The organism is Parabacteroides caeci (genome assembly GCF_023656795.1).
GTDB lineage: Bacteria > Bacteroidota > Bacteroidia > Bacteroidales > Tannerellaceae > Parabacteroides > Parabacteroides segnis.
On sequence record NZ_JAMOKT010000051.1, the window covers coordinates 1 to 56,132 of the forward strand.

At 41.4% G+C, this 56,132-nt stretch carries 36 protein-coding genes and 1 pseudogene; 11 read left to right on the forward strand and 26 right to left on the reverse strand.

The genetic code is table 11. The features are described 5' to 3' along the window. Positions 1-105 precede the first annotated feature (105 nt). The 6 genes from NBH15_RS21325 to NBH15_RS21350 form a co-directional block, all read right to left on the reverse strand. Entirely contained in the window at positions 106-1,299 is a 1,194-nt protein-coding gene (locus NBH15_RS21325; protein WP_250823488.1) for a glycosyltransferase WbsX family protein, read from the reverse strand. Between the two features lie 19 nt (positions 1,300-1,318). Then, the gene (locus NBH15_RS21330; protein WP_250823489.1) at positions 1,319-4,378 is read right to left on the reverse strand and encodes a glycosyl hydrolase; all 3,060 of its coding nucleotides are present in this window, start codon (positions 4,376-4,378) and stop codon (positions 1,319-1,321) included. A 10-nt stretch (positions 4,379-4,388) separates the two neighbouring features. After that, a complete protein-coding gene (locus NBH15_RS21335) occupies positions 4,389-5,603 on the reverse strand; it encodes a glycosyltransferase WbsX family protein (RefSeq protein WP_250823490.1) in 1,215 nt (404 codons plus the stop codon). Between the two features lie 74 nt (positions 5,604-5,677). Next, a complete protein-coding gene (locus NBH15_RS21340) occupies positions 5,678-7,468 on the reverse strand; it encodes a RagB/SusD family nutrient uptake outer membrane protein (protein ID WP_250823491.1) in 1,791 nt (596 codons plus the stop codon). A gap of 37 nt (positions 7,469-7,505) precedes the next feature. Next, positions 7,506-10,898, reverse strand: a complete 3,393-nt coding sequence (locus NBH15_RS21345) for a TonB-dependent receptor (RefSeq protein WP_250823492.1) — start codon at positions 10,896-10,898, stop codon at positions 7,506-7,508. 153 nt (positions 10,899-11,051) lie between these two features. Next, positions 11,052-12,053, reverse strand: a complete 1,002-nt coding sequence (locus tag NBH15_RS21350) for a FecR family protein (RefSeq protein ID WP_250823493.1) — start codon at positions 12,051-12,053, stop codon at positions 11,052-11,054. Positions 12,054-12,161: 108 nt separating this feature from the next. On the opposite strand from NBH15_RS21350, the gene NBH15_RS21355 reads away from it, so the two are divergent. The 4 genes from NBH15_RS21355 to NBH15_RS21370 all read left to right on the forward strand — a co-directional run bounded on the left by NBH15_RS21355 (position 12,162) and on the right by NBH15_RS21370 (position 17,746). Further along, entirely contained in the window at positions 12,162-12,749 is a 588-nt protein-coding gene (locus tag NBH15_RS21355) for an RNA polymerase sigma-70 factor (RefSeq protein ID WP_129698704.1), read from the forward strand. A 58-nt stretch (positions 12,750-12,807) separates the two neighbouring features. Further along, positions 12,808-15,486, forward strand: a complete 2,679-nt coding sequence (locus NBH15_RS21360; protein WP_250823494.1) for a TonB-dependent receptor domain-containing protein — start codon at positions 12,808-12,810, stop codon at positions 15,484-15,486. Positions 15,487-15,491: 5 nt separating this feature from the next. Next, entirely contained in the window at positions 15,492-16,532 is a 1,041-nt protein-coding gene (locus NBH15_RS21365; RefSeq protein ID WP_250823495.1) for a DUF4249 domain-containing protein, read from the forward strand. A gap of 89 nt (positions 16,533-16,621) precedes the next feature. After that, the gene (locus NBH15_RS21370) at positions 16,622-17,746 is read left to right on the forward strand and encodes a DNA polymerase III subunit (protein WP_250823496.1); all 1,125 of its coding nucleotides are present in this window, start codon (positions 16,622-16,624) and stop codon (positions 17,744-17,746) included. 84 nt (positions 17,747-17,830) lie between these two features. Here NBH15_RS21370 and NBH15_RS21375 read toward each other — a convergent pair whose 3' ends face one another. From NBH15_RS21375 to NBH15_RS21395, 5 genes are all read right to left on the reverse strand, one after another. Continuing rightward, positions 17,831-18,991 carry a DUF4998 domain-containing protein gene (locus tag NBH15_RS21375; protein WP_250823497.1) on the reverse strand — a complete coding sequence of 387 codons (1,161 nt, stop codon included), beginning with the start codon at positions 18,989-18,991 and terminating at the stop codon, positions 17,831-17,833. Positions 18,992-19,009: 18 nt separating this feature from the next. Further along, complete coding sequence (locus NBH15_RS21380) at positions 19,010-20,200, reverse strand: DUF5000 domain-containing lipoprotein (protein ID WP_186959157.1); 1,191 nt, start codon at positions 20,198-20,200, stop codon at positions 19,010-19,012. A gap of 37 nt (positions 20,201-20,237) precedes the next feature. Continuing rightward, a complete protein-coding gene (locus tag NBH15_RS21385) occupies positions 20,238-22,175 on the reverse strand; it encodes a RagB/SusD family nutrient uptake outer membrane protein (protein ID WP_250823498.1) in 1,938 nt (645 codons plus the stop codon). Positions 22,176-22,233: 58 nt separating this feature from the next. Further along, entirely contained in the window at positions 22,234-25,434 is a 3,201-nt protein-coding gene (locus NBH15_RS21390) for a SusC/RagA family TonB-linked outer membrane protein (RefSeq protein WP_250823499.1), read from the reverse strand. Positions 25,435-26,049: 615 nt separating this feature from the next. Then, positions 26,050-27,372 carry an MATE family efflux transporter gene (locus NBH15_RS21395; protein WP_250823500.1) on the reverse strand — a complete coding sequence of 441 codons (1,323 nt, stop codon included), beginning with the start codon at positions 27,370-27,372 and terminating at the stop codon, positions 26,050-26,052. A gap of 209 nt (positions 27,373-27,581) precedes the next feature. Here NBH15_RS21395 and gldB point away from each other — a divergent pair, with 209 nt between their 5' ends. Continuing rightward, entirely contained in the window at positions 27,582-28,577 is a 996-nt protein-coding gene (gene gldB, locus NBH15_RS21400) for a gliding motility lipoprotein GldB (RefSeq protein ID WP_250823501.1), read from the forward strand. A gap of 77 nt (positions 28,578-28,654) precedes the next feature. Here the strand turns inward: gldB and NBH15_RS21405 are convergent, their stop codons facing one another. Both NBH15_RS21405 and NBH15_RS21410 read right to left on the reverse strand, forming a co-directional pair. Then, positions 28,655-30,271, reverse strand: a complete 1,617-nt coding sequence (locus NBH15_RS21405) for an ABC-F family ATP-binding cassette domain-containing protein (RefSeq protein ID WP_250823502.1) — start codon at positions 30,269-30,271, stop codon at positions 28,655-28,657. Between the two features lie 312 nt (positions 30,272-30,583). Beyond that, on the reverse strand, positions 30,584-31,474 hold the full coding sequence (locus NBH15_RS21410) for an aldo/keto reductase (protein ID WP_350472288.1): 891 nt from the start codon (positions 31,472-31,474) through the stop codon (positions 30,584-30,586). Between the two features lie 262 nt (positions 31,475-31,736). On the opposite strand from NBH15_RS21410, the gene tpx reads away from it, so the two are divergent. After that, on the forward strand, positions 31,737-32,315 hold the full coding sequence (gene tpx / locus NBH15_RS21415) for a thiol peroxidase (RefSeq protein WP_250823504.1): 579 nt from the start codon (positions 31,737-31,739) through the stop codon (positions 32,313-32,315). 87 nt (positions 32,316-32,402) lie between these two features. Here tpx and NBH15_RS21420 read toward each other — a convergent pair whose 3' ends face one another. From NBH15_RS21420 to NBH15_RS21465, 10 genes are all read right to left on the reverse strand, one after another. Further along, positions 32,403-32,981, reverse strand: coding sequence for a LutC/YkgG family protein (locus NBH15_RS21420; protein WP_250823505.1), 579 nt, complete (start codon positions 32,979-32,981; stop codon positions 32,403-32,405). Position 32,982: 1 nt separating this feature from the next. Beyond that, entirely contained in the window at positions 32,983-34,350 is a 1,368-nt protein-coding gene (locus tag NBH15_RS21425; protein WP_250823506.1) for a lactate utilization protein B, read from the reverse strand. Further along, on the reverse strand, positions 34,347-35,087 hold the full coding sequence (locus NBH15_RS21430; protein WP_250823507.1) for a (Fe-S)-binding protein: 741 nt from the start codon (positions 35,085-35,087) through the stop codon (positions 34,347-34,349). The genes NBH15_RS21425 and NBH15_RS21430 overlap by 4 nt, the downstream gene beginning before the upstream one ends. A 183-nt stretch (positions 35,088-35,270) precedes the next feature. Further along, positions 35,271-35,603, reverse strand: a complete 333-nt coding sequence (locus tag NBH15_RS21435) for a hypothetical protein (RefSeq protein WP_186959140.1) — start codon at positions 35,601-35,603, stop codon at positions 35,271-35,273. A 128-nt stretch (positions 35,604-35,731) separates the two neighbouring features. Continuing rightward, positions 35,732-38,956: a carbamoyl-phosphate synthase (glutamine-hydrolyzing) large subunit gene (carB, locus tag NBH15_RS21440; RefSeq protein WP_250823508.1), complete on the reverse strand. Its 3,225-nt coding sequence runs from the start codon at positions 38,954-38,956 to the stop codon at positions 35,732-35,734. A 184-nt stretch (positions 38,957-39,140) separates the two neighbouring features. Beyond that, positions 39,141-40,247 (reverse strand): glutamine-hydrolyzing carbamoyl-phosphate synthase small subunit, encoded by a 1,107-nt coding sequence (carA, locus tag NBH15_RS21445; RefSeq protein ID WP_250823509.1) that lies wholly within the window; start codon positions 40,245-40,247, stop codon positions 39,141-39,143. Next, a complete protein-coding gene (locus tag NBH15_RS21450) occupies positions 40,244-42,130 on the reverse strand; it encodes an amidophosphoribosyltransferase (protein ID WP_250823510.1) in 1,887 nt (628 codons plus the stop codon). Before NBH15_RS21450 ends, carA begins: the two co-directional genes overlap by 4 nt. Positions 42,131-42,360: 230 nt before the next feature. Next, complete coding sequence (locus tag NBH15_RS21455) at positions 42,361-43,917, reverse strand: PD-(D/E)XK nuclease domain-containing ATP-binding protein (protein ID WP_250823511.1); 1,557 nt, start codon at positions 43,915-43,917, stop codon at positions 42,361-42,363. Between the two features lie 76 nt (positions 43,918-43,993). Beyond that, positions 43,994-46,930 (reverse strand): DEAD/DEAH box helicase, encoded by a 2,937-nt coding sequence (locus NBH15_RS21460; protein ID WP_250823512.1) that lies wholly within the window; start codon positions 46,928-46,930, stop codon positions 43,994-43,996. Positions 46,931-46,963: 33 nt separating this feature from the next. After that, complete coding sequence (locus NBH15_RS21465) at positions 46,964-48,097, reverse strand: PDDEXK nuclease domain-containing protein (RefSeq protein WP_250823513.1); 1,134 nt, start codon at positions 48,095-48,097, stop codon at positions 46,964-46,966. 158 nt (positions 48,098-48,255) lie between these two features. On the opposite strand from NBH15_RS21465, the gene NBH15_RS21470 reads away from it, so the two are divergent. From NBH15_RS21470 to NBH15_RS21485, 4 genes and pseudogenes are all read left to right on the forward strand, one after another. Beyond that, on the forward strand, positions 48,256-48,816 hold the full coding sequence (locus tag NBH15_RS21470; protein WP_250823514.1) for a DNA-3-methyladenine glycosylase I: 561 nt from the start codon (positions 48,256-48,258) through the stop codon (positions 48,814-48,816). 270 nt (positions 48,817-49,086) lie between these two features. Continuing rightward, positions 49,087-49,254 carry a hypothetical protein gene (locus NBH15_RS21475; RefSeq protein WP_244050940.1) on the forward strand — a complete coding sequence of 56 codons (168 nt, stop codon included), beginning with the start codon at positions 49,087-49,089 and terminating at the stop codon, positions 49,252-49,254. A gap of 381 nt (positions 49,255-49,635) precedes the next feature. Beyond that, a complete protein-coding gene (locus NBH15_RS21480; RefSeq protein WP_128133039.1) occupies positions 49,636-50,628 on the forward strand; it encodes a type II toxin-antitoxin system antitoxin SocA domain-containing protein in 993 nt (330 codons plus the stop codon). Positions 50,629-50,646: 18 nt separating this feature from the next. Next, positions 50,647-51,579: pseudogene (locus NBH15_RS21485) on the forward strand (5'-nucleotidase). Between the two features lie 255 nt (positions 51,580-51,834). Here NBH15_RS21485 and NBH15_RS21490 read toward each other — a convergent pair. From NBH15_RS21490 to NBH15_RS21500, 3 genes are read right to left on the reverse strand one after another with little or no spacing between them, the layout of a single operon-like run. Beyond that, a complete protein-coding gene (locus NBH15_RS21490) occupies positions 51,835-54,903 on the reverse strand; it encodes a DEAD/DEAH box helicase (RefSeq protein ID WP_128133038.1) in 3,069 nt (1,022 codons plus the stop codon). A gap of 4 nt (positions 54,904-54,907) precedes the next feature. Continuing rightward, positions 54,908-55,117, reverse strand: coding sequence for a 4-oxalocrotonate tautomerase DmpI (dmpI, locus tag NBH15_RS21495; protein ID WP_128133037.1), 210 nt, complete (start codon positions 55,115-55,117; stop codon positions 54,908-54,910). Between the two features lie 20 nt (positions 55,118-55,137). Next, positions 55,138-55,851: a DUF169 domain-containing protein gene (locus NBH15_RS21500; protein ID WP_128133036.1), complete on the reverse strand. Its 714-nt coding sequence runs from the start codon at positions 55,849-55,851 to the stop codon at positions 55,138-55,140. A gap of 53 nt (positions 55,852-55,904) precedes the next feature. Between NBH15_RS21500 and NBH15_RS21505 the strand changes: the two genes are divergently transcribed. Further along, positions 55,905-56,057 (forward strand): hypothetical protein, encoded by a 153-nt coding sequence (locus tag NBH15_RS21505; RefSeq protein WP_250823515.1) that lies wholly within the window; start codon positions 55,905-55,907, stop codon positions 56,055-56,057. Positions 56,058-56,132: the final 75 nt, after the last annotated feature.

Consider the following 56,132-nt stretch of genomic DNA (forward strand, 5'->3'; position numbering starts at 1 on the left):
CGCATTTACAAGAGCTGTTTAATAAGACTAATTTCAATGATGTCAAAGAACAATTTAATCCCCTTATTCCGGGATTATTTGATTAATTAATAACTCGTCCCGATTTTAACGGGACACTAGTGAATTAGAATCAACAAATACATTTTTAACTGCCTCTAAATAACCATAGCCAAATACATTACAAGGCATCAGATAACTAGTCTCCGTCCATTCATTCCAACTATTTATGGTTATCAGCGGTTTCTGCTTCGGATGCCGGTCGGCAAAAGCTTTAGCACGACGAAGTGCTTTTTCAAAATTTTCGGGTGTATTATTCTTCACAACTGCACTTACACCCGTACGGGGACTATTATCCCATCCCACACTTATATGAGGATAGTAAGCAAAGTCGTAAGAAGAATCAATGCGTTCCCATTCTTTTTCAACAGCGTCCATAATTACATTATAATCTTCATTTACATTCGTAAAATGGGCAAACTGATAATGAGTTCCGCTAGTAAATCCTAATTTCTTCACAAACGAATTCTCGGGATTCGTTGTTTTCCCGGCATCGAACCCACTATAGTTCATATTAATGGACCACATCGTTATCTGCAACTCAAGTCCTGGGAATCCGGCCTTCTTCGTTTCCTTCTTGAACCATTCCAAAGCATCTGCTGTTTCTTCGATTCCTCCCAAACCTGCTATCAGCTGTGGTATATCGTAAATCATAAAAACAGGTTTTCCATCTATCTTATAATATTGAGGATGTTTGAAATATTTCTCAATATTACGTTTGCAGATCTTTTCAAACTCCTGACGATCCACCTTGCCGGTCCAGATTACATTATCTTCTTTGACTCTGGCCAAACGGGTATCCCAGACATTCACCACATCATGGTTTGCCCACATCAGATAGAACTGCATTTTATCCACATTATCAGCTTTCAGGAAACCATTATCCAATGTTGTCTCCATAAACGGACGACCATCATACCAATACCAGTCAAAAATAAAAACATTCACACCATGCTTTGTTGCCTGTTCTATTTCCATTGACATAACCGAAGGATCTGCTTCATTAATATACCCCCACAGAGGTTTACGGTCCCAATAATGTCCGGGATTTCTCTTTTGCATCGTCATAACAGTTTCCCACTCACCTATCCCCATTGGCCAAAACGGACGCAAACGCGGATCATCGGAAGCATACGCTGGATAGAGGAATGCTGCTATATCATACTTCTGCTTCTTTCCTTGTCCAAACAAAAGGATAGAGCAACACAAAAACACAAATAATAAACACAATCGATTTTTCATATTTTCATTCTTTTAGTATCTACTTAGAAATAAAAACCAATTTTACCGGTCCAAACAGTCCTGCATCGTATTGGTTCAGATCAGGTATCCCTCTCCATCCCCAGGTGCGGAGTTTACCCATATCCTCTTTCATCCACATTTTATTGGCTATCAGGTTTCCTATTTTTATCCTGATTTTATTCTCTCCCTGTTTTAATGTGTTGGAAATATCAAATTTGAAAGGAGGCCATAAACGAGCTCCTACAGATTGGTCATTAACAAAAACCTCAGCCATGTATTTTACTTCACCTAAATCGAGGAAGACTGATGAAGATACATCGTCTATCGTGATGGAAGTTTCATATTCTAAAAATCCAGTGTATTGTTGAAGCCCGTAGGTGTACCAGGAAGCTAGTTTTTTGTTCTCTTCCGTACCAACTGTAAATTTGAAAGGAGCAACAGCGATCTTTTCTTCTTTCCGGTTTACTACAAACGATAGCAATTTCGATTCCGAAGCCAGATTCATTAAAGTATCTGTTACCTTTATCTTTTCGTCATTCAGCCAAACCTCTTTTCCTAACATATAGGATGGAACTATAACCGATTTTGCTCCTACAGGAATATTCATTCTCCAATAGCCATAGATGCTTTTAATATTATTTTCATCTTGGCGGGAATAATATTTCCAGTTGGAGTCGTCATATCCTAATCGTAAAAACTCATTTTCTTTCAACCGGCTATCTGAATATAATACTTTTGCCGTTGTTTTATAAACAGTATTTTCATTCGGATAACTTATTCTCCATGTGGTATCGACCAGTTTCTCTTTGGTGGTGATATCCGGCTTCACTTCTGTTGAATTTGTTTTATCCGGATCAAAAGCCAGCCAATAAGCTTCAAACGGATTCAATGTCAGGGATACTTTCTGATATCCGTTCTCTGTTGACGATGGAATATTCTTTTTCTGACCTGTCTCACAATCCCATATTTCAGCAACTCCTTTTCCATCTCTGAGCCATGCGGTGAAATGTTTTAATGTATCGGTATTGTTTGCAAACCAGTATAAGTTGGTATTACCGACCTTTCTTTGAGCTGTATATAATCTACCGGAATTTTCAAGACGTATCTGAGGAGCCATCTTTTCATTCAAAACTGTGATCATAGCTTCCATTTTGTCTTTATCGGATGCTAAATTAATAACGTTCGGAAGTTGTTTTAATTCTTTAGCCTGGGTCATAATTGTTTTATCGTTCAGTCCTTTTTCAGGAGAACCCTGAGGTAATTCACCCAATAAAACGACTAACCCTCCCTGTTTGGCAAATTCAACGATTTTTTTGAATGATGACTGAGGAATAATATAAGTCACCGGAAGTACGATTGCCTTAAAATCATGATTATTGATCGTTATTGTTGTACTTTTACCGGATTTTTGTATTGTACCTTTCGATAAATAATATTTGTCGGCTATCAAGAAGTCAATATTTTCCTGATTCATCTTTCTCATGGCATCCGAATAGACCTGATCCGTTTCAACTACCCGAGGGTCCCACGGTGCATTCTGTACACCTTTTTCTTCCGAAAAATAGTTTTCTGAAAAAGACCAGGCGGTTTCAATCGGATGGACAAGCAAAACGTCTGCCACCAGACTGCTTTGCCAGGTAATGAAGGCGGCACGTCTGGCAAAATCAGTCCATTGGGATAAATAGTTCCAATAGGGATTTCCTGTAAACCAGTCACTGGGAAAAGGGATTGTCTCCAATTTCCTGTTCATATAAATACCATGAGGAACAACATGACTAACACCAAATGAAGTGACTGAGTTTATGGTCATTTTCATCATTTCTGGAGATTGTATCCATCCGGCTACTCCCATGATCTCGCTCATAAAAGGACGGCCTTCAAATTCTGCAACAGATTGTACTTCTTTAAAATCATGTACATCCTGAGATTTCATTTCCAGACAGTCGTTACCGGGCATTGTTACACAGCGTGTCGTTTTCATCAAATCACCGACAGCGATTGTCTGAAGCTGTAACGATTCTTCCCACAAATTGGAAATATAATACATATTACGTTCTTTCAGCCATTTAACCAATGGTTCGAAATAACACTCATTATATACATCCGAAACCACATCGAACCAGTCACATCGGGCCACAACAAACAAACCGTCTTTGTCTTTTTCAGTTAATAAGGGCAACCATGTTCTTATATCACGTTTCTTTTTCTTCTGATACTGGATTGCCAAATGTTCGGACCAGGCCATCTTCCATCCGTAATCGCCTTCATTATCGACAAATACTCCCGGTATACTACGGCCCATATCTTTTTTGAAATGTTTGTCGTATTGTTCATGGACCATTGGTATGAATACTTCCATTAATTTAGGGTCCAGATAATTTACTTTACCGCCATCAACACCTGGATGTTTCTTTATTGTATATGTATAAATAATCCAATCACCGGAAGGAGTGATCCATTTGATATTATTCCCTTCACCTATAACACGTAATGATGAGGCATCGAGCTGGTTGTTAACCACTTTTCCGGCAACAGCAAAGTCAACCGAGTCGTACTTTACCTCTGTTTTCCCCTCTACATAATAACGCTTTGGAGAAAGATAGGTCGCTTCCAGTTCCGGATGCTTTTGCAGAATCTTACCTGCTGCTTGCCCGCTTGGCCAGTTATAATCATCACAATATCCGAGTGTTAATCCGTTATCCTTTGCTTTTTGTAGTGCATTACTAAAGCTGTTGAACCAGGGTTCAGCAAGGTATTGTTCAACTGGAAGCGCTGTTACCGTATTATCAAATCCGGAACGGGGATGTACATATCCGGGATTCAATTTTTGTTTGGTCATCTCTTCAGCCATTGAGGCTGCCATATGTTCGTCTCTGATCACATCGTCCCAAAACCAAAAGGTGTGAGGTGCATAAAACATAGGAGGATTATCAAACATGTCATAAATTTCCTTATCACTGTATTTTTTCAACCATTCAGGATGAATATCTTTTTCGGAGATATTTTGAGCGACAACTATTGAGGAAACCAGTGAACTACATGTTACAATCAGAAATGTGTTTTTCTTTGATATATTCATTGTTATATCTCTATTTAAAAACCTTTTTAACCGCTTCCAGATAGGACATTCCATTTTTCATATCAGGCTCCAGATAGCTACCTTCCGTCCATTCATTCCAACAATTAATATTTAAAATACGAGGGCCATCAGGATCTGCCAATAATCTATCCCGAGTCATTTCTAATGCTTTTTTGAAATTTTCCGGAGTATTATTCGACATAGTGTTCGTATAGGGATAACCATACTTGCTACCACTCCATTCCTTTTCCTGATTTGTTCTCGGACTCGGATCCCATCCCATAGTCACATTCGGATAATAAGGGACTCCATACTCTTTTTTAGCATTATCCCAATGTTCCATGTATTTATCCCTGACATAATTAAAATCAGTTTCAAGCTCTGGCAACCCGGCATGATGAATCCAAACATAAGATGTCGCAGAATCAAACTTAAGTTTTTCTAATAATTCTTTATTATTAAGTGGTGCCTCCTGACCGGGTAAAATAGCCGTCCCCCAAGCGACCAGATTCCAGTGTATCCCCTTCAATCCGGCATCAACAGCCTTCTGGTCCAATTTTTTCATTTCCTTTATTGTAGCCTCTAAAGACCCGAAACTATTGATAAAATTTTGAATATCATAGATAGAAAAATAAGCTTTTCCATCTATCAACCAATAATTTGGCTTGGTAAAATATTGCTCAACCAAATTATCACCAATACGATCGAACATTTCAGAAGTAACTTTTCCATCGTATAAATAATCATGTTTATTACCACCTGTATAAGGATATAGTTCCATCCAGTCATGATTCGCCCACATGAGTGCAAATTTAATGGCATCTGTATTCGATGCATGCAGAAAACCTTCATCCAGACAACGGTTTAAAAAAGGTTTCCCTTCATAAGTATACCAATCGAAAATAAACACATCGATACCATGTGTCGATGCAGCCTGTATTTTTTGCTCCATCACTTTAGGATCTTTCTCATCGGTATACCCCCACATCGGTACTTTAGGCTGATAATGTCCTTCAAAGCGAGGTTTGGCATTCTTTACCAACTCCCATTCCGACCAATTTTCAAAATGCTGACGGCTAATACGCAAATCAGTTGTATCACGTGTATGATAATTAGGGAAATAATAACACGCTACTGTAATTTCATCATCCACATCTTTCGCCTGGCTCATGCACGAAACAGTAAAAACCAGCACTATCAAACAAATAACTACTTTCAGATTCATTTTTTATATTTTTTACTTTCATAAAAACGATCAGTTCAGATTCATTACCTGAAACTGACCGTCTTTACTAACATTTACTCATATCCAGGATTCTCAACCATATTAGGATTACTAGAAGTTCTACTCAAAGTTATAGGCAAATAATAATTTTCCTCTTTAAATAATGGCGTAGAAACACTTCCATCTATATTATCCAAAATTTCCAATTTATACTTTTTCTCTCCATTCATATAGCTGGAATAATCCAAGATATACCGAAGACCAGAAAAACTTCTCGATAATTCTGTCGTTGCTGTTCTCCAACGTCTAACATCCCAATAGCGATGTCCTTCAAATGCTAATTCCACTTTTCTTTCATGACGTATCTTATCCTGGCTAATGTCTTTCAACGAAGCAATTCCTGCGCGTTCTCGTATTTGATTAATAGCATCCAATGCTTCGCCTTTTTTACCTAATTCATAAGCCGCCTCAGCTAAATTCAATAAAGTTTCTGCATACCGGAATATTAAGAAATCTTGTGAAGAAGTTGCCCATGCAGCATTAGTTCCTCCCATATTATCATGAGATTCATCCAGATATTTCATTACACCAAAACAAGTTCCTTCCAGATCCTGATCACCAGTGCACAATACCCCGTTATAAGAATCCTTTGTCATGATTGTACCATCCGGTAAAAGTAAACCGTTATGATAGTCCACAAAGCTACCCTTCCAAGGTGTTTCCTGTGTATATATTGTTGCGAAGAAACGAGGATCCTTTCTCCCCCACAACTCATCCATAGTCCACAGACCATTCTCCACTTCTGCACGATTTAGTTTTCCGGAAGTACCATCCATATATTCAAATTCTTCCACCAACTCCAGATAAGGAGCATCCAAGTTACCTCTGTTCCAACCTTGAGGACGAGGGCATTGGAAGAAATCAACAGCCCATCCATTTCCACCTGTGATCAAACCGTTGGAACTATCATGTCTTTTAGCAAAGATAACCTCACTATTATTCTCAACTAAAAATATATTTTTAAAGTTTGTTACTTTATCGGCATCCTGATTATATAAAGCAAATTTCCCACTATTTATAATCTCTTTGGAGGCATCATAAGATATCTGATAATAATTTTTAGCTTTTTCTGAAGGAATTCCCACTACTCCATCCAATTGTACCTTTCCGTACTGTGCGATACTAGCAGCATATAAAGCAACCCGTGACTTTAATGCCAAAGCTGCATATTTTGTTGCACGCCCCAGGTTTGTACTCGCTATCTCTTCTGGTAAGTCATTTACAATTTCATCAATTTCTGATATTACAAAACTATAAACAGCTTCTTCTGTATCTCGTTTAGGAAATAACTCTTCCTCTGGATCTGTCAACTGTTGTGCTTTCAGGATCAAAGGAACACCGCCATAACGTTTTACCATGGCAAAATAAGAAAAGGCTCTCAAAAAACGAGCTTCTGCCACTCGGGTATCTTTAAGTTCTTGACTTAATGGTGAGTCTGGTACTTTCTCGATAAATTCATTGATCTTACGAATAGGATCATATCCCCACCATTCCAACAAACCGCCTCCTATCTTCAATCCGCCGAATTTATAATTATATCCAGCCATAGCTTCTCCCCAATCTCTCCATAAAGATAAACATTCATCAGAAACATGATTTACTACAAATGCAGGAAAATAAGCATCTCCTTGCCATCCAGTACCAACACTTTCATTACCAAAATAAGACATATGATAGTAACATTGAACCAGATAAGCTTCTATCAAAGCTTCATCATTCCATACAGCTTCATCAGAAATAATATCCAAAGGAGTCTTATCCAATACATCAGAACAAGAAACAAAGGATGAAGCAATAATTAACATCGATAAAAATATTTTTTCATTTGATTAGCATTTAAAATTAGAACGACAAATTAATTCCAACAGAAAGTGTTTTTTGCTGAGGATAATAAAAACCTCCCTGTCCGGAAGGAGCTTCCGGGTCAATATGATATTTACTCAATTTGTCAAATGTAAACAAATTGGTCCCAGCAAAATAAACTCGACACTGCTGTATTAATAACTTTGTACAAAGCTCTTTAGACAAATTATATCCAAGGGCAAATGACTTCAAACGCAAATAACCTGCTTTTTTATAAAAATAATCAGACATATGACCGTTTGTTGCCGCTCCCCCCAAACGTGGATAAAGAGCATCAGCCACATTGTTATTTTCACTCCAACGAAGATCGAACAGTTCTTGAGGATATGTCAATGTATTATGCCATAAAGAGATATAGCTACTATATCCAAAAGCTCCCTGGAAAAGAGCTGCTAAATCAAAATCTTTATATTTAAGATTTACATTTAAACCATACATCCAATGAGGCATCGTTCCTTTTCCTATTTCAACCTGATCTTTCCAATCCAATACTCTATCTCCGTTTACATCTACGTACCGAATATCACCAGGACGTAAAGATGTATTCTGCTTATTATCTTGATCAAAATCCAAATTGTCGATCTCTTCCTGAGAAGTAAATAATCCATCAGATATATAACCAAATTGCCTGTCTACCCATTGTCCAGATTTCTGATTAATTCTTTTCTGATCCGGATCTGTATAAATTTGTTCTTCATAATGATCCCATTTGGCTCTTGACCAAGAAATATTACCACTGATATCATAGCTGAAATTCTTAAAACTTTTAGAACTACCAACCATAAATTCAAACCCTCTATCATTTAGACTATTAATATTCTCTTGAGGGAAAGTTGCTCCAAATGTAGGAGACATACTCATTGTTCTTGTTGCCGGAATCCCCGATCTTTTCCTGTAAAAAACATCACCTTCTCCGTAAATAAGTCGACTCAAGAAAGAATAATTCAAACCGACATTCCATATTTCAAACTTTTCCCATGTTAAATTGGGATTAGCCAACCCTGTTGTAGCAATTCCCAACATGCTTTTATCTCCCAACAAATAATAACCGTTCAACTTATAACCTGATAAATATTGGAAATTACCTACTGCATCATTTCCGGAACGTCCATAACTTGCCCTGATTTTTAAATCATCTACAATAGATTTTGTATTCGACATAAAAGATTCTTCTGATATTCTCCAGCCCACAGAAGCACTTGGAAAAATACCCCATCTATGTCCTGGCGCAAACTTAGCTGAAGCATCGGCTCTCAAAGTCGTTTCCAATAAATATTTATTTTTATATGAATAATTAAATCGGCCTACAAAACTTTTACGTCCCATTTCAGAAGAAGCTCCATCATTTTTCATTGTTTCCGTATTACCCACAAACAATTCTTCAATAGAAGGAGTTAACAAATCTTCTCTACTTGCAGACATCCAATTACCCGAATAATCAATGGCTTCATACAAAGCTAAAACAGATAGTGAATGATCTTCGGCAAATGTATTATCATAATTAACCGAAAATTGACGAGTTAACATTTTACTACGATCATCCCGTTGTGTCAATTGAGCTGAATTTCCAAAACCTCCAGCGTTTATATATGTATCACTAGCCACATCATATCTATAAAAAGTTGAAGGTCTATTAAATAGTTTTACATAACTAATTTGATCATAATAATTTAATAAAAATTTAGCAGAAAGTCCTTTTATATGTTTGAATGCATATTTTAAAGCAATTGTTCCATTCAAATTAAGTTTCTCTTCATTTTGATATCCTGACAACTCTGTGTTGGAAGTAACGTGAGCTCCTCCTGTACCTTTCCCGTCCGCATAAGAGATCTTCGTTGGATCAGGTAAATGAGCTGGATAAACAGGCAACGTATTCCAAAGATCCTGCCATACTCCAGCATTATTCTGTGGTCTTATCGTCGTCATATTATCTGACTTAATAAATGACAAATCCAATTGCATGGATAATTGGCTAGTGATACTAGCATCAATATTTGATTGCAAATTATAACGTTTATAATTTCCACCATTATGTTTCCAAATAGATTCCTGACCTAAATAACCTAAAAAGCCATAATATTTAATCTTCTCACTACCTCCACGCACCGATATATTATGTTGGTTCAACGGAGACCAATTTCTAATCAACTCATTATACCAATCAGTATTTACATATTGTGGATCTGTTCCATCATAAAATTTCTGTATCTGTTCTTCCGTATAGGGAGCTGTTGATTCCGGTTTACCAGACTGGAGCCATTCCTCCCGTCTCAAAGTTGCATAATCACCAGAAGAAACCGGTTTAGGCATAGTTGTTATACCCTGAAATGTTATAGAAGAATTTACAGAAATTGTTGGTTTTTGCTGTACCCCTCTCTTTGTGGTTACCAAAATAACACCATTTCCGGCACGAGCTCCATAAATTGAAGCTGAACCATCTTTCAATATACTAATAGACTCGATCTGGTTCGGATCAATCCGATTAAAATCCATTTCTATTCCATCTACAATCCAAATAGCACAATCAAATCCACGCACACTAATTGTTGCCTGGTCCGCCCCTGGTTGTCCGCTTGTCTGCTGAGATACCAACCCAGGCAATCTACCACCTAAACTATTTATAGTACTGGAAACCGGAGCCACTGTCATTTCTTTACTTTTAACCGTAGCAATAGAACCAGTCAGGTTCCCTCTTTTCTGGGTACCATATCCGACAACGACTACTTCATCCAATGTTTTAGTATCTTCCTTTAATGTAACAGCCAATGACTGTTCATTACCAATCTTTATTTCAGATGAAAGATAACCGATGTAAGACACTTCCAACAGATCGCCTTTTTCTACATTCAATGAAAATTTTCCGTTTATATCTGTAACAGCTCCATTTGTCGTTCCTTTTACCATTACATTGGCTCCAATAATAGGTATACCGGCTGCATCGACAACTGTCCCTGTAATTTTATTCCCTTTTTGGGAAATAACAGGATTTGATGATTTTACAGATAATACAATACGGTTCTCTACTACTGAATAACCAACATTGGTCCCGGAAAAAACGGCATCCAGTATTTTAAATATATCAGCATCGTCGACAGATACCGATACTTTACGATTCAAATCGACATGACGATTGTTATAAAAAAAAGAAAAATTACTCTTCGCTTCTATCTGTTCCAACACTTCCTGCACTGTTTGATTTTTCGTTTCCAAACTTATCCGGGCAGTTTGTGCATAGCTACCAGAGGCATGTAATAAGCTAATTGAACTTAGCATAAAGACAAAAAACAGTTTCATAACCAATGGAATCTTTTTTAAGGTTAACCCAAGTGACATTGTCACCCACCGAAATTGGGTAATAGATAATTTTTGCATAACTTTGTATACTTTTTTAAGGAAAAAATGATTTGATACGAACCTGTCGCCAAACAGGTTTCTTTCAGTTAACTCATTTCATTCGGATAAATACGCCAATATTTATCCGAATGTTTTTGTTTCAGGAGGTCCGTTTGCCATACGCTTTCATTTTTAATAGATTTCTACTTTACTTTTTCTATCCAATTTGTTTTCCGACGGAATATAACGCCACTTAATTCCGGAAGAAGCATTGAATATGTCTAATATCTGTTCCAATCGATGATTGGTAAATGATCCGGTAAAAAAATCTTTTACATATTTATTATTTGACACTACAAAATCCACATTAAACCTCTTTGTCAACATACGCAATGCTTCTTCAAAAGGAGTCTTCTTGAAAATAATCATTCCATCCTTCCAGGATATCTCAGCTTCTCCGCTTGTCTGATATATATCCGACCGATTCGTCTGGATATTATAAATCAATTTTTCACCTGGTTTCATATTCACCTGTCCGGAGTTGGAAATAAAAGCGACTTTTCCACTGATCAATGTGGTTGAGACAATAGAATCCCATTTAAAAGCTTCCATATTAAAAGAAGTTCCCAACACTTCCACGCTGGCATTGTGAGGAGTGGTTACAACAAACCGCTTTTCCGGATTCTTTACGACCTCAAAGAAAGCCTCACCTTCCAAGCGGACCGAACGGAATTCCCCTTCGAAACTCTCCGGATATACCAGTGAAGACTCGGAATTCAAATTAACCTTTGTACCATCCGGTAATGTCAGGCTGGTCGTCATACCCGGATTTGTCCGGACTTCCAACATACGGATATCCTGTTTTTCAGGAATAAGTACTTGCAACAGATAAGCAACCAGCAACGGGATGAATAATATGGCAGCCACCCGCTGCCCCCATATAAACAACGCCTTTAGTTGGCTTCTGAAAATACGATTGTCTACTTTGGATAAAGCATTGTCCGTATTTACCCGATCCATGACAGAGATAGTATCCGATGCCAAATAGATCAGTTGTATCTGCCGGGCTATTTTATAATGCTCTTCGGATTGACGGATCCATTTTTCAACTTTCTCCCTTTCCTCCGCAGACACATTGCCTTCACAATAACGGGGAAGAAGTTCCTCTACAATATCTATATTCTTCTCGCTCATTAAAATCACCTTTTATTATTATGACAGGTGGGATCGGGTGAGTTCCTAAACAGAAATCGACTTTTTTCAAAAAAAATTATGATATTTGCTCTTAGATAAGAAAAACATATGAAAGGGAGTATACATAACGAACAATACCAGAATGAGAATTTTCTTTTGTCAGCATTACGTCAGTCAGACAGGGAAGCATATACTTTCTTGTTTCGGAAATATTACCCGATGTTGTGCGCATATTGCCATAAATTTATTTCATTAGAAGATTCTGAGGAGATTGTCCAGGATGTTCTGTTCTGGTTATGGGAATCCCGCAAAGAGCTGGTTATCGAAAAATCACTCAGCCAATATCTGTTTAAAATAATATATAATAGAGCAATTAACAAAATAGCCAGTCTACAAGCAAAAAGTAAAGCCGACACCGTCTTCTTCGAGCAGATGCAGGAAATGTTACAGGAGACCGATTATTACCAGATTACAGAACTAAGGGAATTGCTCAAAAAAGCTATAAATAAATTACCGGACAGCTACCGCCAGGCATTTGTCATGCACAGGTTCCAGCACATGAGTTACAAGGATATAGCTGAACAGGCAGGAGTCTCGAGCAAAACCATAGATTATCGGATACAGCAGGCTTTAAAGATTTTACGCAAAGAATTAAAGGATTATCTGCCCCTCCTGTATTTTATTCATCTGGTTTAACAGAAAAAATATATATTATTCTTTATCCTGGCACATTAATCATTTATGATGAAATAGAATGAAATTATTTATCCAATCGTTTATCTTGCTGTTGTCACTAGGTATACTGTATCCGGCAAATGCTGCCGAGGCCGACAAAGTACCTACTATCACATTGAATATCAACAATCTCCCTCTACCAGAAGCACTTGCGATAATCGAAAAACAATCAGAGATGTCCTTTTCTTACGAATCTTCGGTTATCAAAGATATTCCGAAAGTAACATTGCAGGTAAATCAGGTTCCGTTGCGTACCTGTCTTGATATGCTTTTCAGGGATCTCTCCGTCACCTATACTATAAAAGGAAAATTTATTATCTTACGAAGAAAAAGCAAGTTCGTTACGATCAGCGGCTTTATCCGCGACCAATATACAACCGAATACCTTATCGGTGCTTCCGTCTACAATCCCAAAACCCAGGAAGGAACAGCAACCAATAACCATGGTTTTTTCAGTCTGACCGTACAACAAGGTGATATCCAACTGGAAACTTCTTATATTGGCTACCAGCGTTTCGCATATCATTTTAATGATCTGAAAAAAGACACGGTCATGGAAATACTGCTCAAAAGCGGTAAAGAACTTCAGGAAATAGTCGTTACCGGAACAAATGCTTCACAAAATCCGGTATATACTCCCCAGATGGGGACATTGAAGATTTCACAGAAAACAGTAAAATCAATTCCTACCCTTCTCGGAGAATCGGACGTGATCAAGACTTTGCAGACACAGCCGGGCGTTTCGGCAGGAACGGAAGGTTTGGCAGGTATGTACGTCCGGGGTGGCAATGGCGATGAGAACCTCTATATGATAGACGGCATTCCCCTTTACCAAGTAAACCACCTGGGAGGACTCTTTTCCGCTTTTAATGCCGAGGCTCTGAAAGATGTCGATTTTTACAAATCAGCTTTTCCCGCCCGTTACGGAGGAAGACTTTCAAGCGTAGTCGACGTACATACCAAAGATGGGAATATGAAAGAATATCATGGCAGTGCTATGCTGGGCCTCACTTCCGGAAACATCAATTTTGAAGGTCCGCTCGTCAAAGATAAAACATCATTCAATGCATCCCTGCGCCGCTCCTGGTTCGATGTGCTGACAGCCCCGGCACTTGCCATCTGGAACAGGATAGAGAAAAAGGATGGAAAAAAACGAACGGGAAGATATGCGTTCACCGACTTCAACATGAAGGTAAACCATCACTTCAATGACCATAGCCAAGGATATGTCAACCTTTATTTCGGACAAGATTTTCTAAAAGGAGGAAGTACCGATTATAAAACGAGTGATGACAATCTCTACTACGAATCGAAAGATATCGGGAAATTACGCTGGGGAAATACCGTTGCCTCCGCCGGATGGTCTTATGTGATGAATCATAAAATGTTCAGTAATATTTCGGCTTATTACACACGTTATAATTCCTCCATAAGAAGAATAGAGGAAAACCAAACAGGTAAAAAAGACGATGAGGAATATAAGAAAAGTAAAAGAAATACATCGATTGAAAATGGTATCAACGACCTGGGTTTCCGGATGAATTTCGACTATTTGCCCGCTCCCGCCCATCATGTCCGTTTCGGTAGCAATTACATCTATCATCATTTCCGTCCGGAATATACCCAAAATGAAGTGACCGGCGATTATGAGAAACTGGAAGTCAAAGATGTGAAAGAGACCTTATCGGCAAATGAACTGGCTGTTTATGCAGAAGATGACTGGACAGTCAATCATTTTATCCGCCTGAATGCCGGGATACGTTTCAGTCTTTACAATGTCCGTCAAAAAACTTATACTTCGCTGGAACCCCGCATATCTTCCCGCTTCCTGGTTAACCCCCATCTAAGCCTGAAAGCATCCTATGCCCGGATGAGCCAGTACATTCACCAGATAAACGAAAGTTATATGAGTCTGCCGACAGATACCTGGATGCCGGTTAGTAAAAAACTCCGCCCACTGGTCAGCGACCAGGTATCGACCGGCGCCTATTACAATCTGCACAACGACTATTCTTTCTCAGTAGAAGGTTATTATAAATGGATGAATCATATTCTCGACTATAAAGACGGCTATAATTTCCTCCCGTCATTCATCGGTTGGGAAGATAAACTGGCCCAGGGCAAAGGATGGTCGTACGGGGTAGAGCTGATTGCCCGGAAAGAAACCGGACGTGTCACAGGATGGTTGGGATACGGACTGATGTGGGCAGACCGCCAGTTTGCTGAAATAAATGAGGGTAAACGTTTCCCTGCCAAATTTGACAACCGTCACAAACTGAATGTCGTAGCAAACTGGAAACTAAGCGACAAAATAGAATTAACCGGCAGCTGGACATTTATGACAGGAAACCGCCTTACCGCTTCTTTCGAAAATTACGAAGACCTCGGACAGGCACATTTTCCTTCCGACGTAGCTCCCATTCCTCCGTTTATGGATACACCGGGAGGACTTGAATATTTCACCGAACGCAATAATTTCCGCCTGCCGGCTTATCATCGGCTTGATCTGGGTATCAATATTTATCGTCCTAAAAAGAATGGACGCATGGGAATCTGGAATTTCAGTATATATAATGTATATTGCCATATGAATGCGATTACCTTAAAAAAGCGTTTTTGGTATAATTATGATTGTTATTTCGAAACGATGAGTATTCTGCCTATCATACCATCGGTTTCATACACCTATAAATTCTGAATAAGATGAAAACAAAAATACTTCTGTTATCTGTCCTGTCAGGCTTCATATCTATCCTGACTTCCTGTTACCGCGAAATTGACGTGGAGAAATATCGTACTACCCCTAAAATCGTCATTAACTGCCCTATATCCCCCGATACCGTTATCCGGGCGAGCATTACCCGCACCTATTTTTTCTCAGATCTGGACAATCTCAAACCTGAATACAATGGCTGGAACGGGCAAACAGAAATTTCAAGTATAAAATTAAGAAATGCAAAGGTTGAACTTTATATAAACGGGACTTACAAAGAAGACATGAGATGGCAGGCTTTGGATAGTGTCGACGAATATCACACACCAGATACCTTTTTCGTATCGACGATTATTCCGCAAGCTGGCGATAAAGTCAAAATTGTAGCAACCACCCCCGAATATGGATCTGTATGGGCAGAAGACGTCGTTCCTCAACGGGTTCCGATCGAAAAGATAGAGGTCAGTTGCCGGAAAGAAACCGGAGATCCTTACAGCATACAAAATAATACCCCTGGCAATATAACTTATAATAATGAGTATTATGCCTTTCAGTATTACATAACCTTCAGGGACACACCGGGTAAAGCGAATTACTATCAGTTATGGGTGAAAGGAGACATTCAATATATCGACCCCATATTCAACAGTGTAAATTCCACTATCGACGGGACGTTAGGCTATGACGGCGTAGACGGACGGGGCGGTCGTGTATTTACCGACGAACTTATTGATGGAAAAGAATATACCATCCAGGTAAAAGAACTGATACAGGCACATTATAGTGTTCAGGATTTGAAAGAAAGAAGTATTAACTTGTATTCTCTCTCCGAATCTTATTATCAATATTTGTTATCATTGGAAAAAATCAGTGCCAGCACTCTATCCGGCAGCTTATCTAACATAGGATTGGCCGAACCGCTTCGTGTTTATACCAATGTAAATAACGGCACCGGCATATTAGGAGCCTGCCAGCGTACTAACATAAAGATCAACCTGGGAGATTATATTCCAAAGAAAGAAGATAAATAAAAGCCTTCTCCGGATATATACAGAAGCCAGTATTTCTTATTTCTTCCGATTATTTGTACCTTTGTTCTGATAATACAAAAGGAACATTCATGTACTTCAAAGATATAATCGGTCAGGAAGAGATAAAAAAACAGCTTATCCATTCAGCACAAACAGGTGTTGTGCCTCATGCCCAGCTATTCACGGAACAGGGAGGTGCGGGAGCATTTCCTCTGGCACTGGCTTATGGCCGTTATCTGAACTGTACGCACCGGACCGAGACTGATGCCTGCGGGACATGTCCGTCCTGCCTGAAATTTAACGAACTGGCGCACCCTGACCTGCATTTTGTATTCCCTATCGTTGCCAAGAAGGAAAAGAAAAAAGAAGTATGCGACGATTATTTGACCGAATGGCGTGGTTTCCTGAAAGAACGTCCTTATTTCAATATCGACGGATGGCTGGATTACATCGATGCCGGCAATTCGCAGGCCATCATCTATTCGAAGGAAAGTGACGAAATCATCCGTAAACTGAATCTGAAAATATACGAGGCGTCTTATCGCATCCTGTTGGTCTGGTTACCCGAAAAGCTCCATCCGACCTGTGCGAATAAACTTCTGAAAGTAATAGAAGAACCTCCTTTGAATACTGTCATCCTGATGGTATCGGAAATACCGGACCAGATCTTAGGAACGATCCTGTCACGTGCACAGCGAATCAATGTCCGTTCCATCCACCCGGAGGCTATAACAGCTGCTATGATAACACGATTCGGACTGGCTCCGGACGATGCAAAACATGTGGCCCACTTGGCAAACGGGAGTTATCTGAAAGCCGTAGAAGCGATCAGCTTGAGTGAAGAGAACAGTTTCTATCTGGAGCAGTTCAAGGCGATGATGCGTAACTCCTGGGCACGTAACGTCAAAGGGATGAAAGCGATGGCCGATGTTCTTGCCGGCATCGGACGCGAACGCCAAAAGAACTTCCTGCAATACTGCCAGCATCTGATCCGTGAAAACTTTATGTACCGTTTCCAGTCACCGGATCTGAATTATATGAATATGGACGAATCCGGTTTTGCCGTAAAATTCGCCCCTTTTGTTAATGAACGGAATGTATTCGATATCATGGAAGAGCTGGCAAAAGCCGAACGGCATATTACCCAGAATGTAAATGCCAAAATGGTCTTTTTCGATTTGTCGCTGCGACTGACAGTTCTAATAAAGCGGTAAGCAAAAAATTATTCTAAAAAATCCAGCGTCAACAGTAACTAACCATAAATCAGTTACTGTTGACTGCCGAATAATAAATAAAGCCTAATGAATCAAGCCATCATCTGCCGGAGAATAAGCTCCGATCTCACCGATATAAGCATATGATGAGCGAGAGTTTGATCCTACATAATACATGAAATAGCGTGCTTTAACAACATTGCCACCCCTTGAAAACTGAGGGATATCGACTACATTATCAAATGAATAAACGCCATAATCCTTCCATCCCGGATCCTTACTGTCTGCCGGATCGTTCAATGATTCAGCATAAAAAATCTGATGCGTCGGCTGGGCACCCGCTGAGTCGTCCATACGACGATAGACTTCAAAACTTGATATATTCACCGTTTCTCCCATATCTACTATAAAATAATGAGGAAAGCCAGAGTATGGATTATGCGAAGTGTGCCATGGAGTATTGATATCGCCATCGATGGTATTCGATGCCCCCCATCCATTTGTTGCAGCAGCATCGGAACTATAACCAACAATCTTCCAACCGGATTTGTCTATCGGACGTTCATAATAAACCGGTATGTTTCTAGATGTAGAAATAAATGTATCTATGGCACTCCCTTCTGGTATGAAACGTGAGCTGTAACTTATATTTCCCTTCAAATCATACAGGGTAGTTGTAGTAGCATCAGCCGGCAATTCCATACGAACCGTTTCATTGGAAGTATCGGTATATTGCAAATCCATACCAATAGCCCCTCTAGCTACTCCTCCCCAATAAATCACCATCGAATCACCTTCCATATCATAACGGGTAAACTCGGTAATGTAACTTCGGTTAGAAAGACTATTCTTATAGTTCTCTCCATAAGAAGATCCGGTAGCTTCAAACTCTAACGAACGATTACCGAATTTATCAAAACTGACTAATTGGAACAGATATCCGCTTTCCGGCATATCATCGAGTATAACAGGAAAAACACCAGTCTTTCCACCGATCTCGACATCGACAGAGTCTTCATAATTATTCCAATAAACGCGTAAATTTTCTACACGTTGAGCTTTTACATAAATGTCTAATTGAATCCGGTTCTCGCCTGCCCGAACACCTACACTATCCACTTTTGCAGCATAAACGATCTCTCCTTCGTCAAGATACTTGTCAGTAAGATCATTCATATCCGTACATGATTGGCTGGCAATTGCCAATAGCATCAGTAATACAAAATATACTTTATTGAATTTCATAAACTGTTCTTTTTATAATTATTGATATAATTCGGATCTGTTGTCTCCAAACACAAACAGCTCTCCAATCTGGAAATTATCGCCGCCTGCCCAAGTCCTGGTAACTTTTATACGAATCCATCGAACAGGTGGAACATCCAAGGGCATAATAAAATTCTCGCCGGATACAAGAGCTACATCATCATCTTCCGAAGAATGCTGACCTAAAGGAAGCCCCGAAGGCTTTACTGATTCGAAAGTACCCAACAATGTCCAACTATCCCAATTACCTGTAGGATCTAAATCCGTAGCACCATAAACTTCAAACTGTTTTAGGTTTCCTTCAGAAAAAATATAGGCATCTCCACGTTGATAGAGCAATAAACGACTGATCTTACCTACCGCACCTAAATCAATAGTAATCGATTGAGGCCAAATCCCTGTTCCACCCGGCGAACTAAATCCATTATCACCCGGACCATAAATACCATCCCATATACGAGACATCCCCCAACCTACACCTTCACCAATATCGTTCGGTAATTTAGCATCGGACCATTTAGTCTTATCGAATGAAGTTTCGAACATAGGTGTCAACTCTTTATAAAGCGTCGGACTGACATTTCCCCAGCGATCCTTCACGTAGATTCCAAAATCCATTGGAATAGTATCCAACCCACGAGCAGCTCCACTACCCTCTATAACAGTCGTATAGAACGTTTCCAAAGGTTGATAATCTCCATATTCATCTTTACGTACAATATGGACTGTCACCTCATCCCGGTTTGTATTAGTCCATTGTCCTTGTACACCACCAAAGTCCTGTACTAAATCAAGTGTTTTACCGATCGTCAGTACAGGAGGTTCTTCAGGATTCACCGTTACTTTCACAGGGGCAGATTCATTACGACTCCGATCCACTGCAATAAGCGAAACCTCACGCGGTTCCATATCGCCAAAACCTACTACCTTAATTGTATCTGTATAAAGGGAACTTTTGGCCTCAGCCATCCCATCCTTCAGGTTATAAACCGCTTTAACATAAAGTAAATCTTCATCATCCGGTAAAGTATAACTAAGAATAGCCCCTCCGGGAATATTTTTTACATTCACATTCGAGACAGCCCCCGGAGCAATAGAATCTATAGGTTGCTGCCCTATTGGAGATTCACTGCATGACCAAGTAATCAAACCTAGTGTCATGGCAGATAGTATAATCTTATTTTTCATATTCATCATTATTATAATGTATTAGATATTGAATTTATTACCAACCGTAATTTTGTACAAGATTTTTATTAGTAATAATATTCGTCTCCCGAATAGGCATAAAATAATCTTTCACTGTTACTTTTACAGGAACTTCAGCAACATTCTGCAATTTATAAAAGTCTTCAGGTGTCTCACCTAAGATATTCCACCCCTGAGGCTGTATATTATAAGTATCGATCTGTTTCCAACGACGAATATCCCAATAACGTTTGGATTCAAAAGCAAACTCAACCGTTCTTTCATCATGGATAATATTGCGCAAACCTTCTTTTGTCGTCGGTTTAGATGGGTCGGTAGAATATTTACTCCATGAATCTATTACCCCCTCCAATCCGGCACGTTCACGGATTCGGTCTATGTATTCATATACTTCCGCCGAAGGACCCGAATATTCATTCAATGCTTCCGCATAAAGCAAATAGAGATCAGCCAAACGAATAACAGGAAAAGGATAATACTCCGGTTCTGCAATAGTACTGTTAGTAACACCGTTTTTATAACTAGCCATTTTCTTAGGAGCATAACCGGTTATAGAATAGGAACTACCCCCTTGATAACCGGACCACCCCAAATTTAAAAAGTTAGTATAGTTACATGACTCAAAGTCATTTTTCCCATTTCCGTAGTAAATTCCCTGATCAAAACCTATGCTGGCATAAAAACGAGGTTCACGGTTGTAATGCATATAACAAGTACGTTGTCCTTCTTTTACAAAATATTTCTCATCTCCGGAAGATGGTTCCGAACGTAATTCATGGCGTTTGTCATACCATCCCTCTTTGTTCCATTGTTTATCTTCATTCATAGGTACACCATTGGATGTATAAAAACTTTCCACTGTTTTAATTGTCGGAGCCCATTGAGCACTAATCGTATTGATTATTCCAGCATCAATACGTACAACACGAGGAGTCGAATGATAGGAACGATCCCTGCATTGACTGTTTGTACCTCCCCATATCAACTCACAGTTCCAACGTTCGCAAACGACCTGACGCAACATGGTCTGTAATTGGAGCACAGGATGCTGAGTCACTGTGATCGGCTCAATTTCCGTATACAGTTTCTTTCCGGCGCCATGACAAGCTTCTATCGCTTCTTTACAAGCATCTGCAGCAATTTTCCATTTTTCAGGATCATACGTTTGATTAAACAAGACTGTCCCGCGATTATCTATCAGTCCTGCCATTTCTGTATTACCATTGAACAAAGGACTGGCAGCCATTACCAACATCTCTGCACGAACAGCCAAAGCTATCTGTCTATCAACGCGACCGCCTTCAATACTCATAACCATGTCTTTATAATCCGGCAGATCAGGCAAAGCTTCCAAAATCAGATCATTTACATAAGTCACCACATCATCCACTTTATCACGATAAACCGCAACCTGTTCTGGTGAAGCAGAAACTGGTAAGTTTTCGTCTATAATAGGTACAGGACCATAACATTTCAACAAATAATAATGATAATATGCCTTTAGAAATTTCACTTCAGCAACCCAACGAATACGTTCTGATTCTTCCAGATCAACCGTATTAGCAATATTCTCCAGAAAAATATTACAATCACGGATACCAACGAATAAGCCTTTACCACCTTGCAGACCATCCCAAAAATTCAAGTAAGGATCATCCAATTTTTGAAATCCGCGTTGTAAATAAGAAGATGTAAACGTTGGAAATACATGTGATGCTATCGGATAGAACTGCCATGTCTCGTCACCACCGTTAATCGCCGGGTCATTAAATAAATCACCCCACTGCGGGCGATAGCTATAACAAGTATATAAAAACTTTTCGGCAGCAGCTCGATTCGTAAAAGCCGACTCAACCGTTGCAACATTATCCGGCACTAAATCCAGATAACCGTCACACGAAGTAAATCCCTGTAATAATGCTGCAAACATTAATATTTTATAGAATGTTTTCATGTAAACTAATTTATTGATAAATAAAATCCACTAAGATAAAATTTCGTTACCTCTCTCATTAGAAAGAGATCTGAGCTCCCAAATTGAATACACGCTGAACCGGATATCCTAAACCATTTCCACCCATTTCAGGATCCCACAATTTGAAAGGACTAAATGTAAGCAGGTTCGTACCGCTGAAATAGATACGAAAGTTCTTTACAAAGACTTTTTTTAGTACATTGGTCGGAACTGTATATCCGAACTCCAATGATTTCAAACGCAAGAATGAACCATTACGCATAAACCAGGTAGACGGTTTCTGATTATTCTCTACAGCTTCATAAGATAAACGTGGCCACAAAGCATACAGGTTACGATTATCTTCAGACCAGTGATCATCTGCATATGCTTTTAACAAAGCATTCTGTCCGTTGAGGAAAGGTAGAGTTCCGTTATCCGTTGATGTGTCGATCCAAAATGATTCACGAGCCAAGCCCTGGAAGAAGAAAGACAAATCCCATTGTTTGTATCCTCCGGACAGACCGAAACCATAAACAATTTCCGGACTAGTCGGATAACCCATCGGTACCATATCCAATTCGGTAATCTTACCATCGTTATTGATATCTTTATATTTGATATCACCAGCCATATAATTACCAAACTGAGTCGGTGAATTACGGATATCTTCTTCATCTGCAAATAAACGTTCAGCCACATAACCGAAATTCTGATTCAGGGAAGTCCCCAGTTTCGACTTCCAGGGGGTACTACTGTAGTCAGGTTCTTCGTAGGCAGTAAACTCACTGGTTGCATAAGTGAAATTAGCCATCCCCGTCAACCAGGCATCATTATTAATCATATGGTTATAGTTCAACGACAGATCGATACCACTACTTTTAGCTTTCCCCACATTAGCCATTACATCAGCCTGAAGCCCCATAGTTGTAGGAATAGAAGCACGTGACATTAAAATATTCCAACGGGATTCCATAAAATAATCCGCCTGCAATTCCAATTTGTCAAACAGACCTAACTCTACACCCAGGTTTGTTTTCCGGGCAGTCTCCCAGGTTATATCCTCGTTCGGGTAACGAGAGATCGAAACACCATTCAACGTACGTCCTCCAAAATTTCCATAAGTACCGAACGACGATTGCTTACCATCGCTATTCATATTTACTTCCGAAATATAGAAAAAACGATCTTCAGGTCTACCAATCGCATCGTTACCGGATAACCCGTGAGTAACTTTCAGTTTCAATTTATTAATCGTTTTCTTCAAATCATCATTCCAGAACGCTTCACTAGAAACAAGCCAACCAAGTCCCATTGAAGGAAAGAAACCAAAACGTTCCTTTTTTGCAAAACGTTCGGAACCATTATAACCGAAGTTTGCTTCAAGGAAGTAACGCGAATCATAAGCATAAGTAGCACGACCGGCAAAATTCACATTGCGTGAAGGCAATGAAAGTTGTAATGTATTGGCGTCGGAAGTTAGGGATTGACGAAGTGTGAAAACCAACATAGCACCAACAGCATGCTTTTCATTATAAGTTTGACTCCAATTAGTAGCCGTTTCAAAATAAGTTGTAGAACTAACTACTTTATTACCGGGAACAAAGTCTAATGTTTCACGTCCATCCTGTTCGTTAAGGGGGGCCAAAATATAGGTATCCTCCAACTTATTATAGGAACCTATTCTATAGAAGAACGGTACATATTGACGAGATACATCAAAATAACCATATCGATTTGTATTAAACATAGCACGAAGAGACAATCCTTCTGTGATAAAATCCAAATTCTGCTTCAATTCAAACTGAGCCGCCATCTGTGAGGTTTGCGTATCCTTATATCCTTTCAACATATCGGCATACGGGTTATTATACTGTCCCTTGTCTGCATTACCGAATAATATATGTTTGGTATACTGATTTGCTTCATCAGCCGGATAAGAAGGGGCGAACAAAACAGGGTTAGTTCGCATTACTTTTGCGAACAACTGATCACCACCATCTATCGGTCCGGTATAATCATCAAATGCACCACTCAAGCGAACGATAGCTTCTGTTGTTTTAGTAACATTGATATTTACATTGGCACGAAGCATATATCGTTTCAGGTTGATATTATTATTGAAACTACTCTTTTTATCGACATTCAATACACCCTTATCCGAAATATAACTACCGGCAATATAATAACGAGCAACTTTACCACCACCACTTACGTTAAAGTTGGCACGGTAGTTGAATGTATTTTTCTTGAATAGTTCATTATACCAGTCCGTAGCCGGATAAACGTACGGATTCACACCGGCAATCGTATTATCTATCTTCTGCTGCGAATAAGGTAGTGCTCCCATCGGATTACGTGTCAATACGGCTTCATTATGAAGGCGCATATAAGTGATCGGATCGGCCAGTTCCACCATTTTTGTCGGTTGCGACATGGAACCTTCCAACCGGATACTTACCTGGGCGGCCCCTTCCGCTCCTTCTTTCGTCGTTACCAAGATAACACCGTTAGCACCACGAGAACCGTAAAGAGCTGTTGCTGTGGCATCCTTCATAATAGAAAAAGAAGCGATATCATCCGGTTGAATACGGGATAATTCTGTGGTAGTAACCTCATTGTTATCAATAAGAATGAGAGGATCTTTTTTATAACCGAAAGTTGTCACACCACGAACAAAAAATTCAGCATTATCTTTTCCCGGTTCGCCACTTCGTTGATAGGCTATCACTCCGGACAGACGTCCGGCCATTGCCGTAGTCAGGTTACTGGAAGGAACTTTCAATTCCGATGGATTCAAGGTTGTAATGGATCCGATAACGCTTTCCTTCTTTTGTTTAGCAAAAGCAACGACGGTCACTTCCTCCAGTTCATCCGTTTTGGGTTTCATCGTAATTACAAGATCCTTCTTATCCTTGACCGTTATAATCTGATCTTCCATACCCAGATAAGAAACAGTTAGTTTCTCACCGACCGAAACACTGATCACAAATGATCCGTCGATATCTGTGGCCACACCTCTCGTACCACCTACAAGAACTGTATTTGCACCGGGAAGAGGCTCTCCCATATCATCAATTACTTTTCCTTTTAAATTGAAGGTTACCTGACTCTGATTTGGAATAATCCCACTTGAAGCCGATTTGTCCCTATCTACTCCTACATTAACCGACGCAAAAGATATTGTATAACTAAAAACACATAGAATAGTTAGGGATACAGCTTTTCCTTTTATATTACTGCATATAGATTTATTCATTATATTGATATTAAGTTTAACAATTAAATATGTTAATTACTGATACTATTGAATAGGTTCATTTTATGTCTTCATAAGCTATTTTATTTATGTTACTGACTCTTAGTCCTTGTGGAACTATGTTAATATCAGAAACACAAGGCAGAAGACATGCATTGTATATCAACGCATTAACAATTTAACACACAGTTAACACAAAAAGATTCCGTGGATTACATATCTGTTTTCAAGATGACTTTTGAAACTTAATTAGGGATAGTGCCAGTTTTATTATATTAAATATCATTTTTGTAACTTGTAATTTTTATTTAATACGGATATTTGTAACAATTAACAATCCGGATTAAATTAACATAGTTCCACAAGAACTGAGGACACCTTTAAATAACAAATATGAAATTGTGAAAAAATATGGCAAAAGAGAAACCTGCCATATCTGTAAAGAGATTGCATTGTAAAGAGATGAACCTTTCTTTTATAATGAGAGAGTAACTTTTCCCCTCTCGAGAGGGGGAAGGGGGTGTGTTAAAGCAAGTTACAAACTATCGGCAGACTTTCCAAAAAAGTACCTATCTTTTAAAATGTAAAAACATATATATTTTTACAGAGGATAAACTATAGCTTCTTACTCCTCCAATTTCCTTTCCACAAATAAAAGAATGCAATAAACAGCATCCCATTATAAACATATTCCGTTGTCCAGCAAACAGCCACATCGGCATGCAACCAGACACCGACCAGGAATGTATAAGATACATATACAAAAATACTTGCCATATCGATCCATAATGCAACCTGTGTGTTCCCTGTTCCCGAAACGCTGAAGAAATAAATAAAAGCAGGAACCGCCAATATATAGGAAGAAAGCATGACCCAAAGGGACGGAACAGAACTTTGTATCAAGTCCGGATTATCCGTATAAATACGCAGTACCAAATCCGGAAATAAAGCGATCAATATCCCTAACGGCAACACAAAAAAGTAACAAAGCCTTATCATCCGCCCGCACAATCCCATCACCTGGTCTGACTTGCCGGAACCGATCAGGTTACTCACCAGTGAACTCGATGTGGAAGCAAACGCATTGACAAACATAAACAGGAAAGACGAGATACTCCGTACTACATTCGTTATAGCCAGCGGACGTTCCCCCTGATGCTCCATCACTACAAAAAAGATAAACCAACCGACAAACGCGATACCATGTTGCACCATTATCCAGATCGATACATTCAATATTTGTTTCAACATCCGGAAATCAATTCCGGTAAAGCTGAACATTCCATACTTCTTATAATCGATCTTCTTCCAAGTATAAATGATAAAGAACAACACCGACACCGCCTCAGAAATAGAAGAGGCGATCGCCGCTCCGGCAATCCCCAAAGCAGGGAAACCGAACTTACCGAATATCAGGATATAATTCAGCACCACATTCGTTAGCACCATCACGACAGAGTTGGCCGTCAGTATCTTAGTCTTGGTGATACCGACATAAAACGCCCTGAACATCACCGCTATGAACGAGAAGAAGAACCCATAAACACGCCAGTCGATATAACTCATGGTCGCCTGGTAAACCTCATCCGAGCCGATCAGCTTCCGGAGAATCACCGGTGAATAGAAATGGGAAACCGTAAATAAGGTGGCAGCAAGCAATAACAGGAAAAGTGCTCCCTGCATGAAAACCGGTCCGATCCGGGTATAATCCTGTGCTCCGTTGCGCCGGGCAATCAGAACCTGTGCTCCGACGCTAAAACCGAATCCCAGCATATAAATAACCAGATAATAAACTCCCGCCAGTGCCGAAGCTCCCAGCTCAACCTCTCCTACCCGGCCAAGATAAGCCGTATCGGTCAACCCGATCATATGCTCCATCAGCAAACTGATGAGTACAGGATAGGTAATCTGCCAAATTTGTTTATTCGTAAATTGCATAATGGATATTCAAAAAGGGATGCAAAGGTAGTAATAAGAAGTTTCCCATACAATATAACCGTTAATTATCCGTTTATCATTTTGTCACTACTATACCATCTAATTCGGATTACTATACGGGATATTTGAAAATAGTATACCGGGTAATATTTTTTAACGTATTAAAAAGACAGAGAAATCAATTAATACATAACATAAAGATAAAAACAATGAACTTCAAAATACTTCTGACATTCCTTATGACTATCAGCTTTTGCAGCTGTAACGGACAAAATACAAATGCAAACAATATCACGACAGCCACTCCGATGCCGATCAACCGGTTCGACAAAGCATTGTTCCAGCTAATAAACTCCGACGATACGACGCTCAACCAACAGCTATTGAATCAATATCCGCTGATGACAGAGATTCTGGGTAAAGGTATCCTGAATATGCAATCGCCGGAGATGCCCGGCTTTTTCAATAAACTGGAAAACTTTTACTCCGAACCGACCCTGAAAAATCTTTATGCGGATGCAATCAAAAAATATGATTCGGTCACAGAGACAGAGCAATCGATCGGCAACGCATTCGCCTGGATACATGAAAAATTCCCGGCCATGCAAATTCCGGCTTTGTACATGCACGTTTCCGGATTCAACCAGAACGTATTGGTCGGCGACAGTCTGTTATCACTCTCCATCGACAAATATATGGGAGAAGATTATCCGTTGTATCAGGACTTTTTCTATGACTATCAACGCCGTAAGATGCAACCCTCACATGTGGTTCCCGATTACATCGCCGGCTGGCTGATGTCCGAATACCCATTTAACGGCAATGAAAATGTATTGCTCGACCGGATGATCTATGAAGGCAAAATAAAATACCTGGTTTTATCAGCATTACCGGAGATGACTCCGGCCGCTTTGTTCGGTTATACAGACGAAGCCTGGGAATGGTGCAAAAATAATGAAGCCAATATATGGAAAGCCATTGTCGAACGGAAACATTTATATACACCGGACCAGATGAACACCATGAAATATTTCGAAGACATGCCTGCCCAATTCCTGGCAAGCGATGCTCCCGGAAATATCGGAAGCTGGGTCGGACTGCAAATCATCGAACAGTATATAAAAGAAACAAATACAACTCCCGAAGCATTGATGAAAAACGATAATGCACAGGAAATACTGGCTGCATCGAAATACAAACCATAGGGCATAAAAAAACCGCCCTATCCTCGCGGACAAGACGGATAACCTAATCTAACTTAATTCTAATACCATGAAAAACACTATATCTTAATAACAGGAGTTGATGAAAAAAGTTCAACGGACCTGTTTATTTTAATTTCTTTCACAAAATAAAGATCGTGCGAGACCAACAGCACGGTACCTTTATAGTCCTTGATTGCTGTTGTTATTATATTAACACTCTGAATATCCAAATTGTTCGTCGGTTCATCCAAAACAAAGATATCCGGCGTACTATTACTGACCATCAGACAGCAGATAGCCAACCGCATTTTCTCTCCACCGCTTAATTTTGAACAACTTTTATCCCAGGTCCCGACCGGAAAAAGAAAACGGCTCAAAATCATTTTTAACTCATGTTCAGGTTTGGCAAACAGATTATACTTCTCTAATTGCTCAAACACAGTCAGCTCAGGTAACACAATCGAATATTCCTGATCGATATAAACATATTTGAAATCGGCACGATCGACAGAACCTTCTGTAGGTTGCAGTTCTCCCAGGATCAGCTTCAATAAGGTTGTTTTTCCCGAACCATTATTACCGCCGAACCGGATACGGTCGCCACTTCTGATCTGCAAGTTCAGTGGTTCGGACCATAAACGGTTCACGCCATAGCCGAAGTTCAGTTCCTTAACAGTCACCAATATTTTACCGGTATGAAGATTCGGTGAATTAAAATCCGTTTTCATCTGCCGCATATCCGGCAAAGCGGTCTGGATATCCGTAATGGAGGAACTGAGCGAACTCATTTTCTCATCATGCACATCCTTCAACTTAACCGTACTCTGTTCTGCGTGCTGTTTCATAGCCCCCATCATTATACGGGGAATACCTTTCTTCATGGCTGCTTTCTCTCCTCTTACACTCGATTTATTTTTTCTTTCAAGCGCTTCCCTGGCTATTTTCTTTGCCTGGCGCAACTCTTTTTCTTTTTCACTCAACTGATTCTGCAAGGCTGCCAATGCGATCTCTTTCTGCTCCTTATAAAAGTCGTAATTGCCACCATACAATGTGATCTTACTTCTGTCGAGTTCACAAGTGTAAGGCAACAAATTAAGCAATGTCCTGTCATGGCTCACAATAAGGATAGTGGCACGGCTCGACCTGATAAAGTCATACAGTTTGTCCCTGCTTCCGGTATCCAGATGATTGGTCGGTTCGTCCATCAGGATAATTTCGGGGGAATGTATCTGTATGCCCGACAAATATACTTTTGTCTTTTCGCCACCACTCAGCGTATTCATCGTCTGGTCCAGCCGGATGTGCTCCAATCCCCAAAAAGAAAGAGCGGCCAGGCTTCGTTCTTCGATATTCCAGTCATCATCCAGAATCGTAAAGTTCTCTACCGAGACTTCTCCAGCTATGATAGCATGCAATGCCTTGATTTTAGCCTCTACCTGCAAGGCCTGCACTACGGTTAATTCATCGTATTGCCCGAAATGCTGGGGCACATAATAGGGTTTGGACGAACAAACGACTTCACCTGAAGAGGGCTTCAAGCTACCCTCCATAATCCGCAATAAGGTGGATTTGCCGGACCCGTTATTTCCGACCAATGAAACTTGTTCTCCTTTATTTACCGTCAAACTGATATCTCTGAATAGTGGTTCTTTATCCACATGGATATAGCAAAGCTGTTGTACTGATATGCACATAGTCTATCTGCTTTAAAAATGTTAGAAACTAAAATTTGGAAATAAAAAAAGCGCCAGGAATAAGCGCATGAAATAGCCGGGATGGTTATGCAGAAATCGGCTCAACAGAGATTGAACCTTTTAAATTATATGTTCTGAAACCGGCTTACTTAGATATTTTCATCGGAGGTATTTATAATGTGATGGGGCAAAGATAGGTATTTCCCGGAATAAACACACAAATATTTGACTAAAAAATGAACAGGCATCGGCTAAGCAATGGATAACTACCCATCCGGTCACGGGTAGTTATCCGGCGGGAAAGAATAATTATCAGCTGTTTTTTACATTTCTCATCACCCTTTCGATTGCATCGTCCATTTGGGCGATTGATTCCAGACCGAGTGTCATACAATGCAGATTGCTTTCTGTGACGGCAAAATGTATCGAACGTTCGCGTTCTTCATCAGTAACGTGTTTTCCTTCACCGAAAATCTTCATACCCATAATACCTTTCCCGTTTTCCCGGGCTTTGCCCAGGAGGGCGTTTACATCTTCCGGAGTACCGTCCATATGACTTTGGAATGGGTTCAGGCGGGCCAGGATAATGTCGCACCACGGATTTTGAGCGGCTTCAGCCATTGCATCCCAGTTATGACAAGAAATACCGACGGCTTTTATGATGCCTTCTTCCTTTGCTTTGGCAAGCCCTTCCATATAAAATTTACGCGTTTCCGGCCAATTGCCGTCAGTCATACAATGCATCAGCAGGATATCGAAATACTCGGTACCGGCCTCCTGCCGGAAGCGGTCGAGTGTTTTCCGAACCGGTTCCCTTTTCTCCGAACCCTCGTCATACGTCCACATCTTTGTCATCAGGGTAACCTTTTCACGGGGTAACTCCTTCAAGGCTTTACCGACAAAAGGTTGTGAGCCGTACATATCGGCCATATCGAAAAAGCGGAGTCCGCGTTCATAGCCATGATGAGCCAGTTTCACAAAATTATCCAATCCGATACGGGTTTGGTTGGATTCATAGTTCCAGCCTTTCGTCCCGGTCCCCAAAGCGATCCGTGAGACTTCCAGTCCGGTATTTCCCAGCTTTACTTTATCGACTGACATATCTGAAGGAAGTACCCGCTGTATATCAGCCCATCCCACCTGCGCCAGAGACAATCCGGCTACTCCGGCAACACCTGTCCGGATAAATTTTCTTCTGTTCATCATTTCTACGTTGCTCATGGTAAAAGAATATTGAGTATTATGTTCGTGAATACGAATTAAGTCTTCCACAAAAATAATACTATTCACTTAAAAGCCAAGCTTTTCTATCCTTTTATCCGGCAGTATCCATTAAATATATATCCGATCATCTATATCTATCAGCCGATAGATAAAATGAATAAGAAAATATCATCCCATCCCCTCTGATTTCTTTATATTTGCTTAAATAGATTCTCTATAAAAACATAACAAAAAGAAGATTATGAACAGATTATTTTACATGATATTGTGTATATTGATTTCCACCGGTATGGCAACAGCTCAATCATTCGAAGATAATCAAGGGATTACAATGAAGGGAAAGCCAGTCACCTTGCTGGGTACAAAAGCCTATATCGGAGAGATGGCTCCTGATTTTACCGGTATAGACAGCAATATGAAAGAAATGAAATTGTCCGATTTCAAAGGGAAAGTCGTTGTTCTATCCGTTTTTCCTTCCGTCGACACCAAAGTCTGTGCCGCCCAGACAAGAAGATTTAATGAAGAGGCATCCGGTTTAGGGAAAGATGTGGTTGTCCTGACACTATCCAAAGACCTTCCTTTTGCATTGGAACGTTTTTGTGCGACAGAAGGGATCGACCGGATTTATACCTTGTCGGATTACAGGGAAAGCGAGTTTGGAATGAATTATGGCTTCCTGATAAAAGAAAATAAGTTGCTTGCCCGCGGTGTAGTAGTAATTGGCAAAGATGGTAAAATAACGTATGTACAGTATGTGAAAGATATCAGCCAGGAACCGGATTACAAAGCTACAATTGCAGCGGTAAAGAAAGCGAAGTAAAGAATGTATAGAAAGATTGGGCTATCCCGTTCCCGTGCTTGACACGGGGACAAGATAGTTCACATTTGATAAATAACGAACTTACCCCTATTTCAAAACCACCAGTACCTTCATCGGTCCATGAGCTCCGAGCACCAGGGCCTGTTCAATGTCGGCTGTTTTGGACGGGCCGGAGACAAAGAAGCCGTATTTATAATCGGTACATTCCAGCTGCCGGTAGGCTTCATGCATGTTATTGACTAAAGCATCTTTATTGATAATGATTACCAGGGCTGTCGGAATAAAGTAGAGTGCTTTGAACTTCACTTGCTGCGTAATCCAGACAGCACCGTTCTCCGCCACCCCGAAACAGCCTTCCACAATGGCCAGGTCGGTATCGTTCAATTCCCTGGGATCGGAAAGAGAATCCGGATTGAAGGTGGCAACGGTTATTCCGGGCAGATTCGAACCGATACGTTTTGCCTCCGGGAAATGCCGGCTGATCAATTCATTGATGTCGTCATCCGGCTGCCATACGGCAACCTGACCGCCGGCTGCTTCCAGCGAGTCGGAGAATTGTTTGAGTTTGTCTGCATAAGTGATTGCATCCAACGTTATTTCCGGTTTCTCGTAACGCGTCCCGGTATGGCTGCGGATACGGGATAATATATCATCTTTTGTACTCATCTTATTTTACTTTATTTTTCTTCCACATATCATTGAACGACTCTTTGGCAAATGCCGGCATTTCACGTCCTTTCCCCCAGGCATTCAAACCATTGTATATCATAAAACGAGGCATTTTATTCACCAACGGAGCAAATTTCAGCGCCGTATTAAATAAACCCGGCCGTTCCATCAGGAACTTCATGCCACCCGACATTATTTTCTTTTCCGAACTGGCCTTACCGATCTTATCCAGATCCTGACGCCAGCGATAAATCTGTTCACCCAGGTCGATCTTCACCGGACAGACATTCGAACAGGACAGGCATAAAGAACAGGCAGACACATTATCGGAGTACTCTTCCGGATTCTTCAACATACCCAGGTTGATACCGATCGGACCGGGTATAAAATAGGTATAAGAATACCCGCCACTCCGCCGATATACCGGACAGGTATTCATACATTCCCCGCAACGGATACAATTTAATGTACGGATATGGTCGGGCTTTGCCAGGATATCACTGCGTCCGTTATCTACAATAATAAGGTGGAACTCACCGCCATCCTGCGGTTTACGGTAATGGGAAGTATAAGAAGTAATCGGTTGCCCTGTACCGGAACGGGCCAGCAGACGGGTAAAGACACCCAGCGCCTCCTGGTCGGGAACGATCTTCTCCATTCCGAACGTGGCAATATGGACTTTAGGGAACGAAGTCCCCATATCCGCATTTCCTTCATTGGTACAAACCACAATCTCACCGGTCGAAGCAACAGCAAAATTAGCTCCCGTCATGGCTACATCAGCCGTCAGAAACTTTTCGCGCATATTTTTACGGACTGCATGCGTCAGATAGGTAGGATCGAAATTTCCCTTTTCAGTACCCAGCACGCGCTCCATCATCTCGCCCACTTCCTCACGTTTGATATGGATGGCAGGCAGCACGATATGGCTTGGAAGAAGATGCATCCATTGAAGAATACGTTCACCAAGATCACTCTCGATGATATCATACCCTTTCCCGAACAGGTAATTATTCATATCGCATTCTTCCGTCAACATGGATTTGCTCTTGATCAATGTATGGGCATTATGCTGCTGAAGAATCTTTTCGACGATCTCATTATGCTCCGCCGCATCTTTCGCCCAATGGACAATTGCCCCATTGGCTATGGCATTCTTTTCAAACTCTTCCAGCAGTGTATCCAAATGGCTGTTGGAGTAGAGTTTTATATCGCAGGCCAATTCGCGTAAACGTTCCCATTCGGGAAGCGAATGACTCATTTTGTCTCTTTTGGCACGGACCATCCAAAGGGTTTCGTCGTGCCAGGCTTCCTGTTTCCTGTTAGCTATGAAACGGGCAGCTGCTATAGAATGTTTCGTGCTCATAATCCTGCGGCTAATATTTGAGTAATATGAATCGTTTGGATCGGCAGATGTTCCCGTTCGATCACACCTTGCATGTGCATCAGACAGGAACTGTCGGCTCCGGTGATAAACTCGGCTCCGGTACTCATATGATCCTTTACTTTATCGTATCCCATGCAAACCGATACTTCCGGTTCTTCGACAGCGAACATGCCACCGAAACCGCAGCATTCGTCGATGCGCTTCGGCTCCAACACCTCAATGCCTTCCACCAGCTTCAACAGGTCACGCAGCTTGGAGAAATAAGGAATATTCATTTCGCTCGGAGAAGACAAATGCAGTTCGCGCACGCCGTGGCAACTGTTATGGATACTCACCTTGTGGGGGAAAACGGCCGGCAGCTTTTCCGGCTTCACTATATCGTGGAGGAACTCGCAGATATCGTATATCTTTCCGCTGTTCAGGCAGGCATGCCCTCCGGACTTCAGTATGCCCGGATGGTTTTCTTTCACGAAAGCTACGCAACTGGCCGAGGGACCGACCACATAATCGTATTGCTGGAACAGTTCTTCCATACGCAGGGCCAGTTTCAACGATTCGTTTTCGAAACCCGCATTCGCCATCGGCTGGCCGCAGCAGGTCTGGTCTAAAGGATAGTCGACATCCAGTCCCAAATGCTTTAAGAGTTTGTAAGAGGCTACGCCAACCTCGGGATACACCGCGTTGATATAACACGGGATAAATAGTCCTATCTTCATATTGGTTGAATTATTACATGAGTATAACTATTCCAATTTAGAATATGTTTCACAACTGTGTACAAAAGTAAAATTTACTTTTTAACTTCTCCGCTCTGATTGTGTAACTTTATTTAATGAAAACAAAAATACCCCTCAGCCATTACAACTAAGGGGTATTTAGGTTTTAGACAACAACCGGATCTACTTCCAGAAATAAATGGAATATGTCATATAACTTTGTTCACAAGCAACAAAATCTTTCAGATCAAGTTGGTAATCTCCAAAATAAACGACATGCTTTTCTATCCGGACGGAAGTAGTTGCAGTCAACAGTTTATCGTTCAGATACATTCCGAAATTAGCATTCGGATTTTCACTCTTGCTTTTCGTGATAAACTGTTCAATAGTAGCCTGCTTCTTTGCCAGTGTATCCTGATAATCTTTGTAATCCTTATCAAATTCAGAATCACCGCATGCACTCGCCATCAACAGGAACATCAGGAATGATAATAGTAAACACACATTTCTTTTCATGATCTATTCATTTTTAGTTTTTACTGATAAGACAACAAATCTAATAAAAACCCCTATTCCACCAAACAAAAAAGCGTGCCCGGACTGAATTAGCCGGGCACACTTTACATCGGTAAAATCTATGTTCTTTACTTATATTCCTGCCAGCTCTTGATCTCTATATCGTCTATCGACAAGGTACAGAATGCTTCGATAAAGGCACTTGCCAGGCGGGCATTTGTGATCAGAGGAACATTCAGGTCGGTTGCGGCACGGCGGATCTTATAGCCGTTGTCCAACTCTCCGGCGGAAAGGTCGCGCGGGATATTGACCACCATGTCGATCTTCTTTTCGTGGAGCATGGTGAGTGCCTGCGGCTGTTTGCCTTCTTCACTCGGCCAATAGACCAAAGTGCTCGGGATTTTGTTTTCTTCCAGGAAGCGGTGTGTTCCGCCGGTAGCGAACAGGCTGTATCCTTTGCGGGCAAGCATCTTTGCTGCATCCAACATGGCCACTTTCTGTTTCGGTGTTCCGGTCGAGAGCAGGATATTCTTTGCCGGGATACGCTGTCCGACCGACAACATACTGGTCAGCACTGCTTCCGAAAGATCATCGCCAAGACAACCTACTTCACCGGTCGATGCCATATCCACACCCAGCACCGGGTCGGCTTTCTGCAAGCGGTTGAAGGAGAACTGCGAAGCTTTGATACCTACATAATCGAGGTCGAACGCATTCTTATGCGGCTTTTCGACAGGCAAGCCCAGCATGATACGGGTAGCCAGTTCGATGAAGTTTATCTTCAAGACCTTGCTCACGAAGGGGAAACTACGTGAAGCACGAAGGTTACATTCGATAACCTTGATCTCGTTGCCCTTCGCCAGATATTGGATATTGAACGGGCCGGAGATATTCAGCTCCTTCGCGATCTGCTTGCTGATGCGTTTGATGCGGCGTACCGTTTCCACATACAGTTTCTGTGCCGGGAACTGGATTGTCGCATCACCGGAGTGTACGCCGGCAAACTCGATATGTTCGCTGATGGCATACATCACAATCTCGCCATGATCGGCCACCGCATCCATTTCCACCTCTTTGGCATGTTCAATGAACTGGCTCACTACGACCGGATGCTTCTTGCTGACATTGGCCGCCAATTGAAGGAAACGTTCCAGCTCTTCCTGGTTGGAGCAGACATTCATCGCCGCACCACTCAGCACGTAACTCGGACGAACCAGTACCGGGAAACCTACCTCCTCCACGAATGTATTGATATCATCCATAGAAGAAAGCTCTTTCCAACGCGGTTGGTCTACTCCGATACGGTCAAGCATAGCGGAGAACTTCTCGCGGTCTTCGGCATTGTCGATACTCTTCGCAGATGTTCCGAGGATATTTACGAGTTGTTCATCCAGGCGCATGGCGAGGTTATTCGGTATCTGTCCTCCGGTAGAGACGATCACGCCGTGCGGATTTTCGAGTTCGAGGATGTCCATCACGCGTTCGAAGGTCAGTTCGTCGAAGTAGAGACGGTCGCACATATCGTAGTCGGTCGAAACCGTTTCAGGGTTATAGTTGATCATCACTGAGCGCCACCCCTCCTTGCGGATCGTGTTCAGTGCCTGCACACCACACCAGTCGAACTCTACCGAGCTACCGATACGGTAAGCACCCGAACCGAGTACCACAATCGAACGTTTATCGCCCAGATATTGCACATCGTTTTCCGTTCCGCTATAGGTCAGATACAAGTAATTGGTTTGTGCCGGATATTCGGCGGCGAGGGTATCGATCTGTTTCACAACCGGAAGGATGCCACGATATTTACGATCCTGGCGCACCTGCAGGATGGCTCTTTCACCGTCTTCCATTTTATCTTTGAAGATAGCGCGGGCAATCTGGAAGTCAGAGAAACCCTGCACTTTGGCCAGACGGAACAAGTCGTCGGGTATATCGGTTATCTTGCTGAAGTTTTCCAGGGCCCCGGCAGTCTGGATGATATTATATAGTTTTTGAAGGAACCATTTGTCGATCTTTGTCAGGTCGTGGATCTGGTCGATCGTGTAACCGGCACGGAAGGCCTTGCTGATGACGAAGATACGGCGGTCGGTCGGCTCGTTCAACGCCTTGTCGATATCGGGAATGACCAGTTCTTTGTTTTCTACAAAACCGTGCATACCCTGGCCGATCATGCGGAGACCTTTCTGGATCGCCTCTTCGAAAGTACGTCCGATCGCCATCACCTCTCCTACCGACTTCATGCTTGAACCCAGTTCGCGGGCTACACCGTGGAACTTACCCAAGTCCCAACGCGGTATCTTACAGACCACATAGTCGAGTGCCGGTTCAAAGAAGGCGCTGGTCGTTTTCGTTACCGAGTTCTTCAGGTCGAACAGGCCGTAACCCAGACCTAATTTGGCTGCCACGAAAGCCAACGGATAACCGGTTGCTTTCGACGCCAGAGCAGATGAACGGCTCAGACGGGCATTGACCTCGATCACCCGATAGTCTTCCGATTCGGGGTCGTAGGCGTACTGCACGTTACATTCTCCCACGATTCCGATATGGCGGATGATGCGGATCGCCAGTTCGCGCAGTTTATGATAGTCCGTGTTACTCAGTGTCTGTGACGGGGCGATCACGATAGACTCGCCGGTATGGATGCCCAGCGGGTCGAAGTTTTCCATGTTACATACCGTGATACAGTTGTCGAAGCGGTCGCGAACTACTTCGTATTCCACTTCCTTCCAGCCTTTCAGGCTCTTCTCCACCAATACCTGGGGAGAGAAAGAGAAGGCTTTTTCGACCAGCACGTCCAGTTCTTCTTCATTGTCGCAGAAGCCTGAACCCAGGCCACCCAACGCATAAGCGGCACGCACGATCACCGGATAACCCAGCTCGGCAGCGGCACGGCGGGCAGCGGCAGCGTTCTCCACCGCTTCACTTTTGATCGTCTTTACATCGATCTCGTCCAGTTTGCGGACGAACAGTTCGCGGTCTTCCGTATCCATGATGGCCTGTACCGGAGTACCCAGCACACGGACATTATATTTTTCCAGCACGCCGCTCTGATAAAGCGCCACACCGCAGTTGAGCGCCGTCTGTCCGCCAAATGCCAGCAGGATACCTTCGGGGCGTTCCTTTTCGATCACCTTTTCCACAAAGAAAGGAGTGACGGGCAGGAAATAAACCGTGTCCGCAACCCCTTCCGAAGTCTGTACCGTTGCAATGTTCGGGTTGATAAGCACCGTCTGGATGCCCTCTTCCTTGATGGCTTTCAATGCCTGACTGCCTGAATAGTCGAACTCGCCCGCCTCACCGATCTTGAGGGCGCCGCTTCCTAGTATCAGGACTTTCTTTATATCTTCTTTCATATCTACCTTATTTTTCTTGTTAACATATTTTAGGCGCACCGACTCGCCAACGTTGGCGAGCTTGCCTCGCTGCCTCCGGAGAGGGATTGTCAGTGCCTCCACCTAGAAGGTGTCGCTGCCGTTGGCAAAGATGCTTTGCCTGCTCACGCAAAGGGTCTTTACCTTACCGTGCAAAGGTATGTTGCTACAGCAACTCAACGAATTTATCGAACATAAACTCCGTATCCGTCGGACCGCTACAAGCCTCCGGGTGGAACTGTGAGGAGAAGAAAGGTTTCGTTTTATGCCGGATACCTTCGTTCGTGCCATCATTCATATTGATAAAGAGCGGTTCCCAGTCTGCGCCCAATGTATCGTTATCCACCGCATACCCATGGTTCTGTGAGGTGATGAAGCATTTCTCCGTTCCTACCATGCGGACCGGCTGGTTATGGCTACGGTGTCCGTATTTCAGTTTGTAGATGGAGGCGCCTCCGGCTTTTGCCAGCAATTGGTTACCCATGCAGATACCGCAGATCGGTTTGTCTCCGGAGAGTGCTTTGCGGATATTCTGAACGGCCGCATCGCAGGTATCCGGGTCGCCGGGACCGTTGCTGATGAACAGGCCGTCGTATTCCAGCGTATTGAAATCGTAATCCCAAGGTATGCGGATAACCGTTACATTGCGTTTCAGCAGGCAGCGGATGATGTTATGTTTCACCCCGCAATCTACCAGGACAACGCGTTTCTTTCCTTCGCCTTCCCCATAAATGATGACTTCTTTACAAGACACTTTGTCAACATAATTCACATTTCCGTATTGTCCGAAATTCGTAAGGTCGGTCTTTGCATCACCGATCACGATCTTTCCCATCATGACACCATGCTCACGCAGTTTCTTGGTCAGCGCACGTGTATCGATCCCGTAAATTCCGGGAATACCTTCTTCTTTCAACCAGCTTCCCAAACTCCCGACAGCATTCCAATGACTATACTCATGACTGTAATCGCTTACGATAATGGCATCCGCATGAATCTTTTCGCTCTCCATAAACGTTGCAATCCCATCCGCATCGAATGTACGGGGAGGTACGCCGTAATTACCTACCAACGGATAAGTTAACACCATCAACTGGCCGGCATAGGAAGGGTCGGTCAAACTTTCAGGATAACCTGTCATGGCAGTGTTGAACACTACTTCGCCGGTTACCTCTTTTTCGCAGCCAAAAGAAAAGCCGCGAAAAACAGTCCCGTCGTCTAAGATCAAAGTTGCTGTTTTCTCTGTTTGCATATAATCTATATCTTGTGTCATTTGACTAAATATTCTTCTTCCATATAATGTATGAAGGCATTGTTCACCATACGTGCACCGCCCTGAGTCGGATAATCGCCCGAGAAGTACCAGTCTCCCGGATGGTTCGGACAAGAAGCGTGCAGACCTTCCAGCGTCTGATAAACGATCTCCACTTTGGCGCGTGTACCGGCCGGTGTAAGCAGGTCGACCATCTTGGCGGATATTTCCTCGTCGGTGAACGGCTCATAAATCTCCTTCACATAGTTGACGATCGGACCTTCCTCTTTCGCCTGTTGCTTCTTGGCTTTCCAGTACGCCTCGGTGATAACGGATTCCATGCCCCGTTCCTTCAACAAAGCGACTGCGGCCTTGAAAGCGATAAACTCGTTCATCCGCGACATGTCGATACCGTAATAATCCGGATAACGTACCTGCGGAGAGGAAGACACAATCACGATCTTTCGCGGATGCAGGCGGTCCAGGATACCGATAATACTTTGTTTCAGGGTTGTCCCGCGAACAATGCTATCATCTATTACAACCAGATTATCAACGAATGGTTCGATACTTCCGTAAGTTATATCGTACACATGGGCGGCCAGGTCGTTACGGCTGTTGCCTTCGGCGATAAAGGTACGCAATTTTATGTCTTTAATCGCTACTTTTTCGGCACGGACGCGCATGGAAAGTATCTGGTCGAGTTCTTCTTCCTGAAGTAGGTGGCTGCGATCGGCAATCCACTCTTTCTTCAGCTTGTTCAGGTAGTTGTTCAACCCCTCCTGCATTCCGAAATAAGCGACCTCCGCCGTATTGGGGATGAAGGAGAAGACTGTATGTTTGATGTCATAATCGACAGCTTTCAATATCGGGTGCACCAGATTCTCCCCCAGCTTCTTCCGTTCGCGGTAAATATCCACATCGCTGCCCCGGGAGAAGTAAATACGTTCGAACGAACAGGCTTTATTCTCTTCCGACTCCACGATCTGCGAAGTACGGAAACGGCCGTCTTTGCTGATAAACATCGCTTCGCCGCGCTGCAACTCCTTTATATCCCCGGCTCGCACGTTCATTGCCGTCTGGATCACCGGACGTTCGGAGGCCAGCACCACGATCTCGTCGTCGGCATAATAGAAAGCCGGACGGATGCCCCAGGGATCACGCACGCTGAACGACTCGCCGCTACCGGTCAGGCCACAGATCACAAACCCGCCGTCCCAGGTCGGTACGCAACGTTTCAACACATTCGACAGGTCCATATGTCCCTCGATCGCATGTGTAATATCCATGCCCCGCAATCCTTCTTCTTCATATTTCCGGTACAAACGCTCCACTTCCCTGTCTAGACGGTGTCCCATCTGTTCAAGCATGATATAGGTATCGGCATATTTGCGCGGATGCTGTCCGATAGCTGTAATTTCTTTGAAAATGTCGTTTACGTTTGTGAGATTGAAGTTTCCGCAAAGAGCAAGGTTCTTGGCTCTCCAGTTGTTGCGGCGCAAAAAAGGATGGACGTAGGAAATACCGGACTTACCGGTCGTGCTGTAACGGAGGTGACCCATATAAAGCTCTCCGGCGAAAGGGAGGTTTGCTTTGGCAAAAAGCGGATCGTTTAATTTACCGGGTGGCAAATCTTTGTAATGATCGTGAACGGCGGCGAATATCTCGGTTATAGCTCCTGTTCCCAACGCTCTTTCCCGAAACATATATTCTTCACCGGGGCTTGCTTCTAACTTCACGCAGGCTAAACCGGCTCCTTCCTGTCCGCGGTTATGCTGCTTTTCCATCAGTAAGTAGAGTTTATTCAGGCCGTACATCCAGGTACCATACTTTTGATGATAATACTCTAAAGGCTTTAGTAACCGGACCATGGCGACTCCACACTCATGTTTAAGTTGTTCCATCTGGTTATATCTTGTTTATTTCACCTGCAAAGATACGCACTTTATCAAACACAATGTTCATATTAACGCAAAATAATTGACATATTAATAGAAATAATCACTTTATCCAACATTTAGTTAAAATATTATATATTTCGGTATTGTTTCGACAATATTACAAATGTAAAGCCAAATAAAGAGGTAGAACTATAATATGTAAGAAAAAAAGGCATTAGGCTGAAACATTTACATTACTCCGATTCTTCCACCACCCACCGCTCGATATTCCGCATCTCATTGCTAAAGTTAACCCCAATCTTAAACAGCTTGCGCGGGTCCGCAGCAAAAGGCAATGCATACTTCTTCCCGTCAATCTGCCGGAGCGCTTCTTCGGCAGTACCGTCGAGTTTGAACTCCATGATATAGATAAACTGATCCGTTTGCAACACCAGATCGACCCGTCTCTGCGATGTATGGTATTCAGCCTTCACATAGAAGCCGATCAGTTTGAAGACGATGAAAAGCACATTCTGGTAATGAAGTTCCAGGTCACGCACCAATTCGTAAGGCGTGTCGGCAAAGAAACTTTGCAGGCGACGGAAAAAAGAATCGTAATCGCCACTACGCACTTCACGAACAAACTTAATGATTTGAAAAGGTGCCTCCACCTTGTTCGTATCGGCATAGAAAGGCAACAGGAACTTCATAAAACCCTCTTCCACCTCGCGGTTGGGAAAACCGAGACGGTAGATGCCAAATTCACGGTCATATCCTTTTATCGTCAGATAGCCGCTCTGGTAAATGACAGGTATCGGGTCGGTCGACGATGAGTCGATGCTATTCAAGGTATCCGCATCGGTTTCCACCTGCGCCATATAGTGAAGGTCATAATGATGCATTTTCAGCAACTCCACCAGATAGGTTGGCGTTCCGGTCTCAAACCAGTAGTTGCCGAATTTCAGTTGGTCGAAGGTATTAAGCAGGCTGAACGGGTTATAAATACCATCGGAGTCTTCAACGAAATGATAGCCGTCATAGCATACTTTCAGTTCGTTGCATACTTCTTCGTAAGTCATTTTCTGTTTACCCGCCAATTCGTGTAATTCTTCTTCCAGGTAATGATGTATCTCTCTTTCGCTTATACCGCATATTTCAACATAGCGTTCGTCCATCGACAAATCTTTCAGATTATTCAAAGCGCTGAACACACTCACTTTGCCAAATTTGGTAACTCCCGTCAGCAACGCGAACTTTATGCAGCCGTCCATACTTTTCAGCGCACCGTAAAAGGCCTGCAACGTGTCGCGAAACGACTTCTGCAATTCCTCGTTGCCAATAGCCTGCAACATAGGCTTGTCGTATTCATCGACCAGTATCACCACACGGTGGCCCGTCTTTTCATAAGCCCGGCGGATGATGCCTTGGAAGCGCAGTGACAATCCTATTTCGGATGCTTGAGCACCATAAATCTTTTCCCATTCCGATAATGTTGCATGGAGAATATGCTTCAGGCTTTCCGGCGTATCGTATTTCTGTGCATTGAGGTCGATGTGCAGCACAGGACGTTTCACCCAGTCCTTTTCCAGCTTGTCCATAGCCAGTCCTTCAAAAAGTTCACGCTTCCCTTCGAAGTAAGCCTCAAGCGTCGATACCAGCAGACTCTTCCCAAAACGGCGCGGGCGGCTGAGAAAATAATACCGTCCACTGTTTACTAACTGGTAAACCAACGATGTTTTATCGACATAAAAGTATCCGTCATTACGGAGACTTTCAAAGTTCTGTATTCCGATAGGATATTTCTTTCTCATGATCTGACGGCTTTTTGAAATTTCATGTCTACAAATATACCGTTTTCCATTCAATTACGTGCGAAAAAGCGGAAAGTTACAGCAATTCTTCCCACTCTTTATCCGTCAGTGACTTTAGCGGATCGTTTTCCGAGATGAATGTTTCAGCCAGTTCGCTCTTGGATTCCTGGAGGTTGCGTATCTTCTCCTCGATCGTGTCGGCAGTAATAAAGCGGTAGACAAAGACCTGCTTTTCCTGTCCGATACGATGGGCACGGCTTTCCGCCTGCAACTCGGCTGCCGGATTCCACCAGGGATCGAGGATGAAAACATAATCGGCATCCGTCAGGTTCAATCCTACCCCACCGGCTTTCAGGGAAATGAAAAAGGCGGAAACATCGCTGCGGGTGGAAAAACGGGTAATTTCGCTTTCCCGGTCGAGGGTACTTCCCGTTAACATCGCATACAGCCATTCACGCTCGGTGAAGGCATCCGCCAACAGTTTCAGATGTGTAACGAAAGACGAGAATATCAGCACCTTATGCCCTTCACTGACCAGCGTTTCAAAAGCATCCAACACCTGCTCCATCTTCCCCGAGCCGCCTTCATAGTCCGCTAAAACCATGTGAGGATGATTCGCCAACTGGCGCAAACGGGTTATACCGTTCAATGCGACAAATGAGTTCTTATGGCGCTCCTGCAAAATCGTATTCCGCAGCGCATTCTTCTCTTTCTGGTAAACCTCCCGTTGTTCCGGTGTCATTTCGCAATAGACCACCTCTTCCGTCAACGGGGGAAGTTCGGGAGCCACCTGTTGCTTGGTACGCCTCAGAAAGAACGGACGGATAATCTGCTGCAAGCGTTTGCGGGCATTCTCGTTTCCTTCCTTTGTTATCGGATGGATAAAATGTTTCCGGAATCCGTCCGCAGAACCCAGCAGACCGGAATTAATAAAGTTGAATTGCGCCCACAGATCTTTCAGCGAATTTTCGATCGGTGTCCCGGTCAGCACCAGGCGATGTTCACATTGCAGACGGACAACCGAATGGTATGTCATGGAAGCCGGGTTCTTTATATTCTGGCTTTCATCCAGTATCACATACGTAAAACGATACTTCTCCAACAGTTCGATATCCCTCCGAAGAAGCCCGTAAGTAACCAATACAATATTATATCGGTCGAAACTCTTCCACGGTTCTTTCCTCTTTTGATCTCCCATATAAGTATAAACACTCAATGTGCTGAACTTCCGGATCTCCCGTTTCCAGTTCGGCAACAAAGAGGTCGGCACAACGACTAATGAAGCGGGAGCCGTCGTTTCCTCCTTCTCCTTTTTCACCTCTTCATACGGTATCTCACCGGGCATATCCATTCCGAAAAAGGAGAACTGCCCGCTGCTATCAACCGTTATATTTTGCGGAGCGGGAGAAGATAACACAACCGCTTTCGGTTCTTCCGGATCATAGATATGTTGCAACAGCGTAATCGTCTGCAACGTTTTTCCCAACCCCATATCATCCGCCAGGCAGCCGCCAAAGCCGTTGGCAGCCAGATGGACCAGCCAGGAAAAACCGTCCTGCTGATACGGACGCAAAACAGTCTTTATCTTCGGAGGAACAACAACCGATTCTTTCTGTACATACACCTTCGAAACAGTATCCTCCTGTTCCAACGCGGAAACAACTCCCAGATGCATTTTACGAACCCTGATCTCTTCCGGCCTGTCATCACCGAAAGTAAACAGATCGCTATATTTCTCGAACCAGTCTTCAGGAAGTAAGGCGACCTGTCCGTCTGGCAGCACAAACTCCCTTTTCCCTTCCAGAATATGCTTCCTGAAACGGATAAAAGGGAACAGAAAATCCTCCATACGCACTGTAATACGGATATCGAACCAGTCAGGAGAAGGAGAAATCTCCTGTGCCAGCGAAATTTCTCCCAGATAATACCGGAGAGACGTGTCCGTCTTCACAAAAGAAAAGCAAGACTCCAACTCTGCCTTATGTTGTTGCAGCCAGTCGATAAACGTATAACCGCCTGTTTCGACAACCCTGACAAACTGAACATCCGTTATCTGTTTGAAGCCCCATTTCTCCAGTAAGTTGATATAGATTTGTTCCAACTGCAAATCACGTGTATAATAATAGATGGCTGGTTTTCCGTCGACCTTTTCCAACCGGGGATAAGTCAGCTGGCTTTTCTTTCCCGGCGAGAAATAACGGTCTCCATACCGGAAACGCAACTGAAGTGCCGGCTCGTCATTAATCGACCGTTCCACAGACAATTCAGGGATACAGGTTCTCATTTCGTGAATAAGATCGAAGCCGGAAGAGGTGGCAGGATAATCGCAAATCAGAGGAAGTGCGACCATCTCCAGGTACTTTTCAGCATCGGCCAGCGGCACTTCCACATATTTCCGGGTCAGAAACGGGGTGACTTTCGAAGCCTCAATCCGCTTGAAAACTAAGAGCCGATCATCCAACAAGAGGATAGCCGGTTTTGAAGACAAAACCATAAACTTTCTCTTTTTCTGTAAAGGAATCTCTTCTCCATCCATACGACAGACGGCTGAATAACGGAAAAAATGATCTGTTATCTCGAAGCGGAAAGAGATCTCCGCAATATTCCCTGAAAAACGCATCCGGTCATGCTCATAAAGCAGTTTCACACCGGGTTCTTTCATATATACCGGCAAATGATTCGCCTGCATCAACCGAACCATCTCCCTTATTTTCTTATCAATGAAAGGACGGAGTTGCTTCTTCAACATCTCCGCTGTCACCGAACTCAAAAAGCCGGCCACTGTCTGTTGCCTGGAATATACCTGCATCAGGTTCTTTTCGGAATAACTTTGCGCAATAGCAATTACCTGCTTCTCCATCTCAGACAACTCCGTATCGTTTCCCGCATGGGTAGCCTGTTCCTCCACACTGATAACATCCTGAGACACAGTTTTAGCAAAATAAGGAATAAGTAAAGGTCCCAAAATAGGATGGTTACTTAATGCAATGATTAATATATGGTTCGTGGACATTTAGCGTATTATTTTAAGAAAAAAACAATTGGGTTATTTACAGATTAATGTCTTCAATATTAAATCTTTCAACTGCTGCTCCGTTGGAAGTTGTAATTTGTATTTAGAAACAAAAATCTGTTCATCTAAGCCAGTTGTAGCATATTGAACTAAAGCATCATTCTTATCTGTCACCAGCAAAATGCCGATAGGTGGATTATCTCCGGATTCCATTATTTCTGCCCGATAATAATTCAAATACGAATATAACTGCGACACATGCGAATGACTAAACGCAGAGACTTTCAGTTCGCAAAGAACATGGCATTTTAATATTCTATGGTAAAATACCATATCAATAAAATAAAATTCATCACCAATCAGAATACGTTTTTGTCTTGCTTCAAAGCAAAACCCATTACCCAATTCTATAATAAAATCACGCAAGTGGTCGAGTAAAAGAGTTTCAAGTTCATCTTCTTTGACAAAGGATAAACGTTGTGGTGGAATATTCAAGAACTCAAAGAAATAATCATCTTTGACGGCATCGGTAATGGTTTGCGGATGGATTTTTTGCCGAATGGTAGCAAGAGCATTTTCCATATTGCCGGACAATCCGACACGTTCATAACTCAATGCACCTATCTGACGTCTAAGTTCACGAACAGAAAGCCCGGTCTGAATAGTGAGCATCTCATAATACATTCGTTTAATAGGATCATCGATCTTTAGTAGTTCTATAAAATGAGAGAAAGATATTGAAGAAAATATTTTATCAGCAGGCATTCCACCCCTATCACATTCTCCATCAATCATTTGCAATTTATGCGACAGTGTCGCACAAATCTGGTCTTTATCCTCTTCCAACGATTTATGTGACGCTGTCGCATAAATTAATCGAAATGAGCCGTCAATAAGTCTGGCAAATGCAGGATAAGTAAGATAAAACTTCCTCGACCATTGAAATAGAGTCACATTTAATCCTTTCTGATTCACTTTTTGTTCCAGTTTTTTCAATAACTGTTCGCCATATTCTGCCCGGTCTTCGCCACTCTGTTCAAACTCAACAAGATAAAAACCCACTAGCCAATTACGGATAGTCTGGAATTGGTTGACTGCCTTTACTGCATTTTGCTGTAATTGCAAATGAGTATTCTCTATGATAGTTGCTAACTGCTCAAAATTCATTACTACTATAACTTTTCATATTGCATCCAAATGTACTGAAAATTACACAACCACATGTATAAAAGAACTACTATCTTCAGTTATACTCCCATATATAGGTTCTTCTGAAATAAATAATTACTTTTGTCTATTCATAAAATTCTAAATAATACCGAATTATGTCATACTGCGAATACATAAAGACTACTACTGGTTGGGCTATTGATCTTAACAAGACATATCACGATGAAAAATATGGTTTCCCTATCGAAGATGATAATGAATTATTCGGCAGGCTCCTTCTGGAAATCAATCAGGCAGGTTTAAGCTGGTCGACCATACTCAAAAAAGAAACCGCTTTCCGCACAGCCTATGATAATTTCAATATCGAAACCATCTCAAACTATACGGAAACAGACGAAGCCAGGCTTTTAGCCGATTCCGGTATCATTCGGAACAGACTAAAAGTAAAAGCCGCCATCCACAATGCACAGGCCATTATGGAACTGAAAAGTGAATATGGTTCATTTAAAAACTGGCTAGATCACCATCACCCTAAAACCAAGGATGAATGGACTAAACTATTCAAGAAAACATTCAAATTTACTGGTGGGGAGATCGTCAATGAATTTCTGTTAAGCACAGGCTATCTCGAAGGGGCGCATACTCCCGATTGCCCCATCTATCAGAAGATATTGGAAAAAGATCCGGCATGGAGAAAACAGGCCGGAAATCAATAAGTATGTAAATAGCACACGGATGACGCAGATTGAGCAGATTAGCGTCATCCGCGTACCATCCACATACTTTTTTAGACCTTTCATTTATATAGTATTTTCAAAAACAAACAAATATGTAAAAAGTCCCCTTCCAGGCTTTTCCACCATATTTATCCACACCTTTTAGCGAAGATTTCAATAAACCATAGATGATTGGAGCAAGTTATGCAGATGAATTGGGGAAATCATTTAGATGATTTTGGAAAGTGGCTGACACAAAGGTCGAAATTGATGAAAAAAAAATTAGAAAGAAGCAGTCCCCAAGGGTGTATCTCATTCCAGACGGATGAAAAATTTGACTCAAATGCGACTGTCATTTTGATTAAGAATGAGAGTATTTTTGTACATGACCAAAATAATGATTTAGATCATTACAGAGATAAGAGATTAAATGATTGAAAATTGAAGAGATATGTAGAAATATGGTATATGGGAAATACTGGAGAATGAGATATAAGTATTTATCAGACAGTCTGTATCTATATAAAATCTGTATAATGAGGTTCCAATAACAAAATGATTTTGTCACTTTAGCATTCCAGGCATTCCCGAGACACGAGCAATCAAATTATGCACTAATGTTAATTTATTCATTTTTTCAACTTTATAGTTGGTTTTCTTGTTTATTTTGAAAAGTATATCGATCTTTGCCAATCATAAAGTTAATCGATATGACAACTGAAGATGAGGTCAAGCTATTTTTAAGCCAATTTAAAATCAAACTAACTATATTTCATATAGTTTTTATTGATCGTGAGAAAAACCAAAACGTAATTGATCATGAAAAAGGTTATTGAAAGTCCGTTTGCTGATGGTAACGCAACTTTAGTATATGAAACGAAAGAAGTTGAGTTCAGAGGTTCAAAATATACTGTAACATCTTGTTATTACAAATGTGATATTACTGGCGAAGAATTCACCACAACTGAACAAGATGAATTATGGATAACTCAAATACATAATCAATATAGAGAAAAATATGGTATTCCTTATCCTGATGAAATCTTGAGTATGAGAGAAAAGTATGGTCTATCTTGCGCCAAGATGTCCAAAATACTAGGTTTTGGAGAGAATCAGTATAATTTATATGAAAAGGGATTACTTCCTAATGAAAGTAATGGTAAGACATTATTCAGTATACAAGATCCTAAAGTTTTTAGAGCTTTGGTTGAGAATTCTATACATCAATTCACAGAAAAAGAATACAAAAATATAATCTGCAAATTGGATAGAATGCCACAAACAGGCTGCGACAGATTCGAAAAACGATTAATATTCAACAAGATACAAAGATCCATCAAAAATGGGTATGTAAAACAAGATATAGTTAAACTAAAAAATATAATTACTTTTTTTCTGAATAAAAGTGGTTCTCTTTGTCCTACCAAACTTAATAAATTATTGTTTTATACTGATTTTTATCATTATAAAGAATATGCAATAGGGTTGAGCGGCTTGGAATATGTTGCATATCCTTATGGATGTGTACCCAATAAATATCAAACTATTTATGATAATATCGGAGGAATAGAAAGAGAGGCTGTCGAATTTGCTAACGGAAATATCGGAGAACTATTAACAACAAAAGAATTTGTTGATAAAAATATATTTTCTGAAAGTGAATTAAATACCTTGAATTACGTATATGAAAAATATAAAAACTATACTCCTAAAATGATCTCAGATGAAAACCACAAGACGAAGGCTTGGATCGAGAATGTTAGGAATCAATCTATAATAAAATATGACTATTCTTTTGAAATAGAAAAATAAGATAAATAAGAAAGAAAAATGGCATACCCTATAGAAAAAAAACTTGTAATCGCAGTTGCATCAAGTGCCCTTTTTGATTTAACTGAATCTGATAGCATCTTCAAAGCCCAAGGTGTACAACCATATAAAGAATATCAGAAAAAATATATAGACAAACCTTTTGAAAAAGGAGTTGCATTTCCATTTATAAGTCGTTTACTTCGATTAAATGAATCATTTCCAGATGAGCAACCTATAGAAGTCATTCTCATGTCCCGCAATAGTCCTGAAACAGGGATGAGAGCATTTAACTCTATAAAACATTATCAGTTAAATATAACAAGAGCTGGATTTTCTTCAGGTTCATCCCATTTCCAATATCTTCCAGCATTCAATGCTTCACTTTTTCTTTCAGCCAATGAAGCTGATGTCAAAAAAGCATTGGATAGTGGAACTGCCGCAGGAAGAGTGCTAAACAAAACCGCAGTTATGGATGATGAAGAAGATAAAGAATTAAGACTTGCCTTTGACTTTGATGGAGTTTTAGCCGATGACGAAGCTGAAAAAGTGTACAAGACAACAAATAACCTTCAAACCTACCATAAATATGAAGTTGACCACGCTACTGAACCTCTAAAAAATGGTCCCGTTATAGAGTTATTAAAAAAAATCTCTTTTTATCAGAAATTAGAACAGAGAAAGGCTAGTCAAAATCCAAAATATCAACGAATTTTGAAAACAGCTATCGTGACCGCTAGAAATGCTCCTGCACATGAGAGAATGATCAATACTCTTAATTATTAGAAAGTAGACGTTGACGAAGCCTTTTTTCTAGGAGGAATAGACAAAGCCAGAATTTTGAATATCATGAAACCTCATATATTCTTTGATGATCAGATGGTTCATCTTGACCATATAGATGAAATTCCGGCTGTTCACATTCCTTTTGGTGTTGCAAATAAAGAATTATAAAAATTCTCAACCTTACCGATGTTACAATATCATTACTTTTTCAGACTTGTTGAACAATAAATATTTCCTTTTAAAGATGCTTGGGAAATAGCATATTCCAATAAATCATTAAAAGTGTAAATGTCTGAAATTACATTAGCAAAATGTACACCATCTAAAAACAACATCTTTATATCCTTACCTTTTGGTAGAGATTCTATTTCTTCTGTAAAAACATACAATATATTATTGTATTTATTCCATTAAATATTTTGATTATAATCCCTTCAATTTACAAAAATAAGGCTGCCTCAACCAAATCTTCCCATCCCCCACAGCAACAAACCTAAATTTAGCACGTGTCAAAGCCACATTCAACAAATTCGGTTTGGATGAAGCCCAGGTTGCAGCACCTTTTGTCTTTTCATCAAGTCCCAGACAGAAAATTACACCGGCGGCCTGTTTCCCCTGGAAAGTATGCACTGTTCCGATATGGCTATCCAACCATTTTTTAGGGGTGTCATCATCTATCTGCTTAAACGGGGCAAGGGCTTTCCTTATCGGTTGACGTAATTCTTTTTTCAGGATAGACGGAATCTCTGAAAAAGGCGAAATAACAAACAAATCCGGTAAATCCTGTAATTGACGGATTTCTTCCATTATCATTAGCTTGATTGCCATACCTTGTTCCGGAACATAATGGCGGCCACTGACATTCCCTTCTACCTGTACAAATCCATTCTGCATAATCAGGTTTGAGGTACTGCCAAAAGTCGAATTATACATCATATTATTATATGCAATCTCATTTGCGATAGAAAACATCGGATCGATACAACGGCGGTGAACCCGTAAAGGCGAACCGGTCCAGGTATCATTGGTAACCCAGCCATACGGATTTGCCCGGTCGGCCATAGACTGAACAGAGAGCGAAGTATGTATCTGTGTCTTGTCCAGACCAAAATAACGACTAAAATTATTGATGATCTGTTCCGGTATCGTTACGACAGGCTCTATCTGGAAAGGGTCGCCCACAATAACAGCCCGCTTTGAACGCCAGATCGCTCCGGCTGCGGCCTGTGGAACAGCCTGTCCGGCCTCATCAACAAATAACCACGGAATAGAACCGGTACCCAATGAACTAAACATACGCTGAATAGAAGCAAAAGTGGAAGAGACTACAGGAACGACCAGCCAAAATGTATTCCACATTGCCTGTATTTCTTTTTCGGTAAGGTTCCCTCCTGTTTTCAGGAAATTGAAGAAACCATCCAGTGTCGTTTTTATACGGCTTGAAGTAGCATTTGCCCGCAAGAGAAACAACTCGTTCACTTTCATGGCTTCGACAAACAATTCCGATTGTAATCTTTTCAACGTTTCTGAATACCAGGGAGTGGTCTCCTGTACTTCTTTCGACTCAATTCGTTGCCAGAAAGAAGCATCAGCATATGCCCCTTTTAACTCTTCACGAGCTTTTTCAACAGAGTTCAACAACAGTTTATATTGTTCATCTATTTCGTCATGCTCTCTTTTACTTTTTTCCCATTTGCTTTTCAGCGTCTCAATTTCAGTACAAAGTTTTTGTAATTCTGCATTCTGCCGGGCTAATCTTTCACCTGATATATTGTATTCTGATAAAACAGAAGCAACCGCCTTTTTATATTGTGTCCGAACATCTTTACTGAACCAATAAGTAAAAAAACTGGGACGAGTTGATTGTAACAACTGCATTTCAGTTTTAACCTCTTCCCTTCTTCGTCTACTTTCATCTATTTCAGCAGACAACAAATTTGAGGCTTCTATCCGGGTATCCAATTCCTTTTCATCAACAGTCAAACGGTAGGCTATGTCCTCCAGTTTGAGGCGGATCTTCTCTATGTTTTCTGCATTTTGCATAAAACCGGTCAGACGGGATTTCTCTGCCTTCACTTCACTGAGTTTTCTTTCAAAAGAAGAAACGACACCGAGCCATTCCTCTTCCGTCGGCTTATAATCGGCTAAATGCTGCTTTAATGTATAGGTCTCTTTCTCCGAATTGCCATTCCAAATACAACCGATCAGTTTTCGCTGGTTCTCCTTATTACCTAAAACGGCGGCAATTATCCCCCAATATTTTTCATCCAGACATTCTTCACTCACTTGCCGAAAATACCCAACCAGATCAGAATAACCTTTCACTTCACTTTTCAAGGGCAACTCTTTCGAAATATTCTCTACCGCTCCATTATTTGATGAAGTGACAACAATACCTCCGTCACAAATTGACGGGTCCGGCTCATAGATAAACGGAGTGTATTTTTCGCTCACCTGCACCTCACCTATTTTACGAAATGCTTTTGCCGGATCATTAAAACGGACCATATTTTTAGCACGCTTCACTAAAATGGCCGCAATAATATCCCGTAATAAAGTCGTCTTTCCGGTTCCGGGAGGTCCATTGACAGAGAACAATCCCTCCTGTTTTTCTCCGGACAACTCCTTATAGACTGTATTCACAGCAAACTGCTGCATCAAACTTGCCGAATAAGGTGACGGCCAACAACCATCGGGATAATTCTCCGGAATCAAACTTTCCCTCAAAATATCCGGGTGAAGAGAGAGATCGGAATGAACAAAATCTTTATTCAGGCAAGCACTTAAATAATCTTTGAAAGTTTTCCGGTAATCCCCTTTTTCATAAGATGTAATCACCCGTTCCAGGTCTTCGATATAGAAACTATTCAGAATATCGGCATTAGACTCGTCCGGATCAGAAGGATTATTTTTCTTATATACTTCTTCTGTACGTATATATATTTCTGTCTGCGGAGAAGTACTCCATTTCAACTTCTGTACGATTAAGGATTGTATCTCCCACAGGTTTTCGAGTGTCTGAACATCTGACAAATAGCTTTTATTATCATCAGCCAGTTCTTTCTGATTTTCTGTCAAGCGTTCAAACAGATTATCTTTTAGTTCTTTAAAATCATCTGACCAGGTATTAGTATCTACTTTATTCTCTTCCAACTGTCTTAACGCCCACGGCATAGTAGAAAGTCCGAAAGAATTTTGTATGTATATACCTTGACAATCCAGTTTAACAGAAGCGTAACAAACTCTTGCATCAGTCACATTCGGATTAATACTTTCGTCTTTAAAGAATGCTTTTACAAAATCAGACACAGAACTCATAGAAAATACACCCAGATAGATCGTGTACTGGATCGTTTTCTTTGGATCTCTTGCCATCAACGGACGTATCCAGGGAAGATCGTTCAATCGTTTCACACTGGAATCCTTCGGCAAAAGTGCCGGAGAGAAATGTTCCAGTTTGTGCCAACAAGAAAGTATATGCTTATAATCCATCCTTTTACTTTTTATTTTGCAAATACTCCTGCTTTATCACATCAATAGTCCGGCCTCCTATTCCTATATTTTCATCCGGTAATTCTTTAATCGTACATAGGAAGAATTCTACCGGTATCTGCATTACTTCAGAAGCTACTTCTGTCATTCTCCGGATTAATTCACTTTTTTGTTCATGGGTAAGTGAGCCGCCTTCAACTGTGATATATGGCATTATATTATTTGTTAGTTGTTTTATCTGTTATTCATTCTTTCCTTGATTTTTCCCCAGGCATGTGTGTCGAACAGACAGCTACTCCGCATCGTATCATACATTTCTTTAAATCGGGACATAGGTATCATAAAACTTAAAATATCCGGTTCAAAATAAGGGCGTACAGAAGGATCGAAAAACCCGATGAAGGTACGTTTTCCTCCTCTCGCATTCTCAATAACGGCTTGTGTGACTACAGAGCAACAACCGGAACCGAATAGAGAGGTAACGGCATCCTCTGAGTTATTATCGAAAAAGGCCCAGGTAGCCAAACCGGAAAGCATATCGGGTGTCGCCAAAAACAGGATACCTTCCAGATTGTCAAAATTCTCGACTTTATCCATTCGGGTAAAATTCAGATAATCCATCTTTGCTCTCGGAACCTGCAACTCTTCCAAAAACTCAGAAACACCTTCGGGTGTTTGTTTGTATTTTTCTTTTAAAGACACAAATCCGGGAATCCGTTCAGGCATCTCCGTAAAACCCGTATAGAATTTTCCGCCACCACAACCGATAGTTTCCACACTCAAACTAACCGTTTGTCCGGCTCTAACCTCTTTCATGCATTTGAATAAACATCCTCCGATTTTATCGACCGGATTTACCGGTTGCTCCGAATACCAAAAGACAATAGGAAGATCGACTTTCTCACCGAAGGCCTCATGATAATTATTGAGAAACACTTGCATGTCCATGATACAGATGATTTAATTGGTTTTGTCAAATATACGAAAAGATTCTATATGTTATGACTGCAAATATCAAAACAATCTGGTCGATAGCTATATTCACATTACTGGCATCCATTAAAGAGACAGTTCTTATCATCCGGATGAAAAAGCAGGAATTAAACCAGGGCAACCGCACCAAAATTTCTATTAAAATATGTTTTGTGGCATAAATCATTAAAATATTTCAAAAAAAGTTGTGTAATTGGGGAATAAAGGTAATCTTGCAGAAAGAAAAGTCTTAACTA

What these genes read in the sequence shown, in the direction of transcription:
- NBH15_RS21325 (WP_250823488.1), bottom strand. Translation starts at nt 1,299, where the DNA reads ATGAAAAATCGATTGTGTTTATTATTTGTGTTTTTGTGTTGCTCTATC.
- NBH15_RS21330 (WP_250823489.1), bottom strand. Translation starts at nt 4,378, where the DNA reads ATGAATATATCAAAGAAAAACACATTTCTGATTGTAACATGTAGTTCA.
- NBH15_RS21335 (WP_250823490.1), bottom strand. Translation starts at nt 5,603, where the DNA reads ATGAATCTGAAAGTAGTTATTTGTTTGATAGTGCTGGTTTTTACTGTT.
- NBH15_RS21340 (WP_250823491.1), bottom strand. Translation starts at nt 7,468, where the DNA reads ATGTTAATTATTGCTTCATCCTTTGTTTCTTGTTCTGATGTATTGGAT.
- NBH15_RS21345 (WP_250823492.1), bottom strand. Translation starts at nt 10,898, where the DNA reads ATGCAAAAATTATCTATTACCCAATTTCGGTGGGTGACAATGTCACTT.
- NBH15_RS21350 (WP_250823493.1), bottom strand. Translation starts at nt 12,053, where the DNA reads ATGAGCGAGAAGAATATAGATATTGTAGAGGAACTTCTTCCCCGTTAT.
- NBH15_RS21355 (WP_129698704.1), top strand. Translation starts at nt 12,162, where the DNA reads ATGAAAGGGAGTATACATAACGAACAATACCAGAATGAGAATTTTCTT.
- NBH15_RS21360 (WP_250823494.1), top strand. Translation starts at nt 12,808, where the DNA reads ATGAAATTATTTATCCAATCGTTTATCTTGCTGTTGTCACTAGGTATA.
- NBH15_RS21365 (WP_250823495.1), top strand. Translation starts at nt 15,492, where the DNA reads ATGAAAACAAAAATACTTCTGTTATCTGTCCTGTCAGGCTTCATATCT.
- NBH15_RS21370 (WP_250823496.1), top strand. Translation starts at nt 16,622, where the DNA reads ATGTACTTCAAAGATATAATCGGTCAGGAAGAGATAAAAAAACAGCTT.
- NBH15_RS21375 (WP_250823497.1), bottom strand. Translation starts at nt 18,991, where the DNA reads ATGAAATTCAATAAAGTATATTTTGTATTACTGATGCTATTGGCAATT.
- NBH15_RS21380 (WP_186959157.1), bottom strand. Translation starts at nt 20,200, where the DNA reads ATGAAAAATAAGATTATACTATCTGCCATGACACTAGGTTTGATTACT.
- NBH15_RS21385 (WP_250823498.1), bottom strand. Translation starts at nt 22,175, where the DNA reads ATGAAAACATTCTATAAAATATTAATGTTTGCAGCATTATTACAGGGA.
- NBH15_RS21390 (WP_250823499.1), bottom strand. Translation starts at nt 25,434, where the DNA reads ATGAATAAATCTATATGCAGTAATATAAAAGGAAAAGCTGTATCCCTA.
- NBH15_RS21395 (WP_250823500.1), bottom strand. Translation starts at nt 27,372, where the DNA reads ATGCAATTTACGAATAAACAAATTTGGCAGATTACCTATCCTGTACTC.
- gldB (WP_250823501.1), top strand. Translation starts at nt 27,582, where the DNA reads ATGAACTTCAAAATACTTCTGACATTCCTTATGACTATCAGCTTTTGC.
- NBH15_RS21405 (WP_250823502.1), bottom strand. Translation starts at nt 30,271, where the DNA reads ATGTGCATATCAGTACAACAGCTTTGCTATATCCATGTGGATAAAGAA.
- NBH15_RS21410 (WP_350472288.1), bottom strand. Translation starts at nt 31,474, where the DNA reads ATGAACAGAAGAAAATTTATCCGGACAGGTGTTGCCGGAGTAGCCGGA.
- tpx (WP_250823504.1), top strand. Translation starts at nt 31,737, where the DNA reads ATGAACAGATTATTTTACATGATATTGTGTATATTGATTTCCACCGGT.
- NBH15_RS21420 (WP_250823505.1), bottom strand. Translation starts at nt 32,981, where the DNA reads ATGAGTACAAAAGATGATATATTATCCCGTATCCGCAGCCATACCGGG.
- NBH15_RS21425 (WP_250823506.1), bottom strand. Translation starts at nt 34,350, where the DNA reads ATGAGCACGAAACATTCTATAGCAGCTGCCCGTTTCATAGCTAACAGG.
- NBH15_RS21430 (WP_250823507.1), bottom strand. Translation starts at nt 35,087, where the DNA reads ATGAAGATAGGACTATTTATCCCGTGTTATATCAACGCGGTGTATCCC.
- NBH15_RS21435 (WP_186959140.1), bottom strand. Translation starts at nt 35,603, where the DNA reads ATGAAAAGAAATGTGTGTTTACTATTATCATTCCTGATGTTCCTGTTG.
- carB (WP_250823508.1), bottom strand. Translation starts at nt 38,956, where the DNA reads ATGAAAGAAGATATAAAGAAAGTCCTGATACTAGGAAGCGGCGCCCTC.
- carA (WP_250823509.1), bottom strand. Translation starts at nt 40,247, where the DNA reads ATGACACAAGATATAGATTATATGCAAACAGAGAAAACAGCAACTTTG.
- NBH15_RS21450 (WP_250823510.1), bottom strand. Translation starts at nt 42,130, where the DNA reads ATGGAACAACTTAAACATGAGTGTGGAGTCGCCATGGTCCGGTTACTA.
- NBH15_RS21455 (WP_250823511.1), bottom strand. Translation starts at nt 43,917, where the DNA reads ATGAGAAAGAAATATCCTATCGGAATACAGAACTTTGAAAGTCTCCGT.
- NBH15_RS21460 (WP_250823512.1), bottom strand. Translation starts at nt 46,930, where the DNA reads ATGTCCACGAACCATATATTAATCATTGCATTAAGTAACCATCCTATT.
- NBH15_RS21465 (WP_250823513.1), bottom strand. Translation starts at nt 48,097, where the DNA reads ATGAATTTTGAGCAGTTAGCAACTATCATAGAGAATACTCATTTGCAA.
- NBH15_RS21470 (WP_250823514.1), top strand. Translation starts at nt 48,256, where the DNA reads ATGTCATACTGCGAATACATAAAGACTACTACTGGTTGGGCTATTGAT.
- NBH15_RS21475 (WP_244050940.1), top strand. Translation starts at nt 49,087, where the DNA reads ATGAAAAAAAAATTAGAAAGAAGCAGTCCCCAAGGGTGTATCTCATTC.
- NBH15_RS21480 (WP_128133039.1), top strand. Translation starts at nt 49,636, where the DNA reads ATGAAAAAGGTTATTGAAAGTCCGTTTGCTGATGGTAACGCAACTTTA.
- NBH15_RS21490 (WP_128133038.1), bottom strand. Translation starts at nt 54,903, where the DNA reads ATGGATTATAAGCATATACTTTCTTGTTGGCACAAACTGGAACATTTC.
- dmpI (WP_128133037.1), bottom strand. Translation starts at nt 55,117, where the DNA reads ATGCCATATATCACAGTTGAAGGCGGCTCACTTACCCATGAACAAAAA.
- NBH15_RS21500 (WP_128133036.1), bottom strand. Translation starts at nt 55,851, where the DNA reads ATGGACATGCAAGTGTTTCTCAATAATTATCATGAGGCCTTCGGTGAG.
- NBH15_RS21505 (WP_250823515.1), top strand. Translation starts at nt 55,905, where the DNA reads ATGACTGCAAATATCAAAACAATCTGGTCGATAGCTATATTCACATTA.